The sequence below is a fragment of the Bradyrhizobium lablabi genome, assembly GCF_001440475.1.
Lineage (GTDB): Bacteria > Pseudomonadota > Alphaproteobacteria > Rhizobiales > Xanthobacteraceae > Bradyrhizobium > Bradyrhizobium lablabi.
Genome location: NZ_LLYB01000106.1, coordinates 1 through 55,599, shown reverse-complemented (window position 1 = coordinate 55,599; position 55,599 = coordinate 1). Strand labels below are relative to the sequence as shown.

At 63.8% G+C, this 55,599-nt stretch carries 55 protein-coding genes and 1 pseudogene (1 of these 56 only partly in view); 35 read left to right on the top strand and 21 right to left on the bottom strand.

Annotated elements, in window-relative coordinates; all coding sequences use genetic code 11:
• From CQ14_RS31130 to CQ14_RS31080, 11 genes are all read left to right on the top strand, one after another.
• A protein-coding gene (locus CQ14_RS31130; protein ID WP_057861641.1) for a pyridoxal phosphate-dependent aminotransferase crosses the window boundary here: on the top strand, nt 1-1,021 show its 3' portion. It extends 182 nt beyond the left edge of the window; only the last 1,021 of its 1,203 coding nucleotides appear in the window; its start codon lies beyond the left edge, outside the window; the stop codon is at nt 1,019-1,021.
• A gap of 238 nt (nt 1,022-1,259) precedes the next feature.
• A complete protein-coding gene (locus CQ14_RS31125) occupies nt 1,260-1,775 on the top strand; it encodes a DUF992 domain-containing protein (protein ID WP_057861627.1) in 516 nt (171 codons plus the stop codon).
• Nucleotides 1,776-1,921: 146 nt separating this feature from the next.
• Complete coding sequence (locus CQ14_RS31120) at nt 1,922-2,404, top strand: DUF992 domain-containing protein (RefSeq protein WP_057861626.1); 483 nt, start codon at nt 1,922-1,924, stop codon at nt 2,402-2,404.
• 92 nt (nt 2,405-2,496) lie between these two features.
• Nucleotides 2,497-3,375 (top strand): class I SAM-dependent methyltransferase, encoded by an 879-nt coding sequence (locus CQ14_RS31115; RefSeq protein ID WP_057861625.1) that lies wholly within the window; start codon nt 2,497-2,499, stop codon nt 3,373-3,375.
• Nucleotides 3,368-3,988, top strand: coding sequence for a TetR/AcrR family transcriptional regulator (locus tag CQ14_RS31110; protein WP_057861624.1), 621 nt, complete (start codon nt 3,368-3,370; stop codon nt 3,986-3,988). The genes CQ14_RS31115 and CQ14_RS31110 overlap by 8 nt, the downstream gene beginning before the upstream one ends.
• A gap of 85 nt (nt 3,989-4,073) precedes the next feature.
• Nucleotides 4,074-4,898, top strand: coding sequence for an alpha/beta fold hydrolase (locus CQ14_RS31105; protein ID WP_057861623.1), 825 nt, complete (start codon nt 4,074-4,076; stop codon nt 4,896-4,898).
• A gap of 356 nt (nt 4,899-5,254) precedes the next feature.
• Nucleotides 5,255-7,303: an elongation factor G gene (locus tag CQ14_RS31100; protein ID WP_057861640.1), complete on the top strand. Its 2,049-nt coding sequence runs from the start codon at nt 5,255-5,257 to the stop codon at nt 7,301-7,303.
• Nucleotides 7,304-7,357: 54 nt separating this feature from the next.
• Nucleotides 7,358-8,149 (top strand): GNAT family N-acetyltransferase, encoded by a 792-nt coding sequence (locus tag CQ14_RS31095; protein WP_057861622.1) that lies wholly within the window; start codon nt 7,358-7,360, stop codon nt 8,147-8,149.
• A 70-nt stretch (nt 8,150-8,219) separates the two neighbouring features.
• Nucleotides 8,220-9,062, top strand: a complete 843-nt coding sequence (locus tag CQ14_RS31090) for a shikimate dehydrogenase (RefSeq protein ID WP_057861621.1) — start codon at nt 8,220-8,222, stop codon at nt 9,060-9,062.
• An 86-nt stretch (nt 9,063-9,148) separates the two neighbouring features.
• Complete coding sequence (locus CQ14_RS31085) at nt 9,149-9,775, top strand: hypothetical protein (protein ID WP_057861620.1); 627 nt, start codon at nt 9,149-9,151, stop codon at nt 9,773-9,775.
• Nucleotides 9,776-9,918: 143 nt separating this feature from the next.
• Nucleotides 9,919-10,479, top strand: coding sequence for a hypothetical protein (locus tag CQ14_RS31080; protein WP_430650231.1), 561 nt, complete (start codon nt 9,919-9,921; stop codon nt 10,477-10,479).
• Between the two features lie 333 nt (nt 10,480-10,812).
• On the opposite strand, the gene CQ14_RS31075 is transcribed toward CQ14_RS31080, so the two are convergent.
• Complete coding sequence (locus tag CQ14_RS31075; protein WP_057861618.1) at nt 10,813-11,949, bottom strand: alpha-hydroxy acid oxidase; 1,137 nt, start codon at nt 11,947-11,949, stop codon at nt 10,813-10,815.
• Between the two features lie 109 nt (nt 11,950-12,058).
• Between CQ14_RS31075 and CQ14_RS31070 the strand changes: the two genes are divergently transcribed.
• The 11 genes from CQ14_RS31070 to CQ14_RS31020 all read left to right on the top strand — a co-directional run bounded on the left by CQ14_RS31070 (nt 12,059) and on the right by CQ14_RS31020 (nt 23,867).
• Nucleotides 12,059-12,280, top strand: a complete 222-nt coding sequence (locus CQ14_RS31070) for a hypothetical protein (protein WP_057861617.1) — start codon at nt 12,059-12,061, stop codon at nt 12,278-12,280.
• A 173-nt stretch (nt 12,281-12,453) separates the two neighbouring features.
• Nucleotides 12,454-13,800 carry a phosphoglucosamine mutase gene (gene glmM / locus CQ14_RS31065; RefSeq protein WP_057861616.1) on the top strand — a complete coding sequence of 449 codons (1,347 nt, stop codon included), beginning with the start codon at nt 12,454-12,456 and terminating at the stop codon, nt 13,798-13,800.
• A gap of 146 nt (nt 13,801-13,946) precedes the next feature.
• A complete protein-coding gene (locus CQ14_RS31060) occupies nt 13,947-15,206 on the top strand; it encodes an MFS transporter (protein WP_057861639.1) in 1,260 nt (419 codons plus the stop codon).
• Nucleotides 15,207-15,554: 348 nt separating this feature from the next.
• Nucleotides 15,555-16,382: an outer membrane protein gene (locus CQ14_RS31055; protein WP_057861615.1), complete on the top strand. Its 828-nt coding sequence runs from the start codon at nt 15,555-15,557 to the stop codon at nt 16,380-16,382.
• Between the two features lie 204 nt (nt 16,383-16,586).
• On the top strand, nt 16,587-17,408 hold the full coding sequence (locus CQ14_RS31050) for an outer membrane protein (protein WP_057861614.1): 822 nt from the start codon (nt 16,587-16,589) through the stop codon (nt 17,406-17,408).
• 82 nt (nt 17,409-17,490) lie between these two features.
• Nucleotides 17,491-18,081 (top strand): glutathione S-transferase family protein, encoded by a 591-nt coding sequence (locus CQ14_RS31045; protein ID WP_057861613.1) that lies wholly within the window; start codon nt 17,491-17,493, stop codon nt 18,079-18,081.
• 17 nt (nt 18,082-18,098) lie between these two features.
• Nucleotides 18,099-18,569, top strand: a complete 471-nt coding sequence (locus tag CQ14_RS31040) for a GNAT family N-acetyltransferase (protein WP_057861612.1) — start codon at nt 18,099-18,101, stop codon at nt 18,567-18,569.
• A gap of 235 nt (nt 18,570-18,804) precedes the next feature.
• Nucleotides 18,805-18,999 carry a hypothetical protein gene (locus CQ14_RS31035; RefSeq protein WP_057861611.1) on the top strand — a complete coding sequence of 65 codons (195 nt, stop codon included), beginning with the start codon at nt 18,805-18,807 and terminating at the stop codon, nt 18,997-18,999.
• 80 nt (nt 19,000-19,079) lie between these two features.
• Nucleotides 19,080-20,252, top strand: coding sequence for a phosphoserine transaminase (locus CQ14_RS31030; protein ID WP_057861610.1), 1,173 nt, complete (start codon nt 19,080-19,082; stop codon nt 20,250-20,252).
• A 168-nt stretch (nt 20,253-20,420) separates the two neighbouring features.
• The gene (gene serA, locus CQ14_RS31025; protein WP_057861609.1) at nt 20,421-22,010 is read left to right on the top strand and encodes a phosphoglycerate dehydrogenase; all 1,590 of its coding nucleotides are present in this window, start codon (nt 20,421-20,423) and stop codon (nt 22,008-22,010) included.
• Nucleotides 22,011-22,193: 183 nt separating this feature from the next.
• The gene (locus CQ14_RS31020; protein WP_057861608.1) at nt 22,194-23,867 is read left to right on the top strand and encodes a mucoidy inhibitor MuiA family protein; all 1,674 of its coding nucleotides are present in this window, start codon (nt 22,194-22,196) and stop codon (nt 23,865-23,867) included.
• Nucleotides 23,868-24,063: 196 nt separating this feature from the next.
• Here CQ14_RS31020 and CQ14_RS31015 read toward each other — a convergent pair whose 3' ends face one another.
• The 8 genes from CQ14_RS31015 to CQ14_RS30985 form a co-directional block, all read right to left on the bottom strand.
• Entirely contained in the window at nt 24,064-24,285 is a 222-nt protein-coding gene (locus tag CQ14_RS31015; RefSeq protein ID WP_057861607.1) for a ChaB family protein, read from the bottom strand.
• Between the two features lie 58 nt (nt 24,286-24,343).
• Nucleotides 24,344-24,532: a BON domain-containing protein gene (locus CQ14_RS47930; RefSeq protein WP_347337166.1), complete on the bottom strand. Its 189-nt coding sequence runs from the start codon at nt 24,530-24,532 to the stop codon at nt 24,344-24,346.
• Nucleotides 24,529-25,029 carry a CBS domain-containing protein gene (locus tag CQ14_RS31010; protein ID WP_347337165.1) on the bottom strand — a complete coding sequence of 167 codons (501 nt, stop codon included), beginning with the start codon at nt 25,027-25,029 and terminating at the stop codon, nt 24,529-24,531. The genes CQ14_RS47930 and CQ14_RS31010 overlap by 4 nt, the downstream gene beginning before the upstream one ends.
• Nucleotides 25,030-25,255: 226 nt before the next feature.
• Nucleotides 25,256-26,608 carry an esterase-like activity of phytase family protein gene (locus CQ14_RS31005; protein WP_057861606.1) on the bottom strand — a complete coding sequence of 451 codons (1,353 nt, stop codon included), beginning with the start codon at nt 26,606-26,608 and terminating at the stop codon, nt 25,256-25,258.
• Between the two features lie 128 nt (nt 26,609-26,736).
• Nucleotides 26,737-27,537: a heme ABC transporter ATP-binding protein gene (locus CQ14_RS31000; protein WP_057861605.1), complete on the bottom strand. Its 801-nt coding sequence runs from the start codon at nt 27,535-27,537 to the stop codon at nt 26,737-26,739.
• On the bottom strand, nt 27,534-28,625 hold the full coding sequence (locus tag CQ14_RS30995) for a FecCD family ABC transporter permease (protein ID WP_057861604.1): 1,092 nt from the start codon (nt 28,623-28,625) through the stop codon (nt 27,534-27,536). The genes CQ14_RS31000 and CQ14_RS30995 overlap by 4 nt, the downstream gene beginning before the upstream one ends.
• Entirely contained in the window at nt 28,622-29,575 is a 954-nt protein-coding gene (locus tag CQ14_RS30990) for a heme/hemin ABC transporter substrate-binding protein (RefSeq protein WP_057861603.1), read from the bottom strand. Before CQ14_RS30990 ends, CQ14_RS30995 begins: the two co-directional genes overlap by 4 nt.
• Nucleotides 29,576-29,594: 19 nt before the next feature.
• Nucleotides 29,595-29,801, bottom strand: a complete 207-nt coding sequence (locus tag CQ14_RS30985; RefSeq protein ID WP_057861602.1) for a hemin uptake protein HemP — start codon at nt 29,799-29,801, stop codon at nt 29,595-29,597.
• Between the two features lie 259 nt (nt 29,802-30,060).
• On the opposite strand from CQ14_RS30985, the gene CQ14_RS30980 reads away from it, so the two are divergent.
• The 6 genes from CQ14_RS30980 to CQ14_RS30955 form a co-directional block, all read left to right on the top strand.
• Complete coding sequence (locus tag CQ14_RS30980; protein WP_156435635.1) at nt 30,061-32,415, top strand: TonB-dependent hemoglobin/transferrin/lactoferrin family receptor; 2,355 nt, start codon at nt 30,061-30,063, stop codon at nt 32,413-32,415.
• A 127-nt stretch (nt 32,416-32,542) separates the two neighbouring features.
• Nucleotides 32,543-32,878, top strand: a complete 336-nt coding sequence (gene hmuQ / locus CQ14_RS30975) for a heme-degrading protein HmuQ (RefSeq protein ID WP_057861600.1) — start codon at nt 32,543-32,545, stop codon at nt 32,876-32,878.
• Between the two features lie 13 nt (nt 32,879-32,891).
• The gene (gene hutX, locus CQ14_RS30970; RefSeq protein WP_057861599.1) at nt 32,892-33,407 is read left to right on the top strand and encodes a heme utilization cystosolic carrier protein HutX; all 516 of its coding nucleotides are present in this window, start codon (nt 32,892-32,894) and stop codon (nt 33,405-33,407) included.
• A gap of 30 nt (nt 33,408-33,437) precedes the next feature.
• A complete protein-coding gene (gene exbB, locus CQ14_RS30965; protein ID WP_430650229.1) occupies nt 33,438-34,223 on the top strand; it encodes a tonB-system energizer ExbB in 786 nt (261 codons plus the stop codon).
• Nucleotides 34,224-34,227: 4 nt separating this feature from the next.
• On the top strand, nt 34,228-34,668 hold the full coding sequence (gene exbD / locus CQ14_RS30960; protein WP_057861638.1) for a TonB system transport protein ExbD: 441 nt from the start codon (nt 34,228-34,230) through the stop codon (nt 34,666-34,668).
• 268 nt (nt 34,669-34,936) lie between these two features.
• The coding region (locus CQ14_RS30955; RefSeq protein ID WP_245320642.1) for an energy transducer TonB at nt 34,937-35,494 on the top strand (558 nt) is incomplete at its 5' end.
• A gap of 18 nt (nt 35,495-35,512) precedes the next feature.
• Here CQ14_RS30955 and CQ14_RS30950 read toward each other — a convergent pair.
• The 4 genes from CQ14_RS30950 to CQ14_RS30935 all read right to left on the bottom strand — a co-directional run bounded on the left by CQ14_RS30950 (nt 35,513) and on the right by CQ14_RS30935 (nt 39,964).
• Nucleotides 35,513-36,355 (bottom strand): carbohydrate ABC transporter permease, encoded by an 843-nt coding sequence (locus CQ14_RS30950; RefSeq protein WP_371419443.1) that lies wholly within the window; start codon nt 36,353-36,355, stop codon nt 35,513-35,515.
• A 52-nt stretch (nt 36,356-36,407) separates the two neighbouring features.
• The gene (locus CQ14_RS30945; protein ID WP_057861596.1) at nt 36,408-37,364 is read right to left on the bottom strand and encodes a carbohydrate ABC transporter permease; all 957 of its coding nucleotides are present in this window, start codon (nt 37,362-37,364) and stop codon (nt 36,408-36,410) included.
• Nucleotides 37,365-37,502: 138 nt separating this feature from the next.
• Nucleotides 37,503-38,846 carry an ABC transporter substrate-binding protein gene (locus CQ14_RS30940; RefSeq protein WP_057861595.1) on the bottom strand — a complete coding sequence of 448 codons (1,344 nt, stop codon included), beginning with the start codon at nt 38,844-38,846 and terminating at the stop codon, nt 37,503-37,505.
• Nucleotides 38,847-38,920: 74 nt separating this feature from the next.
• Nucleotides 38,921-39,964: a C-terminal binding protein gene (locus CQ14_RS30935; RefSeq protein WP_057861594.1), complete on the bottom strand. Its 1,044-nt coding sequence runs from the start codon at nt 39,962-39,964 to the stop codon at nt 38,921-38,923.
• Between the two features lie 255 nt (nt 39,965-40,219).
• Here CQ14_RS30935 and CQ14_RS30930 point away from each other — a divergent pair.
• Nucleotides 40,220-41,869, top strand: a pseudogene (locus CQ14_RS30930) (methyl-accepting chemotaxis protein); the annotation flags it as partial.
• A 998-nt stretch (nt 41,870-42,867) separates the two neighbouring features.
• On the opposite strand, the gene CQ14_RS30925 reads toward CQ14_RS30930, so the two are convergent.
• Nucleotides 42,868-43,794 carry a Bug family tripartite tricarboxylate transporter substrate binding protein gene (locus CQ14_RS30925; protein WP_430650230.1) on the bottom strand — a complete coding sequence of 309 codons (927 nt, stop codon included), beginning with the start codon at nt 43,792-43,794 and terminating at the stop codon, nt 42,868-42,870.
• Nucleotides 43,795-43,944: 150 nt separating this feature from the next.
• Entirely contained in the window at nt 43,945-44,883 is a 939-nt protein-coding gene (locus CQ14_RS30920; RefSeq protein WP_057861592.1) for a DMT family transporter, read from the bottom strand.
• A gap of 101 nt (nt 44,884-44,984) precedes the next feature.
• Here CQ14_RS30920 and CQ14_RS30915 point away from each other — a divergent pair, with 101 nt between their 5' ends.
• Nucleotides 44,985-45,386: a DUF1330 domain-containing protein gene (locus CQ14_RS30915; RefSeq protein ID WP_057861591.1), complete on the top strand. Its 402-nt coding sequence runs from the start codon at nt 44,985-44,987 to the stop codon at nt 45,384-45,386.
• A gap of 210 nt (nt 45,387-45,596) precedes the next feature.
• Here the strand turns inward: CQ14_RS30915 and CQ14_RS30910 are convergent, their stop codons facing one another.
• Nucleotides 45,597-46,205 carry a TetR/AcrR family transcriptional regulator gene (locus CQ14_RS30910; RefSeq protein WP_057861590.1) on the bottom strand — a complete coding sequence of 203 codons (609 nt, stop codon included), beginning with the start codon at nt 46,203-46,205 and terminating at the stop codon, nt 45,597-45,599.
• Between the two features lie 75 nt (nt 46,206-46,280).
• Between CQ14_RS30910 and CQ14_RS30905 the strand changes: the two genes are divergently transcribed.
• On the top strand, nt 46,281-46,685 hold the full coding sequence (locus CQ14_RS30905) for a hypothetical protein (RefSeq protein ID WP_057861589.1): 405 nt from the start codon (nt 46,281-46,283) through the stop codon (nt 46,683-46,685).
• Between the two features lie 2 nt (nt 46,686-46,687).
• Here the strand turns inward: CQ14_RS30905 and CQ14_RS30900 are convergent, their stop codons facing one another.
• From CQ14_RS30900 to CQ14_RS30890, 3 genes are all read right to left on the bottom strand, one after another.
• Nucleotides 46,688-47,644 carry a tripartite tricarboxylate transporter substrate binding protein gene (locus CQ14_RS30900; protein ID WP_245320645.1) on the bottom strand — a complete coding sequence of 319 codons (957 nt, stop codon included), beginning with the start codon at nt 47,642-47,644 and terminating at the stop codon, nt 46,688-46,690.
• Nucleotides 47,645-47,753: 109 nt separating this feature from the next.
• Entirely contained in the window at nt 47,754-48,662 is a 909-nt protein-coding gene (locus CQ14_RS30895) for a VOC family protein (RefSeq protein ID WP_199805656.1), read from the bottom strand.
• A 54-nt stretch (nt 48,663-48,716) separates the two neighbouring features.
• A complete protein-coding gene (locus CQ14_RS30890; protein WP_057861586.1) occupies nt 48,717-49,712 on the bottom strand; it encodes a zinc-dependent alcohol dehydrogenase family protein in 996 nt (331 codons plus the stop codon).
• 125 nt (nt 49,713-49,837) lie between these two features.
• Between CQ14_RS30890 and CQ14_RS30885 the strand changes: the two genes are divergently transcribed.
• From CQ14_RS30885 to CQ14_RS30870, 4 genes are all read left to right on the top strand, one after another.
• Nucleotides 49,838-50,539 carry a GntR family transcriptional regulator gene (locus CQ14_RS30885; protein WP_057861585.1) on the top strand — a complete coding sequence of 234 codons (702 nt, stop codon included), beginning with the start codon at nt 49,838-49,840 and terminating at the stop codon, nt 50,537-50,539.
• 160 nt (nt 50,540-50,699) lie between these two features.
• Complete coding sequence (locus tag CQ14_RS30880) at nt 50,700-51,566, top strand: fumarylacetoacetate hydrolase family protein (RefSeq protein WP_057861584.1); 867 nt, start codon at nt 50,700-50,702, stop codon at nt 51,564-51,566.
• Nucleotides 51,563-52,144 carry an amino acid synthesis family protein gene (locus CQ14_RS30875; RefSeq protein WP_057861583.1) on the top strand — a complete coding sequence of 194 codons (582 nt, stop codon included), beginning with the start codon at nt 51,563-51,565 and terminating at the stop codon, nt 52,142-52,144. Before CQ14_RS30880 ends, CQ14_RS30875 begins: the two co-directional genes overlap by 4 nt.
• Before the next feature lie 330 nt (nt 52,145-52,474).
• Complete coding sequence (locus CQ14_RS30870; RefSeq protein ID WP_057861582.1) at nt 52,475-53,299, top strand: hypothetical protein; 825 nt, start codon at nt 52,475-52,477, stop codon at nt 53,297-53,299.
• A gap of 4 nt (nt 53,300-53,303) precedes the next feature.
• Here the strand turns inward: CQ14_RS30870 and CQ14_RS30865 are convergent, their stop codons facing one another.
• Nucleotides 53,304-54,458 (bottom strand): alpha-hydroxy acid oxidase, encoded by a 1,155-nt coding sequence (locus tag CQ14_RS30865; protein ID WP_057861637.1) that lies wholly within the window; start codon nt 54,456-54,458, stop codon nt 53,304-53,306.
• A 97-nt stretch (nt 54,459-54,555) separates the two neighbouring features.
• Nucleotides 54,556-55,374, bottom strand: a complete 819-nt coding sequence (locus CQ14_RS30860) for an MlaD family protein (protein WP_057861636.1) — start codon at nt 55,372-55,374, stop codon at nt 54,556-54,558.
• Nucleotides 55,375-55,599: the final 225 nt, after the last annotated feature.

The following is a 55,599-nucleotide window of genomic DNA, read 5'->3' as shown; positions in this document are numbered from 1 at the left end:
GACCAAGTACACCGACGTCGGCGGCATTCCCGAGCTGAAGGAAGCCATCATCGCCAAGTTCCAGCGCGAGAACGGCCTGACCTACAAGCCAAACCAGATCATCGTCGGCACCGGCGGCAAGCAGGTGCTCTACAACGCGCTGATGGCGACGCTGAACCCCGGCGACGAGGTCATCATTCCCGCGCCGTACTGGGTCAGCTATCCCGAGATGGTGGCGCTGGCCGGCGGCGAGTCGGTGCCGGTGGTGTGCCCCGCCTCCAGCGGCTTCAAGCTGCGCCCCGACGATCTGGAAAAGGCGATCACGCCGAAGACCAAATGGATCATCCTGTGCTCGCCGTCGAACCCGACTGGCGCTGCCTATACGCGCACGGAATTGAAGGCGATCACCGACGTGCTGGTGAAGCACCCGCATGTCTGGGTGATGACCGACGACATGTACGAGCACCTCGTCTATGACGACTTCCAGTTCGCAACGCCCGCGCAGGTCGAGCCGAAACTGTATGAGCGCACGCTGACGGTGAACGGCGTGTCGAAGGCCTATTGCATGACCGGCTGGCGCATCGGCTATGCCGGCGGCCCGGCCGACCTGATCAAGGCGATGGCGACGATCCAGTCGCAGTCGACCTCGAACCCGTCGTCGATCGCGCAGTGGGCGTCGGTGGAGGCGTTGAACGGTCCGCAGGACTTCATCCCCGTGCACAACAAGGTGTTCAAGGAGCGCCGCGATCTCGTGGTGTCGATGCTCAATCAGGCCAAAGGCATCGAATGCCCGCGGCCGGAAGGCGCGTTCTACGTCTATCCGTCCTGCGCCGGCACCATCGGCAAGACCTCGCCCTCGGGCAAGGTGATCGCCAATGACGAGGACTTCGTCACGGAGCTTCTGGAGAGCGAAGGCGTCGCCGTCGTGCAGGGCTCGGCGTTCGGCCTCGGCCCGGCGTTCCGCATCTCCTACGCGACCAAAACCTCCGACCTCGAAGACGCCTGCAAACGCATCCAGCGCTTCTGCGGCAATCTGCGATAAAGAAGCGTTTTGCAAACCAAGCCGTTCCGCACTCAATGCGGGACGGCTTTTTTATTTCGCGTGAAGAAAACGCGTCAGAAAAAACGTGTCACGTCACGTCGCGCGCAAACCTCGCGATATTTTGATCGCTTCTTATCAAAGCGCCATGTTTCTTGAGGAAGCGCCATGTTTTCGACACGGCGCTTCCATCCTGTCCGCTCCGCTAAATTTGTTTATCAACATGCGGAGACTGGGACTCATGCGACTGCTGACACTAACTATCGCCACGCTCGGATTGCTCGCGCCGATCGCAAGCGCCAACGCGGCGCCACCGGTTCGCGCCGGCATCCTGCAATGCCAGGGCGGCCAGAATGTCGGCTTTGTCGTCGGCTCGGTGACCAGCCTCGAATGCGTGTTCCGCAGCGAAGGCCGCCGGCCTGAACCCTATATCGCCAAGGTGCAGCGCATCGGTCTCGATCTCGGCATCACCGAGCAGACGCAGTTGCAGTGGGCCGTCAATGCGCCGAACAGCCGGCTCGGCCGCGGCGAACTCGCCGGCAGCTACGGCGGCGTCGGCGCCAACGTATCGATCGGCATCGGCGGCGGCGGCAACTTCCTGGTGGGCGGTCCCGCCAACGCCTACGCGCTGCAGCCGATCAGCCTGCAGGGCCAGACCGGGCTCAACGTCACCGCAGGGATCGCCGGCCTCGAACTGCAGCCGTTCAACGGCAACGGCCCGCGCCGGCACGCTCGCCGGCATCACCGCCGCGGCTGAGGATATGCGTTTAAGGAAAAGGCCCGCGCAAGCGGGCCTTTTTTGTTGGATTGATTGAATTGTGGCATAGAACGGCGAGCGCCGCGGGCACGGCCTTGTTCTTGATTCTCTGCTCGCATCACAGTTTTTCAGCCGGAGATTACTTCATGCGTCGTTCTCTCATTCTCGTCGGTGCCGTCCTTGCGATGTGGAGCGCTTCGATCGGCGGCGCCAATGCGCAGCAGGCACAGCGTGTGCAGGTCGGTGTGCTGGAGTGCCGCGGCGGCGCCAGTGTCGGGTTCATCGTCGGCTCCGTCACCAATCTCGGCTGCGTGCTGCGCGCCGAAGGGATGCCGGAGGACCGCTACATCGCCACCATCCGTAAAGTGGGGCTCGATCTCGGCATCACCCAGGAATCGGCGCTGGCCTGGGGCGTGTTCGCGCCGGTCGCGCGGCTCGGGCCGGGCGGCCTGTCCGGCGATTATGTCGGCGCGCAGGGCAGTGCCACGCTCGGCGTCGGCGTCGGCGGCAACGTTCTGGTCGGCGGCTCCGCCAATTCGATCGCGCTGCAACCCCTGAGCGTGCAGGGCCAGGTCGGCGTCAGCGTTGCTGCCGGACTGGAAGCCCTGGAACTGCGGCCGGGACGCTGAATTAACCGCACTTCATTTGATTAAGGGTCGTCTTGACCTCAGTGGCGATCGGCCTTAAAAAGAATAAACGTTCTTTTTGAGGAGGTCGCGAAATGCTGCAACATCAGCCGAGCCGGACCGCCGAATACATGGCCATGTTCCGGGCATCGGAGCATGCGAAAGGTGCCGGGCGGCGTGTGTTCACCGATCCGCTGGCCGTCGCGCTGCTGCCGGGAAGCTTGCGGCTGCCGGCCAGGCTGCTCGCGCTACGTCCGGTGGGCGGAATGCTGACCCGCTACATCGATAGGCAGTGGCCGGGCGCGCGAACCTCCGGCATTGCCCGCACGCGGCTGATCGACGACTGGATCGAGCAATCGACCGGACAGGCCGAGCAGGTCGTGCTGCTCGGTGCGGGCTTCGACACGCGGGCCTGGCGGCTTGCCGCGCTGGACTCCGTGAAGATTTTTGAAGTGGATCACCCCGCAACCGCAAAGGTGAAACGGGAGCGATTGCAGGCTGCCGGCGCCGATCTGGACCGGGTGACCTTCGTCGCCGTCGATTTCGAAATCGATGATTTCGAACAGCGCCTGCACGATGCCGGCTTCGATCCGGCGCGGCGCACGATCGTCGTGTGGGAAGGCGTCAGCCAGTATCTGACCGGCGAGGCGGTCTGCGGCGTGATGCGTTGGGCAGGCCGGCTTGCGCCAGGCAGCCGGTTCATCTTCACCTATGTGCATGAGGGCGCGATCGACGGCAGCGTCGCGTTCGACGGCGCAGACAAGGTCATCGCCAAGGTCGACGTCTCAGGCGAACCCTGGCGCTTCGGCTTGTTGCCCGGCGAATTGCCGGAGTTCCTGCGCGAGCGCGGGCTGCGACTGGTGAGCGATCTCGGCGCCGATCAATACCGGGAGCGCGTCATGGGGGAGGCCAGCCGCCACATGCACGGCTACGGCTTCTATCACACGGTGCTTGCGGAAGTCGGCGATGCCTAGGATATCGGCGGCGCGTGCCAACGAGCAGCGTGGACGCATCCTCGATGCCGCGCTGACATGCTTTGCGCGCGAAGGCTTTCATGCCGCGACCGTGCAGGACATCGTCGAGGAGTCTGGCTTAAGTCCCGGCGCGATCTACGGATACTTCAAAGGCAAGACTGAGATTGCGATGGCGATCGCTGCCGAACGTCACGCCATGGAACGCCAACGCATGGAATCTGCGCTGGCCGCACCTGATATCGATACCAGCCTGCGGCAGCTTGTCGAAGGCTTCGTGCTCGAACTGCGCAATCCCAACGAAAGGCGATGGCGTCATCTGGCCGTGCAGCTTTGGGCGGAGAGCCTTTCCAATCCACGATTGAAGCGCGAGGCGCTTGCGGGGGTTTCACAGGCCGTGGACGTGCTGTCGCCGATGATCGCGCAGGCGCAACGACAGGGGCGCTGGCCAAAGCATCTCGATCCGGCGTCGGCCGCCCGCGTCATGGTCGCGACCCTGCAGGGCATTTCGCTGCAGCTTGCCTGGGACGAGCGCGTCGATATCGAGCGCTTCGCCGTCGCGCTGCGGATCATGCTCGATCCCGGCGCGGACGGATCGGGCGCAGCGACCGGCTGAGCGCGAATTCCTTTTCCGCGCATATCGCAAGCGCTCACCCGGGCTGCTTGCTAGCCGCTCCCTCTGGCGCGGGCTAGCATGAATCATGAGCTCGAATCTTCAGATTAAATCCGGCCAAGCCCGGCTGGCTGCGACAGTCGTCGGCCACGGCGACCCTGTTGTCTTTCTCCACGCCGCGGTCTGCGATAGTCGCATGTGGCGCGCACAACTGGATGCAGTCGGCACGAGCCACAAGGCGATCGCGTACGATCGGCGGGGCTTTGGCGAGACCCGCGCGGAGCAGGAGGACTATTCTGCGGTCGCGGATTTGCTGGCGGTGATTGACGCCGCCGCGAATGGCGCGCCGGCGATCCTTGTTGGATGCTCGCAAGGCGGACGGGTCGCGCTCGACGCCGCGCTTCTGCATCCATCCCGTGTCCGCGCCCTCGTTCTCATTGCGCCCGGCGTGAGCGGCGCGCCTGAGCCGGTCTATCCTCCCGTCATCGAGCGCCTGATGGCGAAGCTCAGGGAAGCCCAGGACGCCGGCGATCTGGATCAGGTGAACGCAATCAAGGCGCATCATTGGCTGGACGGTCCGCTGCAGCCCGAGGGCCGTGTGACAGGCGAGGCGCGCCGGCTGTTCCTCGACATGAATGGCGTTGCGCTCCGGTCACCGCCGACCGGGTCGAACCTCGACGTGGTGCCCGCCTTCCATCGTCTGGGCGAGATATCGGCGCCATCGCTCGTGATCTGGGGAGACTTTGATTTCCCGCATATTCAGGAACGAAGCCGTCACATGGCAACGACGATGTTGAACGCGTCGGGCCACGTCTTGACCGGCGCCGCCCATCTGCCGAGCCTGGAACGGCCAACCGAGGTCACGGGCCTGCTCACGGAGTTCATCGATTGCTGCTCCGGCCGTCGGGCATAAGCAAACGTAGGCAGGATAAGCGAAACTTGCTGGAACCGTGGCAGGGAAGGTGGCCCATGTCTGCCCCGCCCACGTCTGCCCCGTCGTCATTGCCTGCGACAAACGCGAAGCGTTTGCGCAAGGGAGCGTAAACGACGAAGCAATCTATTCTTTCCGGGGGCGGGATGGATTGCTTCTGCCTTCGCCAAGGCTACGGCGGACAAGTCGCTTCGCGCGCAATGACGGCGGTTGGTATCCCAAAAATCTCACATCGCACCGCAGCGAATTTTTTCCCGCTTGCCAAATCGTCGCGACAGGCGGAGCATCAGAGGTCGCCGACCCAATCACGGGCCGAGCTCCAAAATGAGGAGGCGGCAATGGGACAAGACGTCAGAAGTCCCCGAGGTCCACGGTGCATAGCGCTGGTGGGCCCTTTCCAAAGCGGTAAAACCACACTTTTGGAGGCGATACTGGCGCGAACGGGCGCCATTAAAAATGCCGGCAGCGTCGATGCCGGAACTTCCGTAGGCGATGCCACTCCCGAAGCGCGCCATCACAAGATGGGGGTGGGCTTGAGCGCCGCTACCTCCACCTTCATGGGCGACAGTTACACCTTTATCGATTGTCCCGGCTCGATCGAATTCGCGCAAGACATGCGCGCCGCGTTGCCCGCGGTCGATGCCGCGGTCGTGGTCTGCGAGGCGGACGAGAAGAAGCTGCCGCAACTGCAGATCATCCTGCGCGAGCTGGAAGATCTCGGCATTCCCCGTTTTCTGTTTTTGAACAAGATCGATCGAGCCAACAAGCGCATCCGCGAGACGCTGGCGACGTTGCAGCCGGCCTCGCGCGTGCCGCTGGTGCTGCGGCAGATTCCGATCTGGAAGGGCGAATTGATCGAAGGGTTCGTCGATCTCGCGCTGGAGCGCGCCTTCGTCTATCGCGAGCACAAGGCCTCCGAAGTCGTTGCGCTGGAAGGCGGCGATCTCGACCGCGAGAAGGAAGCGCGCTTCTCGATGCTGGAGAAGCTCGCCGACCATGACGACGCGCTGATGGAGCAGTTGCTGGAGGACATCCAGCCGCCGCGCGACGCCGTGTTCGACGACCTCGCCCGTGAATTGCGCGAAGGCCTGATCTGCCCGGTGCTGCTCGGCGCCGCCGCGCGCGAAAACGGCGTGCTGCGGCTGATGAAGGCGCTGCGCCATGAATCGCCCGGCGTGGCCGAGACGGCGAAGCGCCTCGGCGCATCCGCGCAAAAGGAAGCGCTGGGCTATGTGTTCAAGACGGTGCATCTGCAGCACGGCGGCAAACTGTCGCTGACGCGGCTGCTTGCCGGCCGCCTCGACGACGGCGCGACGCTGCAATCCTCCTCCGGCGAAGCCGGGCGGGTTTCCGGCATCCTCGCCGTCAACGGCGCGCATGATACCAAGCGGGCCTCTGCGGAAGCCGGAGAGACGGTCGCGCTCGGCAAGCTCGACGCGGTCAAGACCGGCGACACGCTGTCCGGTGGCAAGACCGCGCCGGCCGCGCTGGTGCAGATCGCGCCGACACCGCCGGTGCTGGCGATGTCGCTGGCGGCGACCGATCGCAAGGATGACGTCAAGCTCGGGCAGGCGCTGCTGCGGCTGAACGAGGAAGACCAGTCGCTGACGATGATCCAGAACCCGCGCACCCACGACATCGTGCTGTGGGGGCAGGGTGAGATGCATCTGCGCGTCGCGCTGGAACGCCTGCGGGATCGCTTCGGCGTCAACGTCAAATCGCAGCCGCCCGCGATCGGCTATCAGGAGACCATCCGCAAATCGATCACCCAGCGCGGCCGCCACAAGAAGCAGTCCGGCGGCCACGGCCAGTTCGGCGACGTGGTGCTGGAAATCAAGCCGATGCCGCGCGGCTCGGGCTTCGAGTTCCACGAAAAGGTCGTCGGCGGCGCGGTGCCGCGCAACTATATCGGCGCGGTGGAAGAGGGCGTGGTCGACGGCCTTGCAAAGGGCCCGCTCGGCTTCCCCGTCATCGACGTCGATGTGACGTTGACCGACGGCTCCTACCACAGCGTGGACTCCTCCGATCTCGCCTTCCGCACGGCGGCGCGGATCGGCATGAGCGAGGCGCTGCCGCAGTGCCAGCCGGTGCTGCTGGAGCCGATCCACATGGTGGAGATCGTCTGCCCGACGGAGGCGACGGCGAAGATCAACGCCATCCTGTCGGCGCGGCGCGGCCAGATTCTCGGCTTCGACACCCGCGAGGGCTGGGCGGGCTGGGATTGCGTCCGCGCCACCATGCCGGAGGCGGAGATCGGCGACCTGATCGTGGAACTGCGGTCCGCCACCGCCGGCGCCGGCGGCTTCACCCGTCAGTTCGACCGCATGGCCGAGGTCACCGGCCGCGCCGCCGACCAGATCATCGCTGCGCATCGCGTCGCGGCGTGAGATGTGCGAACAGGGATCATGCCTCTCGAATGGAGGCATGATCCCGAGCGGTCCATGAACACCATCGAACTGTCCCTGAAAATGAAGCGGCTGGCGCAATGGCTGGACAGCCAGCGCCCGCCCGACTGCTTCATTCGAAGACGCTTCGACGGTCCTCCGTTTGGAAGCTGCTACCTCACCATCGATCCCGACCGGCAGGCACGGTTCGCATCGGGCAACATGAATCGCGTTTACCTGTGCGGGGCCGAGCCCGGCATGGACTCGAACAGCATCCGCCATATCATCGATCTGTTCGCCGCCGAGGGGATCGAACGATTTTTCGTCTGGCTCAGTCCGGGCCCCGAGATGGGCACTGTACGCGGCTGGCTCGAGGCGAGCGGACTTACGCGCGTGCAATGGACCGGTTATCCGACGCTATGCCGAACCGTCCGTTCGCCTGTTGAGTTCAGCACTGATTTTGAGGTGCGCGAAGTCGGCGCGGACGAGATCGCCGCGATGCACGAGCCGCTCGATCAGACCATCTGGCCGGACTATGTGCGTACAGCCGGTGGCGAAGGCTTCTTCCACTACATGGCGTTCGACGGGAAGCGCCCGGTGGCGATTGCAACGCTGTGCATGTTCGAGGACATCGGCTACCTGATGTTGGCTGCAACCGCCGAAAGCCACCGCAGGCGCGGGGCCCAGCAGGCACTGATCGCGCAGCGAATCGAACGCGCCGAAGCGCTCGGCTGCGCGATCGAAGTCTCCGAGACCCTGTACATGCTCGAACACTCCTGGCGGAATCTGCAACGTGCCGGTTTTCAGGAGGTGTACGAGAAGGAGGTCTACGAATGGAGCGCCGCCTGACGGCGCCGCGTGGCGGTGATGGGCGTGTTATGGCATTGACTCCGGGCCCGGCTTGCCCGATTTGACTGCCATGACAAGTGGAAACCAGCCCCCCGCCGCCTGCCTGATCGGATGGCCGGCCGCGCATTCGCGCTCGCCGTTGATCCACCATTACTGGCTGCGGACGCTCGGCATCGCAGGCGGCTACGTCATCGAGGCGGTGCCGCCCGACGAGTTCAAGGATTTCATCTTCCGCCTGTCGCTGCGCGGCTTCGTTGGCGCCAACGTCACCCTTCCGCACAAGGAGCGCGCGCTTGCGCTGTCGAAGCCGGACGAGCGTGCCCGCGCCGTCGGCGCGGCCAACACGCTGTGGTTCGCGGATGGCGAACTGTGTTCGACCAATACCGACGTCGAAGGCTTCATCAACAATCTCGACGCTAGCGCGCCCGGCTGGGACAAATGTGAGGATGCGCTGGTGCTCGGCGCCGGCGGCTCGTCGCGCGCGGTGGTGTTCGGCTTGCGCGAGCGCGGCATCAAGCGCATTCATCTCGCCAACCGCACGGTGGCGCGCGCGAGCGCGCTGGCGGACCAGTTCGGCGCGAGCGTCCTGCCCGTGGCGTGGGATGCGCTCGGCGATATCCTGCCGCGCGCCGGCCTTCTGGTGAATACGACCTCGCTCGGTATGAAGGGCCAGCCGCCGCTCGAAATCGATGTCGGGCTGCTACCGGCGCGAGCCGTCGTCGCCGATCTCGTCTACGTGCCGCTCGACACGCCGTTGCTGGCAGCCGCCCGCGGCCGCGGGCTGAAGACGGCCGACGGACTCGGCATGCTCCTGCACCAGGCGGTGCGCGGTTTCGAATTGTGGTTCGGACGGCGCCCCGAGGTGACGGCGGAGCTGCGCGCGCTGGTCGAGGCCGACCTCACGAATACATGATCGGCCGATCGCGAACTATTGAGCCGGAATTTTTTTGATTAGCCGGGGTCAATGGCTACGTCAGTGCCGCCACCGGAGATCCCAGCATGCCCGCCCGTCGCTTTCAATTCGTTCGCCCGCTCGTCGCTGTCGCCATGGTGGCGGGCTCCACGCTTTACGCAATCGCCCAGCAGCCGCCGACGCCGACGCGCGTTCGCGGAACCATCGAAGCCGTCGATGGCGACGTGCTCGCGGTCAAGTCGCGCGGCGGCGAGGATGTCAGGCTGAACATGACCCGTGACGTCAACGTCGTCGGGATCAGCAAGATCGCGCTGTCCGACATCAAGGTCGGCTCCTTCATCGGCACCACCACGGTGCCGGGGCCCGACGGCAGCCAGAACGCGGTCGAGGTGCATGTGTTTCCGGAAAACATGCGCGGCACCGGCGAGGGCTCGCGGCCCTATGATCTTCGCCCGAACTCCACCATGACCAACGCCACGGTGGCGGATTCGGTGGTCGGCAATGACGGTCACACCCTGACGATCAAGTACCGGGGCGGTGAGAAGAAGGTGGTGGTATCGCCGGAGACGCCGGTCGTGACCTATGTTCCCGCCGACAAGTCCGACCTCAAGCCCGGCGCCAAGGTGATTGCCTTCATGAAGAAGCTGCCCGACGGTTCGCTCGAGACCAGCCGCGTCAGTGTCGGCCGCGACGGCCTGACCCCGCCGATGTGAGGTCGCCTCCTGGAATAGCCACTTTCGGGCGGTGTTTGCGTTGAGTTGGGCGCCAAAAACACCTCGGGAGGACTACCATGCTTAAATCTTCTTCACGGCCGCGGCTGCTCGCGGCCTCGCTGGGCCTCATCGCTCTGTTTGCAATGGAGGCCTGGGCGCAGCAGCCGCCGACGGTGCGCATTCGCGGCACCATCGAAGCGGTCGACGGACCTATGCTCTCGATCAAGTCTCGCGAGGGCACCGACATGAAGGTGCGTGTCACCGACAATGTCGCCGTGTTCGGCGTGGCCAAGACCGAACTGTCCGAAATCAAGGAAGGCTCCTATATCGGCGTTACCGCGATGCCGGAGCCGGACGGCACCCAGAAGGCGGTCGCGGTGCATATCTTCCCCGAAAACCAGCGCGGCGCCGCCGAAGGTTTCCGGCCCTGGGACGCGCGGCCGAATTCGACCATGACCAACGCCACGGTCGCCCAGACGGTGAAGGGCACCGATGGCCAGAACATCCTGGTCAAATACAAGGACGGCGAAAAGAAAGTCGTGGTGCCCGATGGGACGCCGATCGTGACCTTCGTCGCCGGCGACAAGTCCGAGTTGAAGCCGGGCGCGAAGATCATCATCTTCGGCGCGGTGAAGAAGGACGACGGCACGCTGGAAGCCAATCGCGTCAATGTCGGCCGCGACGGGATCACGCCGCCGATGTGAGGCAACGCCTTCTCACTTCCTTTCTCCCCTTGTGGGAGAAAGCTGCCTTCGCAGCAGGAAACAGTTGGGAACAGTTTCCGTAGGGTTCTGCCGGGTCCATCGAGGACGGGAACCGGCCCGGAGGTCTTGGGGAGACTCCGGGCCGAGTGTTTCCTGTGGACACCTCGTGCGGCGAGGAGGCCCCCGCTTCCAAGGAAACACCTCGTGCAGCAACCGCAGAACGCCCGCCGCTACAATTATCTTTCCGGTAAGGCAGATTAATTCGCCGCAAGGCCGAACAGGTCTTGGAAAAGAAAGGCCGGGGTGTGGCCCACCAGGAAAGGCAGGCTGCCTCTAAACCGCCAGCAAATTGTCGTCGATCTCCGCGATCGTGTTGACGCCGCACAGGCCCATTGTCGTCAGCATTTCCTTGGCGAGAATGTCGATAGCCTTGGCAACGCCCGCCTCGCCGCCGGCCCCCAGGCCATAGGCATAGGCGCGGCCGATCATGCAGGATTTTGCGCCGAGCGCGAGCGCGCGGACGACGTCCATGCCGGTGCGGATGCCGCCGTCGAACATGATCTCCATCTTCGAGCCGACGGTGTCGACGATCTCCGGCAGCACCTCGATCGAGGACGGCGCGCCGTCGAGCTGCCGGCCGCCATGGTTGGAGACGACGATCGCCTGCGCGCCGGTCTTTGCCGCGAGTTCGGCGTCCTCGACGTCGAGGATGCCTTTCAGGATCAGCTTGCCCGGCCAGATCGAGCGGATCCAGTCGATGTCCTTCCAGTTCAGCGAGGTATCGAACTGCGAGTTGATCCAGGTCGACAGCGCGGTGATGTCCTCGCTCACCTTCAGGTGGCCAGCGAGATTGCCGAAGGTGCGGCGCTTGCCGCGCAACACGCCGGAGACCCAGGCCGGCTTGGTCGCGAAATCGATCAGCTTGGCCAGCGACCATTCCGGCGGCACCGTCATGCCGTTCTTGATGTCCTGATGGCGCTGGCCAATCACCTGCAGATCAACGGTCAATACCAGCGCCGAGCATTTCGCCGCGATGGCGCGCTCGATCAGCGCCTTGATGAAACCGCGGTCCTTCATCACGTAGAGCTGGAACCAGAACGGCTTGTCGACGGCGGCGGCGATGTCCTCGATCGAGCAGATCGACATCGTGCTCTGGGTGAAGGGAATGCCGGCGGCCTGCGCCGCGCGGCAGGCGTGAATTTCGCCGTCGCCATGCTGCATGCCGAGCAGGCCGACGGGGGCAAGGATCAACGGCATCGCGGCGGGCTCGCCGAGGATCGTGGTGGAGAGATCGCGCTTGGAAACATCCACCAGGATGCGCTGGCGGAATTTGATCTGCTGCAGATCCTCGGAATTGGCGCGCAGCGTGTCCTCGGTGTAGGAGCCGCGGTCGGCGTAGTCGAAAAACGCCTTGGGAACCCGGCGCTTGTGCAACTGGCGCAGATCCTCAATGCAGGTGATGTGCTTCATGGGTGTCCCGGCCCTTCTTGAATTTCACAGTCGTGTCGTCATCTAGCATGGTTGGATGGCGAGCCAAATCGCATCTCGCGCCCGCCACTCGTCAAGGGGAGGACATCCCATGACCGGACCGCGCGTCACTACCCCGGTCGAGACCGGCCCGGCGACCCCCGAGGAAAAGCGCTGGCTCGACGCCGCCCTGGACGCTGCCCTGGAGGAGGGCCTGCAAGAGACCTTTCCGGCCTCCGACCCCGTCAATGTCACCCAGCCGCCGCCCTCGAAGGGCGACCGCCACATCAAACGGCTTTCTCCGTCCAGCCCCGCTGGATTGCCAAAAATATAGCAATGTCAATGCCATATCCATGAAATCGGTCGCTTCCGGCGGTAATGATTCATCATATTTTTTGAAGCCATTTTAGCGGCTGAGGGATTATAACCCGTACACGCTTCGATCGAGGCGTTCGGGGATTCGAGTGGTCGTAAACGGTCCACGTCCCGAAATGGCTTGGGGGTTATATGAGCCGCAAATATTTCGGTACCGATGGAATTCGGGGCCGCGCCAATGGTTTGATTACGCCGGAGCTCGCGCTCAAGGTGGGGCAGGCGGCTGGCCTGGTGTTTCAGCGCGGCGAGCACCGCCACCGCGTCGTCATCGGCAAGGATACGCGGCTCTCCGGCTACATGATCGAATACGCCATGGTGGCCGGCTTCACCTCGGTCGGCATGGATGTGCTGCTGCTCGGCCCGATGCCGACGCCGGCGGTCGCGATGCTGACCAAGTCGATGCGCGCTGATCTCGGCGTCATGATCTCGGCTTCGCACAATCTGTTCGAGGATAACGGTATCAAGCTGTTCGGCCCGCAGGGCTTCAAGCTCTCCGACGACGTCGAGAAGCAGATCGAGCAACTGCTCGACGAGCCGATCGACCGGCGCCTGGCGCAGAGCGCAAGCCTCGGGCGCGCCCGCCGTATCGACGGCGTGCACGACCGCTACATCGAATTCGCCAAGCGCACGCTGCCGCGCGAGCTCTCGCTCGACGGCCTGCGCGTCGTCATCGATTGCGCGCACGGCGCCGCCTACAAGGTGGTGCCGGAAGCGCTGTGGGAACTGGGCGCCGACGTCATCGCGATCGGCGTCGAACCCGACGGCTTCAACATCAACAAGGAATGCGGCTCGACCTCGCCGGAGACGCTGGCCAAGAAGGTGCGCGAGATGCGCGCCGACATCGGCATTGCGCTCGACGGCGACGCCGATCGCGTCATTCTGGTCGACGAGCGCGGCCATGTCGTCGACGGCGACCAGTTGCTCGCGGTGATCGCGCAAAGCTGGAAGGAAGACGGCCGTCTCGCCAAGCCGGGCATCGTCGCCACCGTGATGTCCAATCTCGGGCTCGAGCGTTTCCTCGAAGGGCAGGGCCTCGGCATGATACGCACGCCGGTCGGCGACCGCTACGTGCTCGAGCAGATGCTGAGCCAGGGCTACAATCTCGGCGGTGAGCCCTCGGGCCATATCATCCTGTCCGACTACGCCACTACCGGCGACGGCTTCGTCGCCGCGCTGCAGGTGCTGGCGGTGGTGCAAAAGCTTCGCCGCCCGGTGTCGGAGGTTTGCCATCGCTTCGATCCGCTGCCGCAGATCTTGAAGAACGTGCGTTATCGCTCCGGCAAGCCGCTCGACCACGCCGAGGTGAAATCGGCGATCATGGACGGCGAGAATCGTCTCAACGGCCACGGCCGGCTGCTGGTGCGCTCGTCCGGCACCGAGCCCGTGATCCGCGTGATGGGCGAGGGCGACGACCGCGATCTGGTCGAGGATGTCGTTGACCAGATCGTCAACGCGCTCGGCCACGCCGCGGCGGCATAAGCGCGTTTTATCCCGCGTAGACGTAACTGTTGATCGGCGGTGCGCAGCAGCGCATCGCTGCCATCGGCTATTGCGGATGGTCGCGCCTGCGTGTGCGGCGTAAAAGGCGGCATTGCCTCAAGCGAATCCTTTTCGGGAATGCGCCGTTGAACAAGCCCGTCATCGTCAGCGAGGAAACCACGACCGCGCCGGTCGTCGTGTCGGACGCGGCACCTGGCCTCGCTGCGAAAGCGGCCGCGGCAGGGCCGGCCTACATCGTGCTTGCCGGCATCAGCTTCTCGCACTTCCTCAACGACACCATGCAGTCGTTGATCGCCTCCGTCTATCCGATCCTGAAAGACGCCTACGCGCTCGACTATGCGCAGATCGGCATGATCACGCTGGCGTTCCAGTTCACCGCATCGCTGCTGCAGCCCCTGGTCGGGCATTTCACCGACAAGAAGGCGCAGCCGTTCTCGCTTGCGATCGGCATGGGTTCTACATTTTTCGGATTGCTGCTGCTCAGCGTCGCGCATCTCTATCCGATCATCCTGATCGCAGCCGCGCTGGTCGGGCTTGGGTCGGCGGTGTTTCATCCGGAGTCGGCGCGGATCGCGCGGCTTGCTTCCGGCGGTCGCTACGGCATGGCGCAATCGGTGTTTCAGCTCGGCGGCAGTTTCGGCACGTCGATGGGGCCGGTGCTGGCGGCGCTGATCGTGGTGCCGTTCGGCCAGCCCTCGATCGCCTGGTTCTCGTCGATCGCGTTTCTGGCGATCGTGATCCTGTGGCGGATCGGCGTCTGGTACAAGCCGCAGATCGCGACGAAGAAGTCGGCCGTGACGGAACGTCATCCCGACCTGCCAGATGCACGGCGTGTCAGAATCGCGCTTGCGGTGCTGGTCGCGCTGCTGTTCTCGAAGCAGCTCTACGTGTCGAGCCTGTCGAGCTATTACATCTTCTATCTGATCGACAAGTTTCAGGTGTCGACGCAGGCCGCCCAGCTCTACCTCTTCCTCTTTCTTGCTTCCAATGCAGCGGGCGCCTATTTCGGCGGGCCGCTCGGCGATCGCTTCGGGCGCAAATACATCATCTGGTTCTCGATCCTCGGCGCGCTGCCGTTCACGCTGGCGCTGCCGCATGCCGGGCTTTACGCAAGCGCCGTGCTCACCATCTTCATCGGCCTGATCCTCTCGTCGGCGACGTCGTCGATCATCGTGTTCGCGCAGGAATTGATGCCGCATCGCTTCGGGATGATCTCGGGCGTGTTCTTCGGCGTCGCCTTCGGTATCGGCGGACTAGGCGCGGCGGTGCTCGGCAGGCTTGCCGATCACACCGGCATCGCCTTCGTCTATCACGTCTGCGCCTTCCTGCCCGCGCTCGGTCTGCTCGCGGTGTTCCTGCCGAAGATGCCCCAACACAGACATTGAGCAGGCCCGGCGAATACGTCCGCTCTGTACGAACTGCCAGCTACGCTTGCGGTTAAAAAACGCGGGCGAGGGCGCTGCCGCGCGCATAAACAAAATCTTAACGCCGCGATCGCGCGCCTGATTTAATCAATACATCGTTAGGATGTTGGGCGGGTTTTACCGCTTTCTCCCGCGTTGCAGAGCCGTTACGACTCGCGTCGCGAACGGCGTTGCGAAGAAAGGTGAGAGATTGTCAACCTTAATAATTAGGGTTAAGCGCCGCTTAAGCATTTAATGCCATCGTCCGTCCGTGAGTTTTTGAAGTGGGGCCTTTTGCAGTCAGCCTCACCGGACAGAGGACGAAAGCCCATGCGTAGCGTTAAGTCTTTCATTGCCGCCGGTGCGGCCACTTTATTGTCGCAGGCGGCGTTTGCTGCCGACATGCCCATCGCGCCTCCTCCATACGCGGCCCCGGTGGTCGAGGATTTCGGCGGCTGGTATCTGCGCGGCGACATCGGCTTCTCCAACCAGCGCGTCGATCGTTTGAACAACGCGCGTGACGTCACCCTTACGTCGTCGTTGCAGACGAACAATTTCAACACCGCCGGCATCTTCGGCCTCGGCGTCGGTTACAAGGTCAACAACTGGTTCCGCGCTGACGTTACCGGTGAGTATCGCGGCAATTCGCATTTCTACGGCACCGACCGCATCACCTATCCGGGCGGCGTCGGCATCGACACCTACCACGCCACCAAGAACGAGTGGGTCGTTCTCGCCAACGCCTATGTCGATCTCGGCACCTGGTGGTGCATCACCCCGTTCATCGGCGCCGGCGTCGGCGGCGCGCGGGTCGCGATCAACGGCTTCACCGACGCGGGAATTGCCAACAACGGCGGCGGCGCGCTGCCGGGCCTCGCCTACGCCGACAACGTGTCGAAGTGGAATCTGGCCTGGGCGGTCCATGCCGGTCTCGCCTACAAGGTCACGCCGAACTTCACCGTCGAATTCGCCTATCGCTACCTCGATATGGGCGACGGCCTGACCGGCGACTTGCGGACCTTCGATGGCAGCGGTGTCAACACCATCAACCCGATGACCTTCAAGAACATCACCTCGCACGATCTGAAGCTCGGCGTGCGCTGGGATCTGACCAGCCCGGCTGTCTACGCACCGCCGCCGCTGATCCGCAAAGGTTAATCGCAACCTTCATTCGTTAACGATTGCCGGGCGGCGCGGGTCATTTCCCGCGCCGTTTTCTTTTGGCGCACGACGAAGCGCCGCGTGAAAAATCTTCGACTGCTTTTCGGCAAGAATGCGCCAATCGCAGGGCGCAACAACGATTGGTTAAGGTTAACAGGCGATGATCAGCGCCAAGTTCAGAGTGGCGGATGGAGCGTTGCGATGCGTCGATTGTTGCTGGTGGCTGTGATGTGTGGGGCGGTAAGCGGCGCGCAGGCGGCCGATATGCCGGATCTTCCCTTTCTCCGCGGCAGCTTCACCGAGGGGCTCAGCAGAAGCACCGTCAACTGGGGCGGCGCCTACGTCGGCGCCCACGCCTCTCACGGTGCGGCGGACATGGACTTCACCAATTCCGGCCAGGACCTGCTCGCCAAGCTCCTGAACAATGTCGATATCGAATCGCAGTTCAACATCTCGAAGTGGCCGTTGCTCGGCAAGGCCCATATGCAGAACAGCGGCTATGGCGGGTTCATCGGTTATAACTGGCAGTGGACCGACGCCGTCGTCGCCATCGAACTGAACTACACCCATGGCAATTTCTTTGGGTCCAACATGGGTTCGCAATCCCGCTCGTTTCAGTATCCAACCGATTACGTGACCTCCGCTACCGTCGCCTCGGCCGCCACGATGAGGGTCACCGATTACGGCTCGCTGCGGGTGCGCGGCGGATATGCGATCGACAACTTCCTGCCCTATGGATTTGCCGGCATTGCAATGGGGCGGGCGAATATCAACCGCTGGGCCGCTTATTCCGCTTACTATCAATATGTCGGCACGGGCGGGCTTCCCGACCTCACGGGAAGTGGCAGCCTGACTGACAACGCCAACGCTCATTTCATCACCGGCTTCGCCGGCGGTGTCGGCGTCGACGTGATGCTGTATGCGGGCCTCTTCCTTCGCGCCGAGTGGGAGTATCTCCGGTTCACCTCGACCGTCGATACCACCATCAACACGGTCCGCGCCGGCCTCGGCTACAAGTTCTGATTGCGCAACGGCGCCGCCGCTCCGGCGCCGTTGACAGAATTGCCGCCGCCTGTTGCACTGCCGCCGTCACGAGGAGCGGCGCATGAAGGTCTACGGCGATACCAATTCCGGCAACTGCCTGAAGGTGAAGTGGGTGTGCGATCATCTCGCGCTGCCCTACACCTGGGTCGCGATCGACACGCTGAAGGGCGAGACGCGGACCGCGGAATTTCTCAAGCTCAACGGCGCCGGGCAGGTGCCGACGGTCGAACTCGACGACGGCCGCACGCTGGCGCAGTCCAACGCCATCATCCGCTATCTCGCCCGCGGCTCTCGTCTCATTCCAGACGATGCATTCGCGCAAGGGAAGATGGACGAGTGGCTGTTCTGGGAACAATACAGCCACGAGCCCTATGTCGCGGTGTGCCGCTTCCAGATGTTCTATCTCAAGAAGCCGGTTTCCGATCTCGATCCCGAAAAGGTCAAGCGCGGCTATGCGGCGCTGGCGCGGATGGAGCATCAGCTTGTGCTGACGCCGTTTCTGGTCGGCGACGCCATTACGCTCGCCGATATCTCGCTGCTGGCCTATACCCGCGTGGCGCACGAGGGCGGCTTCGATCTCGACGGCTACGCCGCGGTGCGTCGCTGGATCGGCGAGACCGAAAAATTCCTCAAGCTGCCGCCGGCGCGCTGACCTGACGGGAAATTGCCATGTCTGCCATCTCAGAGATCACCATCCGCCCCGCGCGCCGCGAGGACGTCGGCGTCATTGTCGGCATGCTGGCGGACGATCCGCTCGGTGGGCCCCGCGAGCGGATCGAGAATCCGCTGCCGCAATCCTATTTCAGGGCTTTTGAAAAGCTGCAGCGCGATCCGAACATCGTCCTCGTCGTCGCCGAGGACGGCGAGGGCGCCGTGGTTGGCTGCCTGCAGCTATGCATTCTGCCGGGGCTGAGCTCGCAGGGCGCCTCGCGCGGCCTAATCGAGGACGTCCGCGTCGCCAGCCGCTGCCGTAGCCGCGGCATCGGCGAGCAGATGGTGCAGTGGGCGGTGGTGGAAGCGCGCACGAGGGAATGCAAACTGGTCGAACTATTGACGCATCACTCCCGTGTCGATGCACAGCGGTTTTACGAGCGGCTGGGCTTCGCACGCAGCCATGTGGGCATGACCTTGCGATTCTGATTTTCACAGCGTTCTCGAGCGAAGTGGAATCCGGTTCGCGTAAAGAAAACGCGTCAGAACAAAGGTCAGCCAACTGCAGTTGAGCGCATCAGCGACGAATGCCTGAGGTAGTCCTCGCTCTGCGATCCGGTTAACAACCGATAAACTACGCGTGCGTCCGTGATTTTACGGACAGGAACGTCTCCGCTATGCCGATGTCTCCCATGGGGCTTGGGCAGCTTTGGGGATTTTTCCGATGAAAAAATATTCGATTGTACGGATTGGAAGCGAGTATGTCGTGCAGGCCGGAGAGACCAGTATTTTGAAGGTTTCGAGTCGCCAGCAGGCCGCCAAACTGGTCACGGATGCGGCTGAACTTTTGCAGCAGGAGCCGACTCCCGGCGCCGACGCGCCCACATCAATCGAGCGTGAAGATCCCGAAGCTCCTTGACGATCGGGCCCGATTCCCGCTAATCACCGCGGCGGGACACCTCCCCCCAACGGGAGGCTTACTATCTGGAAGGATAGATCATGACCGTAGCGAAGCCCGCTTCGCGGCCGAACGTGCCGCATTTTTCCTCCGGCCCCTGTGCCAAGCGCCCCGGCTGGAACCCCCAAAATCTCAAGGACGCAGCCCTCGGCCGCTCGCATCGCGCGAAGATCGGCAAGAACAAGCTCAAGCTCGCGATTGAACTGACGCGCGAAGTGCTTGAAGTGCCGGCCGATTACAAGATCGGCATCGTGCCGGCGTCAGACACCGGCGCGGTCGAAATGGCGCTGTGGTCGCTGCTTGGTGCGCGCCCGGTCACCACCATCGCCTGGGAATCCTTCGGCGAAGGCTGGGTCAGCGACATCGTCAAGGAATTGAAGCTGAAGGACGTCACCAAGCTGCATGCCGGCTATGGCGATCTTCCCGATCTCTCCAAGGTCGATCAGGCTTCCGACATCGTCTTTACCTGGAACGGCACCACTTCCGGCGTGCGCGTGCCGAACGCCGACTGGATCAGCGCCAAGCGTGAAGGCCTCACGATCTGCGACGCGACCTCGGCCGCTTTCGCGCAGCCGCTCGATTTCGCCAAGCTCGATGTGGTCACCTTCTCCTGGCAGAAGGCACTGGGCGGCGAGGCCGCGCACGGCATGCTGATCCTCTCGCCGCGCGCGGTGGAGCGGCTCGAGACCTACAAGCCGGCCTGGCCGCTGCCGAAGATCTTCCGCCTGACCAAGGGCGGCAAGCTCAACCAGGGCATTTTCGAAGGCGAGACCATCAACACGCCGTCGATGCTGTGCGTCGAGGATTACCTCGATGCGCTGAACTGGGCGAAATCGATCGGCGGCCTCAAGGCCCTGATCGCGCGCGCCGACGCCAACACCAAGGTGCTGTCGGACTGGAAGGCGAAGACGCCGTGGATCGATTTCCTGGCGCAGGATCCCGCGATCCGCTCCAACACGTCGGTGTGCCTGAAGTTCACCGATCCCGCGATCACCTCGCTCAATGCGGACGCGCAGGCGGAGTTTTCGAAGAAGCTCGTCGCGCTGGTGGAGAAGGAAGCCGCCGGTTACGACTTCGCCTATTACCGCGATGCGCCGGCGGGTCTGCGGATCTGGTGCGGCGCCACCGTCGAAGCCTCCGACGTCGCGCTGTTGACGCAGTGGATCGATTGGGCCTTCGCCGAGACCAAGGCCGCGCTGCCCAAGGCAGCTTGATCGTCACCCTCCCCTGGAGGGGGAGGGTCGACGTTTCAGAAGGATGCGTCGGGGTGGGGTGATCTCTCCGCACCCGACGCACGCCAAGTTCGCGTCGACAGTTTCACCCCATCCCGGCGCTTCGCGCCGGCCTTCCCCCTTCAGGGGAAGGTGTGAAGGATCACTCCCATGACCAAACCCAAAGTTCTCATTTCCGACGCGCTTTCCCCCGCAGCCGTGCAGATCTTCAAGGATCGCGGCGTCGAGGTCGACTTCCAGCCCAATCTCGGCAAGGACAAGGACAAGCTCGCCGAGATCATCGGCAACTATGACGGCCTCGCGATCCGCTCGGCGACGAAGGCGACCGCGAAGATCATCGACAAGGCGACGAAGCTGAAGGTGATCGGCCGCGCCGGCATCGGCGTCGACAATGTCGAGATACCCGCGGCCACCGCCAAGGGCATCATCGTGATGAACACCCCGTTCGGCAATTCGATCACGACCGCCGAACACGCGATCACGCTGATGCTGGCATTGGCGCGTGAAATTCCGCAGGCCGACGCCTCGACCCAGGCCGGCAAGTGGGAGAAAAACCGCTTCATGGGCGTCGAGATCACCGGCAAGACGCTGGGCGTGATCGGCTGCGGCAATATCGGCACGATCGCCGCCGACCGCGCGCTCGGCCTGAAGATGAAGGTGGTCGCGTTCGATCCGTTCCTGTCGCCGGAACGCGCCAAGGACATCGGCGTCGAAAAGGTCGAGCTCGATGAGCTGCTCAAGCGCGCCGACTTCATCACGCTGCATACGCCGCTGACCGAGAAGACCAGGAACATCATCGACGCGGCGGCGATTGCGAAAATGAAGAAGGGCGTGCGCATCATCAACTGCGCCCGCGGCGGCCTAGTCGACGAGCAGGCGCTGCTCGACGCGCTCAATTCCAAGCATGTCGCCGGCGCCGCCTTCGACGTGTTCGTCGAGGAGCCCGCCACCAAGAACGTGCTGTTCGGCCATCCCAACGTGATCTGCACGCCGCATCTCGGCGCCTCCACCACGGAAGCGCAGGAGAACGTCGCGTTGCAGGTCGCCGAGCAGATGTCGGATTATCTCCTGACCGGCGCGATCTCGAACGCGGTGAACTTCCCCTCGATCACGGCGGAAGAGGCGCCGAAGCTGAAGCCGTTCATCGAGCTCGCCGAAAAGCTCGGCTCGTTCGCCGGTCAGCTCACCGAGAGCGGCATCCTGAAGACCGAGATTACCTATGAGGGCCACGTCGCCGAGATGAAGATCAAGGCGATCACCTCGGCGGTGCTGTCGGGCCTGCTGCGGCCGATGCTGGGCGAGGTCAATGTGGTCTCCGCGCCGGTGGTCGCGAAAGAGCGCGGCATGGTGGTGGACGAGATCGTGCGCGCGGCGCAGAGCGACTATGAAAGCCTGATCACGGTGACCGTGACCACTGAACGGCAGGAACGCTCGGTGTCCGGCACCGTCTATCATGACGGCAAGCCGCGGCTGGTCGACATCAAGGGCATCCGCGTCGACGCCGAGTTCGGCAAATCGATGATCTACGTCACCAACGAGGACAAGCCCGGATTCATCGGCAGCTTCGCCGGCCTGCTCGGCGACGCCAAGATCAACATCGCCACCTTCCATCTCGGCCGCGTCAAGCAGGGCGGCGACGCCATCGCGCTGGTCGAGATCGACGGGCCGGTGCCCGCCGACGTGCTTGCCAAGGTGCAGAAGCTGCCGCAGGTGAAGCAGGCCAAGGCGCTGGTGTTTTAGGACGCGTCAGTTTTTCCCTCCTAGGCGAGGGGCTTCTGCTTCGCCGCGGTCTTGCCGCGGCGAAGCCACATCGAAGCCTCAAATCTCAATCGAACCGGTTGCTCGTTCCTCGCGTCTCATGGCCGGGGGTGATGGGCATTGTTTGCGCGTCGCCATCGGGCGAACGGTTCAGGAGAGAATCCCATGAGATTGAAAGCGAACGGTTTTTTCACGGCGAGCATCGCCGTGCTGGCGGCGTTTGCCGCCGGGGGGGCCCGCGCGGCTGACGTGGCCGCCAGTTCGGTGGTGGACGCTGTGACCGTCTATCCCGATGGCGCCAGCGTGACGCGCCTGGTCACGGTCGATCTGCCGGCCGGCGAGAATTCCGCCGTTCTGAAGGATTTCCCGCTGACCCTGGATCCGACGTCACTGCGGGTCGAGGGCGAGGCCGGTGCAAAACTCACGATCGGCGCGATCGACGCCAAGCCGCCGCGTGCGGCGCTGCCGGTGAACCTGCCCGAACTCGACAAGCGCATCGAGGCGTTGAAGGACGAGCGGGCCAATTTGCAAGGCGCGATCGATGCGGCGACCGCCCGGCGCAAATTTGCCGAGCGTTTTGCGGAAGTATCTCCGGCCGGGATGGGCGAAAAGGGTGAGGCGCGGCCGATTTCCGAATGGCGTACGGCCTTTGCGGCGGTCGGCGACGAAATCGCCAACGCCGACGCCGCCATTCGCGACGCCCAGCGCAAGCAGCGCGAACTCGATCGCGAAATCGCCCGTCTCGAACAGGACAAGGCGCAGAAGCCGCCGAACAAGCTTGAGGTAAGGATCGAACTCGCGGCCGCGGCGGCGACCAAGGCCACGCTGCGGGTGACCTATGCGGTCCGCAACGCGCGCTGGACGCCGCTTTACGACGCCCGTCTCGACTCCGGCGCCAGGGATCGCAAGCCAGCGCTCGAACTGGTGCGTCGTGCCGAGATCACGCAAAGCACCGGCGAGGATTGGTCGAATGTCGCGCTCGCCGTTTCCACCGTGCGAACCGCCCGCGGCGGCAGCGCGCCCGACCTGAAGTCGCTCGTCGTTCAATACCCGCACGTACCGCGTCCAATGGCGGCGGCGTCCGCGTCGGATTCTGCAATGCCCTTGGCGGCACCAGCCATGGACAGGATGAGGCAGCTCCGGAAGAGCGAGGAACCCGTGATGGAGAGGGCGGCCGAGCAACAGGCCGTGGCTGATGTCAGCGGCTTCCAGGTGGTGTTCAAGATTCCGGGTCGCGTCAGCCTCGGCGCCAGCGAAGGCGCAAAAAGCCTGCGCGTCTCCAGCGCGACCATCGCGCCCGATCTGGCGGTGCGCGCGGCGCCGGTGCTGGACCCGACGGCGTTCCTCGAGGCGAGCTTCAAGCAGAACGAGGACGCGCCATTGCTACCCGGCCGGGTCTCGATCTATCGCGACGGCGTCTTCGTCGGCCGCGGCCAGATGGCTGCCGCGGCCAAGGACGAGACCGTGCGGCTCGGCTTCGGCGCCGACGACAAGGTCAAGATCGAGCGCAACGTCCTCAAGCGCAACGAGGGCTCCGCCGGCCTGATCGTGACGACGTCGAAGACCGACGAGCGCGCGTTCAAGACCACGGTGCGCAACGGCCATGATTTTCCGATCCGGATCGCGATCGAGGACCAGTTGCCGGTCAGCGAGAACGAGGACATCCAGGTCGAGATGCTGTCCTCCACGACGCCGCCGTCCGCGACCAATGCGCGCGACCGGCGCGGCGTGCTGGAGTGGGCGTTCGAGGCCAAGGCAGGCGAGGTGAAGGACATCAACTTTGCCTGGCGGATCCGTTGGCCCAAGGACAAGGGCGTCGTGATGGTGCCGGCGGGTTGAGGCGGAGAGCGCAGGCACCGACTTCCGATTCCCTCCCGCGGCGAGAGGGAATCGGAAGGATGACAGGGGTCATAGCGTGTTCGGCGAAGCATGCCCCCGGACCTGATCCGGGGATGGATACCGGTTCGCGTGAAGAGAACGCGTCAAAACATGAAGCTGGAGCTTCGGTCCTGCTTCAATCAGAACCGATAATGCTCTAGCCGGCTACGCGCGCAATCCCGCGCTCGCCGACCTTCTCATACCTGTGCTTCACCGCCGCCCAGGCGACGCGATGGGCCGTTCTTTCACGCTCCACGGGATCACGCGAAGCGTATTCCGTCCAGGCATTGTTGAAGGCGGCAAGGTAGATTTCCCTCGCATGCGGCGGCAGATGCGTTCGAATGGGCGGAGGGAGATCGTCGATCGACGCATATGGCAACCGATGCCTCCCGGATGGCTACGCGGTGGATCAAAATGCCAATCGACCGAGAGATCATTCAGAGCCAGCCACCGCCCCGGTTCACGGCCAGATTGTCATGGACGGCGTCCACGCCGGGCGCGGATTCCGCCGCGACCCTGATCGCCTTTCGCTCGGCCTCCGATTCCACAAGGCCCCAGAGATCGACGATGCCGTGGGAGACGGTGACGTTCAGCAGTCCCGTGTGCGCCCACTCTTCTTTCTTCAAGCTGGCGAGGAGCGGTTGCGGATCGCGTTGTCCGACGGAGTTACGTCGAGAAATTGACGTGCGCTCGCTACCGCCTGAAGAAGATTGGCCCTGCTCACGATACCGACCAATTGACCGTTCTCCAGGATGGGCAATCGTCTGATCGCGTTCTTCTCCATCAGGGAGGCGACTTGATGGAGCGGCGTTTCGGGGGAGGCTGTGATCACCTCTCGGGTCATGACATCAGAAATCTTGTGGCCGTGAGATTTGACGTACTCGGCTGCCAGTGTCTCGCTATCGATCAATGCTCGAAGCCACCAGGAGCGGTGCCGTTCCGTACCTGCCTCCACGCGGTGCAGCAGATCTCCTTCGCTGACAATGCCGACGAGCTTGCTCCTGTCGTCGAGCACGGGAACCGCGCTGATCCGCTTTTCCAGAAACAGCTTTGCAACTTCCTGCACGGTGGTGGAGGGCCCTACGGTGATGACCGGGGCAACCATGACGTCACGGACAAGCATGGTACGTCTCCCTTCAATCGAGCTTTCAGCGAAAGCCCGGGTCGGGCGCCTGTCGTTGATTCAGGTCAAGGTAACCTCGACTTGATCCATCTGGCATGAGGTGCGCCAGGAAGCTGCACGCAAGGTCCGGCAGGTCGGGAGACGCCCGTAGACTTGCGCTACACTGCTTGCCAAAGACTGCTTCCCCTCTCCCCGCAAGAAATGGGGAGAGGGAGAAGCGACATCGTCACTTCGCTTTCAGAAACTCACCAACTTCCAGCATCACGAACTCATTGTCGTCGGCCTTGTTGGGATCGCGGCTCGACGAGAACGGCAGATTATTGTCGTTGCCGACAATGATGTGCGTGTCGTCGACGCGATCGACGTTCTCGATGGTGAAGAACGGGAAGGTCAGCACGCCGTCATTGAGCGGCTTGCGCGCCTTCTTGTCGGGATCCTTGATCTTCATCAGGTCGATATAGGCGATCTTGCGCACGGGCTTGCCGGCATTGGCGTCGGAAAGTTCGACCTTGTAGACGCGCTTGAACTTGGCGAGATCGGGAAAGCAGTTCTCGCCGCGCTGGCCGGCCGGGCAGGCCTTGTCGGCGGTGCCTTCGCCATTGTCGCGCTCGATGATCAGGCCGGTTGATCCGTCGATCATGTTGAAGTCGCCAATGGCGTTGCCGTTCTGCTCGAACACGTAAGTCCAGTAGCGGCCGGTGAACTTTTCGGCGGCGACGTCGAATTCGATGATACGCGACGCTTCCTTGCCGTCGACCTTTTCAAAGTCCTTTTTTTCGGCGTCCCACAGCGGGCCTTCGAGCAGGCCGTAGAGGAATTTGCCGTCCTTCGACGACGCAAAGCCTTCATAGCCCTTGGAGCGGCGGAGATTGACCGATGTGTAGGTCGCGCCCGGCGCCGCTGGCGACTGCACCGACCAGTGATCCGGCGAGCGCACCGGCTTGCCGTCGGCGGTGGTTTCGAACACGGCGAGGATCTTGCCGTTGCGGTCGGCCTTCAGCACATAGGGCCCGAACTCGTCGCCGATCCAGAAGGTGTCGCCAATGATCTGAAAGCCTTCGGTGTCGAAATCGGCACCGGTGAGATAGCGCTTGCTCGTGTCCTCATGCACGATGCGGAACGGGACCTTCCTGTCGGGATCGTGCAGGAAGATGGTCTCCTGCCGCTCGATCTTGCCGCTGGCCCAATCGATCTTGTGGCGGTTGAGATACAGCATCGAGTCGGCCGAGTTGTAGCGCGAGCCCATGCCATTGTCGGTGAGTACCCAGAACGAACCGTCCGGCATCACCTTGATGCCGGAATGGCCCTGCAGCGGCTGTCCCTTGAACGGCAGCGAGACGCCGGTCGGCCGCTCGTAGGATTTGCCCATCACGGTACCCACGGCATCGGTGCGCTTGCCGGTGGTGTATTTGCCTGATGTCTTGAGATCGTCGGGCGCGTCAGCGGGCGCGTCGATGAAGCTCTGCGCCGGCAACACGGCGTGGCCCTTCAGCGTGGCGGGAAACTCGCCTTCGCCTTGCGCGAAGGCGGCACTGGCCAGAAAGACGGATGCGACGGAGCAAAGCAATGACACGCGCATGGCGGATCTCCTTGTGATGACGATGCGCCGTGTCTTGCGGAGCGGCTGTTACAGCCGGCTGACAGTTTCATGAACGGCGTGTGACGCCATTGGATAAGCCTGCGGCCTTATGCCGTCAGAGCCGGTCTCTAGGGCGATGCCGCCGGCCGCATGGTTTGCGGCAGCAGGAACGGCACGCCCTGGTCGGTGTAGTCGATCGTCACGTCCACCTCGAAAATCCGGCGAATTGTCTCGGCCGTGATCGCTTCACTGCGGCCGCCATCGACGGCAAGCCGGCCGCGATGCAGCAGCACGATCCGGTCGGCAAAGCGCATCGCGAGATTGAGATCGTGCAGCACGGCGATCACGGCGGTGCCGTTCTGCGCGCGCCGCTTTGCCGTTTCCACCAGATCGATCTGGTGGCGCATGTCGAGGCTGGAAGTCGGTTCATCCAGCAAGAGAAGGCCGGGGCCATGCTGGGCCTCGCCGCAGGCGAGTTGCACCAGCACGCGGGCGAAATGCGCGCGCTGCTGCTCGCCGCCGGAAAGCGTCGGCAATTGCCGCTGGCCGAAATGCGAAAGGTCGACCTCGCTGAGCGCCGCGTCGACCAGCGGCTGCGCGGTGGTACGGCCGGCATCGCCCGCGCCCATATGGACGATTTCCTCGACCGTGAACGGGAAGGTGACGTTGACATGCTGCGACAGCATCGCGCGGTGAAACGCGAGTTGGCGCGGCGGATAGAGGCGGATGTCGCGCTGCTTCAGCCTGACCTCTCCGCGCGTCGGGCGGAGGTCGCCGGACAGCATCCGCAGCAGCGTCGATTTGCCGGCGCCATTGGGGCCGACGATAGCGACCATCTCGCCCGCCTTGATCTGGAGATCGATGCCGTCGACCAGCGTGGCGCCGCCGACAACCATCGAGACCGAATGTGCTTCGAGAAGGGCGGTCACAGCGAAACCAGCCCGCGCTGGCGCAGCAGCATCCCCAGGAAGAACGGTGCGCCGATCGCGGCGGTGAGAATGCCGATCGGCATTTCCGCGGGCGCCACGATGGTGCGGGCCAATGTATCCGCGCCCGTCATCAGTACCGCGCCGAACAGCATCGACGCCGGTAGCAGCAGCCGGTGCGCCGGTCCGATCACCAGCCGCAGCAGGTGCGGCACCACGATGCCGACAAAGCCGACGACGCCGCAGACGGAGACGGCAACGCCGGTCATTGCCGACACCAGCACGATCGAAATCCGCTTCAGGCGTTCGACGTCGACGCCGCTGTGAAACGCCTCGGCCTCGCCCAGCACCAGCACGTCGAGCCCGCGCGCGATCGAGAAGCAGGCGGCCAGTGCTATCCCCAGTACCGGCGCCAACGCGGTGAGCTTCGGCCAGGTCGCGCCGCTGAGCGAGCCCAACAGCCAGAAGGTGATGTCGCGCAGCTGGCGGTCATCGGCGATGAATACCAGGAGCCCGATGCCGGCATTGGCGATTGCCGCGATCGCAAGGCCGGCCAGCAGGAAGATCGCAATCGAGGTGCGTCCCGAGCGGCTCGCGATCGAATAGAGGATGACCGTTGTCGCCAGCGAGCCGGCGAAGGCCGCGACCGGCAGCAACTGGTTCTGCATGAAGTGCAGGCTCGCGCCGATCCGGCTGTCGGTGATGACGATGGCGGCCGCGGCTGCAAACGCGCCGCCGGAGGAAACGCCGACCAGCGCGGGGTCGGCGAGCGGGTTTCGAAACAGCCCCTGCATGATCGCACCGGATGCCGCGAGCAGCGCACCGATCATCGCCGCCGCGGCGATCCGCGGTATCCGGATCGACCACACGACGAGCTGATCGCGGGCCAGCGTTGGCGCCGGCACGGCATCCGACCACAGGCCGAGCGCGGCGGGCAGCCGCGCCAGCGGAATTCCGGCTGCTCCCACGGTGAGCGCGATCACTGCCGTGCCGGCAAGTGCTGCGAGCAGACACACGATGGCCAGGGAAGCGGATGGACGAAACGCATATCCGGTGCGACGCCGCGTGCTGGCTCCGGTCAGCGCTGTCATGACCGGCAGTTGGCCGTCAGCGCCGCCGGCTCAAATTTCTCCGCCTGCGGCGCCAGCGCTGGATAGAGCTTGACCGAGAGATCGCGGGCGGCTGCCGCCGTGCGCGGCCCGAAGCCGAGCAGATAGAGGCCTTCCATCGAGATGAAAGCCCTGTTGGCCGCAGCCGGCGTCAGCGCGAAGGCGGGATGGACATAGACGGCTTCGGCGTCCAGCGAGTCTTTGCCGCGCTGGATCGAGAGAACGACGTCTGGCTTGGCCGCGACGATCGCCTCGTCGTTGATGGGCTTGTAGCCCTCATAGCCGTCGATGGCGTTGACGCCGCCGGCGAGCGCGATGATCTCGTTCGCCGCGGTGTTCTTTCCGGCAGCCATGGCGCGACCGTTCAAAAGGGACATCACGAACATCACGCGCACGGGTTTGGTCACCCTGGCGCGCAGCTCGCGCAGTTGCGCCAGATCGCCGGAGACGGCCGCGGTCAGGCATTCGGCGCGGCTGTCCGCGCCCATGGCGTGGCCGACCAGCTTGATCTTCTCGATCAGGCCCTGTTCGGAGAAGGTCTCGGGCACCAGCACCAGCGGCACCTTGGCAGCGTCGAGCACGTCCATGGTTTCCTTCGGTCCGGACCCCTGCACGGCGAGCACCAGCGAAGGATTGAGACCGAGCACGCCCTCGGCAGAAAGCTGGCGCATGTAGCCGACATTCGGCTTGTCGCGCAGCGCCGCGGCCGGATAGAGGCTGGTTGAGTCAACGCCGGCGAGACGGTCCTCGAAACCGAGCGCATAGAGAATTTCGGTGATCGCGCCACCGATCGAGACGATTCGCCCGGAATCGCCGATGGTGACGTCACGGTCGCGGGCATCATGCACGGTGATGCCGGCCGCGAGCGCGACGCCGCCGAGCAGGAAGCAGCCCGCCGCTACCGACACTGCGAGCGTGCGACAAATTGTCATTACCGGTTTACCTGGTCTGTCACTTGGTCAGGATCAGCTTGTTCTGCGACGTCAGCCGCAGACGGTAATTCTCCGCGCCATGCGCGATGATGATCTCGCGCTCGCTGGCGAACAGCTCGCGGCTGTCGATCCGGTTGCCGCTGATGGCCAGCGACCTGGCCGCGGAAGCGGAATTGCCGGCTTGCGTCCGGGCGTCTCCGAACTTGTCTCCTTTTGCTGCGGACATGTCGTTTGTGGCGCCCCGAGAATTTCCGTCGATGTCATGTTTGTACAGTTGCGATGCGCCGCAATCCAACCGTGGCAATTTACAATTGATATAAAGTGCCTGATCCGCTTCTTGACCGCCCGGAACCCGCCACGTAACCAAGCATGACACGATGCGGCGAAATGCGCGCATCCTGAATGTGGTAGCCAGCAAGCAGCTCGCGAGTAACGCGCAGCGCCCGCCAGCCAAACCCAAGAACAGATATCGGGGTCGGGGTTGTATGGCTGACGGGGCTAGGATTTCGCGCGCCCTCTTGTTGGGCGCGTCGGTGTTTTCAATTGCATTGCTGGCCGGGGAAGCCGGCAACGCGCAGACGGCGGGCACGCAGGCTGCGGACCCCACGTCCGAACGGCAGAAGCAGTCGCGGCGCAAGCCGGCGAAGCCTCCGCAAGATCAGCAGGCAGCGGCGCCGGCGATTAATGCGCGGGCGCAGATCGGAGTCGCGCCGGTGCAATCGCTCGATACGATTACGGCAGTCGCGACCAAGACCAACGAGCGGGCGATCGACTCGCTGGCGCCGGTCAGTTCTGTGTCGATGGAGCAGATCCAGGGTCTGCAGCCGAACCGGCTGTCCGACATCTTCTACAACGTGCCCGGCGTGTCGTTCCAGGAGCGCGGGGACGATCCCTCGACCGTCATCAACATCCGCGGCCTGCAGGATTTCGGCCGCGTCGCTGTTGTCGTCGACGGCGCGCGGCAGAACTACCAGCGGACCGGACACAACGCCAACGGCTCGTTCTTCCTCGATCCAGAACTGGTCGGCGGTGTCGACGTGGTGCGCGGCCCGACCGCGAACATCTACGGCTCCGGCGCGATCGGCGGCGTGGTGTCGTTCCGCACCAAGGACGTCAACGACGTCGTGCGCCCGGGCGAGCGCTGGGGCGTCGACATGACCGGCTCCGGCGGCACCAACAGTGCTCGCGGCCTCGGCTCGATCTTCGGCGGCGTACGCGCGACGCCCGATGTCGATGTCTTCGGCGGCGCGGTCTATCGCACACAGGGCAACTACAAGGATGGCAACGGCACCGAGATCGGCAATACCGGCAACGAGATCGCGGCCGGATTGATGAAGGTAACCGTGCGCCCCGCCGAAGGGCATGAGATCAAGCTCGGCGGCGTGTTCCAGGATTACCAATACAGCATCGGACAGTTCAATCGCGGACCGGTGCTGACCGCGGCGCAACGCGCGCTGTTCCAGGGTTCGTCGGTCTACGCGTCGGACGCGAAGAACTACATGGGTACGCTGACCTGGAAATACAGCAGGCCGGACGACAATCTCTGGGATTGGAGTATGTCGCTGTACGGCAATCGCACCGACAACGACCAGACCAAGACCGCTCACAACAGCGCCAGCGGTGCAGCCTTTTGCGGCGCCGGCAATGTCGGCAACAACATCTCCGGCTGTGTCGGCGACAAACGCGGCTATTCGCTCAATACCCTCGGCATCGACGTCAACAACACGACAAGGTTCAATGTCGGCGACTGGCGTAACGCGGTGACGTTCGGGATCGATGCGTTTCAGGATGACGTGAGCACGTTCGACAGCCGCGGCAATTCCAACATCACCACGCCCAGCGGCTTGCGGACCGTTTCCGGCGGATTTGCGCAGTTGAAGCAGAACTATTCGACCTGGCTCGAGGTGATCAGCGCGATCCGCTACGACCGCTACGACCTGCATTCGCCGTTGGTGGCAACCGGTGGCGGCGGCGATCGTTTCTCCCCGAAGGTGACGATTGGTGTAACGCCGGTCGCGGGCTTCACGCCTTATGTCAGCTATGCCGAAGGCTATCGCGCGCCTTCGATCACGGAGACGCTGATCTCCGGTGGCCATGCCACGGGTGGCGGTCCGGCATTCTTCACTTGCGCCGATGGCACCAGCGGCCTGTTCTGTTTCCTGCCCAATCCGGGCCTGCGGCCGGAGGTCGGCAAGAACAAGGAACTCGGCCTCAACGTGAAATATGACGGCATCTTTGCCGCCAACGACAGCTTCCGCGGCAAGTTCAACCTGTTCCGCAACGACGTCAGCGACTATATCGATCTCGTCCCATTCGGACTGACGGCGGTGCCGCCGTTCGGCACGTTCCCGCGATTCTACCAGTACCAGAACATCGCGCAGGCCCGGATCGAAGGTTTCGAGGCCGAGACCATGTACGACGCAGGCCTGTGGTATTTCGGCGTCGCCGGCCACCTGATCCGCGGCAAGAACGTCGCGACCAATATCGGGCTTGCGACCATCACGCCGCGCAAGATCACCACGACCGGCGGCGTGCGGCTGCTCGACCGCAGGCTGATCCTGGCGGCGCAATGGTCCTCGTTCGGCGCCAACAACGACGTGCCCGCCGGCTATCTGCCTGCGACCGGCTATGAACTGGTCAACCTGTACCTGACCTGGCATGCGACCAAGGACGTTATGTTCACGGCCTCGATCGACAATCTGTTGAACCAGTACTATCGGCCCTACGCGATCCCAGGCAGTTCGACCGATGGCACCACGCAGAACGACGTGTTGTGGTCGAGCCCCGGACCGGGCAGGGTCTACAAGGCCGGATTGAAGATTCACTTTGGCGGAGTGTAGTTCGACGAGCTGACAAACCAACAAAGTTGCACCGGGCCGCGCTGATGTTCCAGCGCGGCTTCGGTGCATCCATGTTTCCAACCAACTTAAACGGTACGCCAGGCGCACCCCAGCAAGGAGATTTCAAATGTTTATCGCAATGAACCGGTTCCAGGTGAAGATCGGCTCTGAAGCCGCCTTCGAGACCGTGTGGCGCACCCGCGAGTCCTATCTCAGCAACATGGCTGGCTTTGTCGAGTTTCATCTGCTCAAGGGCCCCGTCCTCGAGGACCACACGCTGTATTCGTCGCACACCGTCTGGGTCGACAAGGCCGCGTTCGAAGCCTGGACCAAATCGGAAGAGTTCCGCCGCGCGCATGCCCGCGCCGACAACAAGACCGGCGAAAGCCTCTATCTCGGCCATCCCAAGTTCGAAGGCTTCGAGGTGATCCTGAGCGAGCGCAAATCCAGCGCCGCTGCTTAAAGAGGAGGGTGCCATGTTGAGCACGGACCTGGCCGACCTCAGGGCCTATATGGCCGAGAACCCCGGTGCTGTCATCGAGGACGTGGCGCGGGAGCGGAAGGTCACGCCGCGTGCCGTGCTAGAGGCGCTGCCGGATACGATGGTGCGTTTCGGCCCCGGCGGCGAATTCGGCGCCGCGATGAACGATGTCGCGCAATGGGGCGAGGTGACGCTGATCGTCCACACCGACGACGCGATCTTCGAATTCACCGGCAGCGTGCCGGCGGGCGAGGTCGGTCGCGGCTACTTCAACCTGATGCAGCCGAAGGGGCTGCACGGCCATCTTCGCCACGAGCGCTGCGCGGCAATCGCCTTCGTCGAGCGGCCGTTCATGGGCAAGTCGTCGGCGTTCATCGCCTTCATCAATGTGGACGGCGGCATCATGTTCAAGGTGTTCGTTGGCCGTGACGAGACGCGCGCACTGCGCGGCGACCAGTTGCAGCGCTTTCATGCGCTTGGCGAGAGAATCGCGTCCGCCCGCACGGCGTAAACGATCCGGAAGTCAGCCCGGGAGACGATCATGCAGCGAACAATGCTGAACGTTATGATCCGTTGGTGTGGCGCGGCCGGAGCGACGGCTTTGCCGGGCGCGGCGTTCGCGGCCACCGACGTCGCGCTGCTGCCGCGCAATTTGTCGCCATGGAACATGTTCCTGAATGCGGACATCGTGGTGCAGACGGTCATGGTTGGGCTCGCCTTCGCCTCGCTGGTGACGTGGACGGTCTGGCTGGCGAAAACCATCGAGATCCGCCGCAAGACCGCGACCGCCAGGCGGCGTCTCAGCATGCTGGAAACCGACACCGTGCTGGCAAAGGCCGAGCAGGAAAGCCGCGGCGGCCACGATGCCGTGGCGCAGATCATCCTGTCAGCCGCGCGCGAGGCCAGCCTTTCGGGTGGTCATGTCGATGACGGCCTCAAGGAGCGGGTGGCGCTGCGGCTGGAGCGGGTCGAGGCCGCGATGTCCAGGCAGATCGCGCGCGGCACCGGCGTGCTTGCCACCATCGGCGCCACCGCGCCGTTCGTCGGCCTGTTCGGCACGGTCTGGGGCATCATGAATTCGTTCATCGGCATTTCGGAAGCCAAGACCACCAATCTCGCCGTGGTCGCGCCGGGTATCGCGGAAGCGCTGCTCGCGACCGCGCTCGGCCTCGTCGCGGCGATCCCGGCGGTCGTGATCTACAACCATCTCACCCGCACCATCGCAGCCCATCGCGCACTGCTTGGCGATGCCTCGGCGATGGTGCTGCTCCTGATCAGCCGCGAAGGCGACCGTGGGCCGTTCCGGCTCGCGCGCGCTGCGGAGTAAGGCGATGGGCGCGAAGCTCGGTCAGGCACTCGGCGGACGGGCGCGCGGCGGCGACGATCTCGTCGAGAATCACGAGATCAACGTCACGCCGTTCATCGACGTGATGCTGGTGCTGCTGATCATCTTCATGGTCGCCGCCCCGCTCGCCACCGTCGATCTCGGCGTCGATCTCCCGGCAAGCGCGGTCGAGCCGTCGCCGCGCCCGGATCAACCGGTGTTCGTCACCGTGAAACCGGATCTTTCGGTCGCGGTCGGCGAGGACGTGATTGCGCGCGATACGCTGACCTCCAGGCTCGATAGCGCCACACATGGCAAGAAGGACGAACGCATCTTTCTGCGCGCCGACAAGGCCGTCAGCTATGGCGACCTCATGGAGGTGATGAACCTTCTGCGCAACGCCGGCTATCTCAAGATCGCATTGGTTGGCCTCGACGGCCGCAGTTGATGCCATGAACGCGTTCGCGCTCCACGACGTTTCCGACCAGGCCGCCGTCCGGCGCTGGGGCGCTTCGGCATTTGCGATCGTCGCTGCTCATTTGGCGCTGATTGCGTTGGCCATGAACTGGCAGACCTCGCGGCCGGAGCCCGGCGTCTCGATGCCTGCCATCATGATCGATCTCGCGCCCGTCACGTCGTCGCCTGAAACCGCGCCGATGGACATCACGCCGGGACCTGAGATGCAGCAGGCGGACGCGTCGCCGCCCGAGCCGGCNGCAGAGGCCGTGCAGGAGCAGATCGCGCCGCCCCCGCCGCAGGAGAAGCCGGAGGTCGTTGCACCGCCGGAGCAGAAGCAGCAGCCGACGCCGGAAAAGCCCGAGCCGGCAAAGGTCGTCCCGGAGCAGAAGCCGGTGCCGGTAAAGCCGAAAGTCGTCCGGCCGGACGCCAGGAAGCCTTCGGAGGCGCCACCGGCGCCGCGCACCAGCGCACCGCCGCGCGCCGAGCGTCAGGCGCCTGCCGCGTCGGCGATCAGCGCGGGCGCCGCGGCCTCGGCTATGGCCGCTTACAGCCAGCGCGTCCGTGCGCATCTGATGCGCTTCCACCAGTATCCGTCGAGTGGCAATGGTCAACGCGGCGTCGCCAGGCTGAGCTTCACGCTGAGCCGCAGCGGGCAGGTGCAGTCGAGCCGCCTCGGCGGCTCTTCGGGCGTTTCGGCGTTCGACGCGCAGGCCATGGCAATGATCCGCCAGGCCGCGCCGTTCCCGGCATTTCCGCCCGAGATCACCTACGCGACGATGCCTTTCAATGTGCCGGTCGAGTTCATGCCTCGCTAAACGGCATGAGGGAGCTCCTTACTCCTTCACCGCGCCCGTCAGCGACGACACGTAGTAATCCACGAACAGCGAGTAGAACAGCGCGACCGGCAGAGAGCCGAGCAGCGAGCCTGCCATCAGCGCGCCCCACTGGTAGACGTCGCCGGTGACGAGCTCGGTCAGGATCGCGACCGGCACCGTCTTGTTGGCGCCGCTCTGGATGAAGGCGAGCGCGTAGATGAACTCATTCCACGACAGCGTGAACGAGAAGATGCCGGCCGAGATCAGGCCGGGCACCGCGAGCGGCAGCGTGATCCGGCGCAGGATCTGCAGCCTTGTGGCGCCGTCGACCAGCGCGCATTCCTCCAGCTCATAGGGGATCGACTTGAAATAGCCGATCAAGAGCCAGGTGCAGAACGGCACCAGGAAGGTCGGATACACCAGGATCAGCGCCATCGGGCTATCGAACAGGCCGAACTGCACGATCACGGTGGCGAGCGGAATGAACAGGATCGAGGGCGGCACCAGATAGGCGAGGTAGATGCCGAGACCCACATAGGGACTGCCGCGGAAGCGCAGGCGCTCGATCGCGTAGGCCGCAAGCGTCGACGCGAACAGCGACAGGAACGTGGATCCGATCGCCACGAACATCGTGGTCTTCAGCCAGGTCGGATACGCCGTGTTGAACAGCAAATGCTTGATATGCGCCAGTGTCGGCGAGGAGATCCAGAACGGATTGTGCTCCTTGTAGTTCAGAAGCTCCGCGTTCGGCTTGAACGAGGTGATCGCCATCCAGTAGAACGGGAACAGCAGGATCAGCACGAAGCAGGCCAGCGGCAAATAGATCATCATCACCCGCCGCGCGCGGGAATCCCACGCCATGGTGTCGGGCGTGGCGCTGGCGACGTTGGTGTTGCCGGGTGAGGCGGCTACGTCAGTCATTGGCTTCTCCCTGCTGCCATTTGCGGCGCGCGAGGCCGAAGTAGCTGAACAACGTCGCGAACACGAGGAACGGGATCATCGACACGGCGATTGCCGCACCCTCGCCAAGCTCGCCGCCGGCGATGCCGCGCTGGAAGGCGAGGGTGGCGAGCAAATGCGTGGAATTGACCGGGCCGCCACGGGTGATGGCGTAGACGAGCTGGAAGTCGGTGAAAGTGAAGATGATCGAGAACGTCATCACGATCGCGAGAATCGGCATCATCATCGGAAACGTGATGTAGCGGAAGCGCTGCCAGGCGCTGGCACCGTCCAGCATCGCGGCTTCATAGAGCGAGGGCGAGATGGTCTGCAGCCCCGCCAGCAGCGAGATCGCGACGAAGGGAATGCCGCGCCAGATATTGGCGGCGATCAGCGAGAAGCGCGCCGGCCAGGGCGTGCCGAGGAAGTCGATGTTGGTCGAGCGCACACCCAGCACCTCGACCAGCAAATAGGAAATGATCGAGAACTGCGGATCGTAGATCCACCAGAACGCCAGCGCCGAGAGCACCGTCGGCACAATCCACGGCAACAGCACGATGGCGCGCAACAGGCTCTTGAGCGGAAAGTGGTTGTTGAGCAAGAGCGCCAGCCAGAAGCCGAGCGCGAATTTCCCGAACGTCGCGATCGCCGTATAAAACACGCTGTAGAACACCGCGCCCCACCACAGGGGATCGGTCCACAGATACTGAAAATTCTCCAGGCCGATGTAGATGCCGCGCCGGCCGATGGTGGTGTCGGTGAAGGCGAGCCAGACGCCGAGGCCCAGCGGATAGGTGAGGAATACCGTCAGGAGCCCGATCGCCGGCGCGAGGCACATCACGATCAGGAACGGCTTGTAGTCGAGCAGGCGCGCGATCCAGCCCGGTTGCCGGACCGCGATGCCGCGCGAGGGGAGTGTGGTTACAGACATCAAATGCTTTTTCCAGCGTCGTCGTCATTGCGAGGAGCGAAGCGACGAAGCAATCCATTTCTCCACGTGCGGTGCTATGGATTGCTTCGCTTCGCTCGCACTGACGGTTGATCCAGATCTACGGTTCGACGGCAGCCACTACCGTCCCTGTCGCCGGAAATACCGCTTGCAGCGCTGCTCGGCTTCCGCGGCCGCGGCCTCCGGGGTCGATGCGCCGGTCGCCACGGCCGCGCACATCTGGATCAGCACGTAATCGGCGCTGACGGCGCCGGTGGCCGTCGAGATCGGGCCCTTGTAGCCGTCGTAATAGGTGCTGTTCATGGTGTCCTTGAAGATCTTGACCTTGGGATCTTCGGACCAGACCTTGGCCTCGGCGTAGGCGGAAAGTGGCTGCGACCAGTAGCCGGAGTTGGCGTTGAGCCAGGGCTCGTACTGGTCCTTTTCCAGCATGAATTGCAGGAATGCCTTGGCGGCGTTGGGATACTGGCTGTGCTTGAACAGCATTGCGTTCAGAGTCAGTCCGGCCATCGGTGAAACCTTGGCCAGCCCCTTCGGCAGCAACTGATGCTCGCTGTCCTCGGCAATCGCCTTGGTCGCCGGATCGTTCTTCAGCGAGAAATACAGCGAGACGCCGTTGGCGGTCAGCGAGATTTCCTGCGAGGAGTAGGCGCGATTGTTGCTGACGTCGTTCCACGACGGCGTGCCGGCGATGAAGGTCGGATACAGCTCCTTGACCCAGTTCAGCGCCGCAATGGTCTCCTTGCTGTTGATGATGACGTTGCCTTCTTCATCGAGCAGGGAAGCGTTGTGCGACCACAGCGCCCAGTTGGCAAAACCGTTGCCGTCGCCCTTGGCATTGCCGAGCGCGAAGCCGGCCGGCTTGCCGGCCTTGTGCAGCTTGCGGCACAGATCGAGAATTCCGGCATGGTCTTCCGGAACCTTGTCGTAGCCGACCGATTGCAGCACCGATTTGCGGTAGATCAGCGGGCCGGCGGTGGCGCCGAACGGCAGTCCGATCCAGGCATCGCTCTTGTTCTTCTTGCCGTATTTCTGCGCCAGCGGCTGCCAGCCGCCATAGCGCTTGCCGAGATAGTCAGCGATGTCGGTCAGTTCGACGAGCTTGTCGATGTAGATGTGTGGCGCGTCGGAGAAGCCGATGATGATGTCGGGGCCGGCCCCGGAATTCGAGGTCACCGCGGTCTGCTGGTTGATGTCTTCCCAGCCGACGAAATCCACCTTGACCTCGACGCCGGTGTCCTTGGTGAACTTGGCCGCATTGGAGCGGAACACGTCCTCGTCGGCCTGCACAAAGCGCACCGGGCGCAGCATGCGCAGGGATGCGCCTTTTTCGATTGCAAGCTTGGGCGCCGGAACGTCGGCGGCCTTGATGGTGGATGCGGTTTGGGCGGATGCGCCGGTCACGGCCAGAGCCGCGGCGGAGACGCCCAAAGCCAACGCATCGCGACGGGTGATGTCGTTCATGCTTCTCTCCCTGTATCGGTTCCCGGCGTTGATCGCCGGTGAACCACGTCGTTCGAAAACGCTTCTTGGCCGCTCTAGCTGTTCGGCCCTCGATCCATGCTGACAGGCTGCCAGCGACGGAGCGAGGTGTTTTGCAGCACCGACGGATTGACACAGCTTACTGGCCACATCCCCTGCAGGACCAGTGACAATTCGTAGCCCACACGGCGCTTGCGCGCCTCGTCAAAACGTGCCGAGGCCGACGCCACATGGGCGGTCAGGGTGACGTTTTCCATCGAAAGCATCGGATTGTTGTGGGACGGCGGCTCCTTTTCCAGCACGTCGAGGGCGGCATGCGCGATCCAGCCCTCCTGCAGCGCCTTGATCAGCGCCTCTTCATCCACGGTGGCACCGCGGCCGGTATTGATGAAGACGGCAGAATTTTTCATCTGGCGGAAATGCTTCTCGGTGAGCATGTGATGCACTTCGGGCCGCGCCGGCGCGTGCATCGAAACGAAATCCGATTGCGACAGCACCTCCGACAGGGTCGAGGGGATCACGCCGTGGTCATACATCAGCGTTTCCTGGATGAAGGGATCGTAGGCCATCATGCGCAGGCCAAAGGGCGCGGCGCGCTTGGCGACGGCGCGGGCGACCCGGCCGAACGAGATGAAGCCGAGCGTCTGGCCCATCAGCCGCGGAATCTTCAGAAGCGCAGGACGGCCCTCCGACCAGCGGCCGGTGCGCACCAGCTTGTCCTGCTCGACCAGCCGGCGGAACCCTGCCAGCAGCAGCATCATGGCGTGGTCGGCGACTTCCTCGATGAAGGTGTCGGGAATGTTGGTGACAGGAATGCCGCGGGCGGTAGCGGCCTTGACGTCGACAGAGTCGACGCCGACGCTGCCGAGCGTGATCACCTTGCAGTTTTCAAGTACGTCGATGATCGCCTTCGTGATCGGCATGCCCTTGGCGTAGATCGCATCCGCGGTCCTGGCGGCGGCGATGAATTCGGCCTCGTTGGCCGGCGCCTCGATGATTTCGGCCCCGATCGGATCAAGCGCTTCCTTCTCATAGTCATAGCCGCCGCCGGCGACCGTGAAGCTCGCGCCCTTCGGCGTGACCACCCTGAATTTCGGCATTTCCTGCTCTCCCGATTTTATTCTTCGGTGTTGGTTTGAGGCGGCGGGCGCCGCCACGTTCTTGTCTGACGCAACTTCACCTTTTACGCGACCTGACGCGCTTGGGCTACAATCGCCGGTTGCTCTGCGATCGGAAACACCGTCTTCCGCCGGATTTCCGCTGACCGTCGTAACAAAGCGCTAAAGGGTCTCACGATAGGGTGCGCCAAATCAATCGACCAATCGCGTGTCGTGCGCCTATTTCCGGAGATCGCCGTGAAGCTGACCAATCTCAAGATCACCCCCAAGCTCGGTATTCTCGTGGGCGTGACCCTGCTCGGTCTCTCCGCCGCCGGCATGCTCGCAGGCTATCTGATGAAGCGTGAGATGCTCAATGCGCGCATCGAGCAGACAAAAGCGATTGTCGACATGGCGCGCAACATGGCGCTCGGACTGCAGAAGCAGGTTGCCGCGGGCCAGATGACCAAGGAAGCGGCGATCGCCGAGTTCAGCAAGCGCGGCAATACGCTGACCTTCGACAACGGCAATGGCTACGTGTTCGCCTACACGATGGATGGCGTCGCCGTGCTGGCGCCGGTTCCCAGCCAGATCGGCCAGAACCGCATGGATATCGACACCGGTGGCCGCAAGCTGGTGCGCGAACTGCGCGACGGTGTCGCGGTGAATGGCGAATTCATGCTGCGCTACGAATTCCGCAAGCCCGGAGAGGAAGCGCTGATCCGCAAATTCTCCTACGTGGTTCCGATCCCCGGCTGGAACATGTTCGTCGGCACCGGCGCCTATCTCGACGATCTCGATACCAAGATGAAGCCGATCGCGCTCGTGCTCGGGCTGGCCATTCTCGGCATCGCGCTGGTGGCGGGCAGCATCGCCTGGATGATCGGCCGCAGCATTTCGAAGCCGCTGGCCCAGCTCGGCGCCCGCATGCAGGATCTCGCCGAGGGCCGGCTTGATGGTGAAATTCCCGGCACCGGCCGCGGCGACGAGATTGGCGCGATGGCCGCGACCGTGCAGATCTTCAAGGACAACGCGGTGCGCATCCGCGGGCTCGAACAGAAGGAAGCCGAGGTGCAAGCGCGCGCCGAGGCCGAGCGCCGCGCGGCGATGGAGAATATCGCTGGCGATTTCGAGCGCAGCGTCACCGGCATCGTCCGCTCGGTTTCGACGGCAGCGGCCGGCATGCAGTCTACCGCGCAGTCGATGACGGCGACCGCCAGCGACGCCAGTGCGCGCGCAGCGACCGTCGATGCAGCCTCGCAGCGTTCGTCCGACAATGTCGGCACGGTCGCGTCCGCTGCGGAAGAGCTCTCCAGTTCGGTCACCGAGATATCACGCCAGGTGGCGCGCTCCAGCGAGATCGCCACCAAGGCGGTCAATGATGCCCAGCGCACCAACGCCACCGTCGGCGCGCTCTCGACCGGCGCCGAGAAGATCGGCGAGGTGGTCAAGCTGATCCATTCGATCGCCGCGCAAACCAACCTGCTTGCGCTGAACGCCACCATCGAGGCGGCGCGCGCCGGCGACTCCGGCCGCGGCTTTGCGGTGGTCGCATCCGAAGTGAAGGCGCTCGCCAACCAGACCGCGAAGGCGACCGAAGAAATTTCCTCGCAGGTTGCGGCGATGCAGGCTTCGACCAGCGAAGCCGTGGCGTCGATCGGCGGTATCTCGGAGACCATCGCGCAGATGAGCGAGATCACGGTCTCGATCTCGACCGCCGTCGAGCAGCAGGGCGGCGCCACCCGCGAAATCGCCCGCAACATTCAGTCGGTGGCGGCCGGATCGAACGAGATCTCGGCCCATATCGGCGGCGTCACCACCGCCGCGGCCGCAACCGGCAAGGCGGCATCCGAAGTGCTGGCCAGCGCCCGCGAACTCGACACCCAATCCGGCATGCTGCGCAGCGCANGTCGACGAGTTCCTGGGCAAGGTTCGGGCGGCGTAAGGCAGAATTGCGGGGTNGGGCGAAGGCGCATTCGCGCCGTGCGTACCACCCATCTACGAGTCATGGCGTGAAGGGTGGGCACGCTTCCGCCTTCGCTCGTTGAGCCACGGTGGACAAGTCGCTTTTGCGCACCCTGAACTCGCGGCAGTTGACGCGCTGAAGTTGGTGTAGAGCGATTACGACCGCCTGCGTGCACATGAGCCGCACGAGAGTACGAAGGATGTTTGCCCTTCTGGCGGCTATTCACAGGGGTAATCAGGCAACACAAGGCCCTTCCACATCAAATCACAATCCAACAGTCTGTCTTCGTGAGAGATTTTATTTTTTGCGATAACTTTGCACCCCGATTGACAATGCGACCAAAGAAGATTCTCGAACATCGGTGAACTTCGGGTAGAGCCGCGCCGGCGTGATAATCAGGCAACGCCGCTGTCGCAAATCGTGCATCTCACCTTGCGCCGCGGGTTTGAACCGGACGCTAATTTTGGCAAGCAGCGCCGGCGGATCGCCTGCGCACCGATCCCCTAACCCGTGAGTACGATGACCCGCACGGCTCCGTGTTTTTCGCCAGCCCCAACGGAACCGTGCAGCGTCTCTCGGCGCGGATGATCGTCGCGAAGTGCGTTGCGTAACGGAGTGGGAATGAGGCGATNGAAGTACAAAGTTCGTATTAGCGAGCGTGAATATCAGGACCGTCTCGAGAGTNTTGATGAAGAGCGTCCTCAACATGAATCTGCAGCCGCTGCGGTCACTCGAGACCGCAACCAAAAAGCGGAGAGCGCAGAAGAAGAAGGCAACCGATTCCGGATTCACGAAATCAACGAAGGTGACTTCCGGCTAACGGTACGCCAAGCGATCAACGATCTACCCCAACAGATGCAGCATCCCATCGTCCGCTCCAGTGCGCAATTGCGCACACGGCGGACGATGGAACCCTGTTGGCGCCGGCGCCCGCTTCCTTTTACTGCTTCTCGATCCCCGCTTCGGTGATCAGCTTCTCCCACACCTTGAGCTGCTCCTTCACGAAGGCGTCGAACTCTTCCGGCGTGCCGGAGAACGCCTCCATGCCGCGCTCGGCGAGCTGGCTCTTGATGTCGGGCCGCTCGACGATCTTGCGGATCTCCGCGTTCAATTTGGTCACGACATCCTTGGGCATATTGGCCGGGCCGAAATAGCCCTGCCACGAGGTGATATCAAAACCCTTCACCGTGTCGTCCATGGTCGCGAGGTCGGGCAGCAGCGCCGAACGCTTCTTGGTGGTGACGGCCAGCGCCTTCAGCGCCTTGGCGTTGACGTGGGGCAGGCCGGTCGGCACGTCGATGAACATCATGGAGACGCGGCCGGCGATCAGGTCAGTCAGCGCGGGCGGCGAACTCTTGTAGGGAACATGCAACAAGTCGATGCCGGCGAGGCGGGCAAAGGTGGCGCCGGCCACGATCGCAGCCGAGCTGCCGCTGGCGTAGGAATACTTGCCAGGCTCCTTCTTGGCGAGCGCGATCAGTTCGGCAACGGAGTTCGCCGGAATGTCCGGATGGATCACTAGCATGAAAGGCAGGTCGCCGGTGCGCGCGATCGGCGTGAAATCCTTGACCGGATCGTAGGTCATGTTCTTCAGCAGATACGGATTGGCCGAATGCGAGGTGTTGGTGGTCACGAACAGCGTGTATCCGTCGGGCGCCGAGCGCGCGACATAGCTCGCCGCGATCGAGCCGTTGGCGCCGGCCTTGTTCTCGATAACGGTGCTGACGCCGAGTGCGGTGCCGAGTTCTTTGCCGATCAGGCGCGTCGTGGTGTCGGTGCCGCTGCCGGCGGCGAACGGCAGCACCAGCGTGATGTTGCGGTTCGGGTAGGGCGCCTGTGCGGCAGCCGTAGCGATGGTCGCCAGCATCAGGGGAGCCACTGCGGCGACATGCCGGTACCGTTTCAATAACGCAAACATAAAGTCGTTTCCTCGTTTGTTCTTATGTTGAATTGGCCGGCAAGCTAGCCTGCCGTGGGACAAAGTGGAAGCCGGTAAGACGCTAAGCCGCAGGGGCTGCTAGGCTTTCTTCGCCGAGGCCCGCCGCGAGGCGATCACCACGCCGGCCAGCACCAGCGCATAGCCCACGAGGTGGAATAACCGCAATTGCTCGCCGAGGAGGAGGATCGCCATCGCCGAGCCGAATACCGGCACCAGGTGGAAGAACGGCGCCGCGCGGTTCGGCCCGATCAGCGCCAGCCCGCGGTTGAAGAACAGGTACGCCAGCGTCGAGGGAAAGATCACGGCATAGCCCAGCGTCGCCATCGAGATCATGTCGAACTTGAGCGTGGCGCCGGTCGAATATTCCCAGATCGAGAACGGCACCAGCATCAGCGCGCCGCAGCAGGTGGTGAACGAGATCAGCGACAGCGCATGCGTCACCGGCCGGCGCGGGATCAGCGCCGAATACAGTCCGAACGACACCAGCGAGCTCGCAAACATCAGGTCGCCGCGGTTGAAGCTGATATTGGCGAGCGCGCTGAAATCGCCGCGCAGGATGATGGTCAGCACGCCCGCGAGCGAGATCGTGATGCCGGCAAGCTGCGCACCCGTCAGGCGGACGCCGAACAGCGCCAGCGACCACAGCGCGACGAACAGCGGTCCTGCCGACTGGATCAGCAGCGCGTTCAGCGCCTCGGTATATTGCAGGGCCCAGTAGGAGATCGCGTTGTTGTAGGCGAACCCGACCAGCGACAGGAACAGCATCATCGGCAGATGCGCGCGCAGCACCGGCCAGTCCTGCTTCAGATGCGTCCAGGCAAACGGCAGCAGGATCAGAAAGGTGCCGATCCAGCGCACGCACGACAGCGTCAGCGGCGGCACGTGCCCGGCGACATGGCGCGCCAGCACGATGTTGCCCGCCCAGAACAGCGAGGTCAGGGTCAGCAGCAGATAAGGCTGGTTGGTTAGCCACCGGACGAGACGAAAGGACGGCGGCGCTGGTGCAGGCTTGGTCATGGTCGCGAAGCGGGATAGGGCCGGATTTTCCGCCACACGACAAGTCCCGTGCGCGCAATGCTACAATGCTCTGAACTGCCTGATGCCGCGAGGTGCCGTCGATGGGTGTGGATTTGTTGAACGTGAAGGGCCTGCAGGAGCTCGATCAGAACGCGCCGGTCGTAATGGTGAATCTGATGCGCTTCCGCGAGCGCTCGCTCGACGGCGACGGTTCCGGCTGGGACGCGTACCTGCGCTACAGCGCGCTTACCGTTCCCATGATCAAGGCGCGTGGCGGCACGCTGCTCTGGACCGGCGACGCCAAGGCGGTCGCGCTCGGACTCGAGGCCGGCAACACGTGGGACTATCTGGCGCTGGTGTATTACCCGTCCGTCGCCGCCTTCATCGACATGATGACGTCGGCAGACTACGAAACGCGCTGCGACCCGCATCGGACCAACGGCTGCGCCGAGCACGTGATCATTGCGACCAGGGAAGCCTACAGCAAGTTCAGGGTTGCTTAGGTCGTCATTGCGAGCGAAGCGAAGCAATCCATCTTTCCGAGCTCACCAGACGGAGAAATGGATTGCTTCGTCGCTTCGCTCCTCGCAATGACGGGGTGAGGGCTCGCCCGGCTCCCGTAGCCCGGATGAGCGAAGCGATATCCGGGACAGTCTCACCGCGGAGCAACCATTCCCGATTATGCTAACGTGCATCCGGGCTACCGAGGCAGGCTAGCGCGACAGCGGTTCAACCGCCGCGCGGCAGGCCGTTTGCACGAGATGACAGACCTCGTTGGTCGGCCGCCCTCGGTTCAACATCGCGAACATCGGGTAGCTCGTCAGCGCGAAGATCATGTCCACGGCGCCCTCGCGCGCGCGGCGCGCTGCGGTCTTCGCGGCGACGCGTTCGGTCAGCATCCTGACCAGCTTTCGGCGCCGCTCGTTGCGTTCGAGCAGCGCCTCTGCAAATTCGGGATCGGTCGCCATCGCTTCGTGGAGGCGGCCAATGGCGGCGTCCCTGGCCCAGAAGCTGCAGAAGATTTCGACCACGCGATCCAACGCCATCAGCGGGTCCGGCATCGCCATGGCATCGGCGATTTCATGAAGCCCACCCTGGCGGGCGATGCCGTCAAACACCGCCTCGAGCAGGCCGCGACGTGATCCGAACTGATTGTAGACCGTAAGCCGCGTCACGCCGGCCGCTTTCGCCACCGTATCCAGCGAAAACCGCGCGATGCTCGCATCCTCGCGCAGCAGTTTTGCCGCAGCTTCGATGACGCGATCGCGATTTTCCGCCGCGGCGGCGGACCGCACGGAACTGACATAGCCGCGCTTTTTCATGCACTCGCCATCCTTTTGACGAATTGACTATACATATTGTATATCTAATTTCAACATCCGATCCGGAGCGATCCCATGCAGATTCCACTCATCATAACCCTGTCCCTTCACGTCTTGTCGTCGGTGTTCTGGGCAGGATCGAGCTTTACGCTGGCGCGAACCGGCGGCCTCGGTGGCGAGCAGTTGTTTGGTCCGCAAATGGGCGCTGCGGTGGTCACGATCCTGACCGGCGCCTATCTCGGACATTCCGTTCATGCCGGCGCGTTCGGTACGGCCGAGCAGATCCTGGCGGTGGGTGCACTCGCCGCGCTGGTCGCCGCCGTCGTTCAGGGCGCGCTCGGTGGTCGCGCGATCCTAAGCCTGCGTAACGGGAAAGCTGGTGAGGCAGAGGCGCGCTCGCGCATCGCCACTGCCCAGCGCGTTGCGGCCCTGCTGCTTGCGGTGACGGCGGCGTGCATGGGCGCGGCGCGCTATGCGTGAGGTCAGATGCGCGGAATGCCGGCGTCGTTGATCACCTTCGACCATTTGTCGGTTTCTGCAGTAATCAGCGCGCGCATTTCTTCCGGCGTGCTGCCGCGGACCTCGCCGCCGGTTGCCGTCTCCAGCGCTGTCTTCACCACGGGGTCGGCGAGCATCGACTGGATCTCCGTGTTCAGCCGCTTCACGATGTCCGGCGGCGTGCCCTTGGGCACCAGCAGCCCGGCCCAGGTGCGAACGTCGAACCCCTTCAGCCCGGCTTCCTGCGCGGACGGTACGTTCGGCAGCAGCTTGGTGCGCGCGGGCGACGTCACCGCGAGGCCGCGAATGGCGCCGCTGTCGATCTGGCCGGCGAGCAGCACGGTGGTGCCGACGATGACGGGAACGTCTCCGGCGAGCAGGGAGGTGACGGTCAGGGAGTCGCCGCGATAGGGGACGTGCACCATCTTGGTGCCGGCAGTGATGTTCAGCAGTTCGCCGGCGAGATGATGCGTGCTGCCGAAACCGACCGAACCATAGCTGAGCCCGTCGGGCTTGGCTTTCGCCATCGCGATCAGGTCCGAAAGCGTCCTGGCCTGAAAGTCCGCGCGAACCGCGATCACCAGCGCGTAATACACCATCGTCGACAGCATCTCGAAACTGTCGACGGGGCTATAGGCGAGCTGCTTGTAGAGCGCGCCCGAAATCGCGTGTGCCCCCGTGACGAGGCCGATCGTGTGGCCGTCCGGCGCAGACTTTGCGACGGCGTCCGCAGCGAGATTGCCGCCGGCGCCCGGCTTGGCTTCCACCAGCACCGGTTGTCCCAGCCGCTTGGAAAGGCCGTCGGAGACGATACGCGCCATGGTATCGGCGGCGCCGCCCGCCGCAAAGCCGTGCAGCAGTCGGATCGGCCGGTTCGGATAGCTTTGTGCGGTGCCGACCGAGGGGGCGAGACAAGCCAGCCCGACGACCGCGGCTGTCACGCAAACCAAGGCACGCCATCGTCTACGCGGGGCATTCAGCGATTGAGCCATCTTGTTTCATCCCTGGTCTTTTGTTTTTTTGACGTCGTCTGTTGGTGTCGAGGCCCGATTACTTCGCGCCGCGCATCTTCGGAGAAAACTCGGTTGCCTCCTTGGCCGGGCCGACGCCCCAGACGTCGCGCGGCAGTCCCACCCAGGTCTTCGGCCGCTGCGGACGGTCGCGGTGCCAGGGGCGGGGTTCGAAATAGCCGAGCTCCTCGTCGAGCATCACGTCCATGCTGTAATAGAGCTCGATCAGATGATGATCGGGATTGTGGTGATAGACCGCCACGTTGTGGCCGGGCCCGTGCCGGACCGGTCCCCAGAGAATTTGAAACCGGTTGCGTCCGAGCAGGTCGCAGGCCTGGTGCATGTGCGAGGCGTCGCGCAGCTCGAAGGCGAGATGATGAAGCCGGCCGTCCGCGCCGCGCGCAAAATTCATCGCGTGATGTTCGGGGCCGCAACGCATGAAGACGAAGTTTTCCTCGATGCGATCGGAGACGCGGAAGCCGAGAACGTCGCTGAAGAACTTTGCGGTTTGTTCGGGATCGGGCGTGTGGAGCGCGACGTGGCCGAGCTTGGCGACGGCAAGGCCGCGGATCGGTTCGACGGCCTTGCAGAACTCCCACCGGGAGAACAGTTCGATCCGGTGGCCGTCGGGATCGTCGAAGACCAGCGCCTTCGGTATGCCCGGCGCGGTGTCGCTCCTGATCTCCGATGTGATGCCGTGGCTGGCCAGCGATTTCTGCAGGTCGGCGGGATCGAGGTTGGGCGCAACTTCATAGGCAATGGAAGTCAACTGAGCGGACGCGCCGCGTTCGAGAACCAGCGTCAGCTCGTCGGATTCAGTGCCGAGCAGAATCCGGCCGTCGCTGCGCTGGATGATTCCGAGCCCGATGATGGACTGATAGTAGTCGAGCTGGGCCTCGATGTCGGGGCTGGTAAAGGTGGCGTGTCGCAGCCGCTTGACCTTAATCATCTCGTGACCTCGTGATTTCAGGCATGGACGTGGATTGAAGGCATCGCGCTGCTCTCAACCCGGCGTCATTACGATCTTGCCGAACGCGGCGCCGGAATCGAGCAGTTCATGCGCGGCGCGCACGTCCGAGAGCTTGAAGCGCTTGAAGATCGATGGGCTGATCGCGCCCTCAGCGAGATAGGAGATCACCTTGCGCATGATCTCGCGCCGGCCTTCGCGGTCGTGATCGTAGATGTGAAAGGAGAAGCAGCGGATCGCCGGGCAGATATCGAGATATTTCCGCATCTCGCCCATCGCGTTCTCCGCCGGCAGGCCGGCGAATGCGTTGTAGGAGACGATGGTGCCCCATTTATCGAGCGCGCCGAGATAGGAATAGAATTCGGGGCCACAGACGTGATCGAGCACCAGGCTGACGCCGCGGCCATCCGTCAGCGCGCGGGTGCGGGCGACCACGTCCTCGTCGCGGTAGAAGATGGTTTCATCGGCCCCCATCTTTCGCGCGAACGCGGCCTTCTCCGGGGTGGAGACCGTTCCGATCACCTTCATGCCCGCGATCTTCGCAAGCTGCACCAGTGACGTCCCGACGCCGCCGGCCGCGCCGATGACGAGGACGGAGCGGGGCGGCGTGGCGGCGCCGCAATGGTGCAGCAGCGCCCAGGCCACCTGGTAGTTCGCCAGGCAAACCGCGTCTTCGAAGGCGACGTTTTCGGGCAGCAGGTGCACGGCGTCCGCAGGCGCTGCGACATACTCGGCGTAGCAGCCGCCGCGCTGGGCGAGGTCGCGTGCGCTGAGCAGCACCCTTTGGCCGACGGAGACCTCGGTCACGTCCGCGCCGACGGCGTCGACATAGCCGGCGACGTCGTTGCCCGGATTGGCCGGCAGTGGCGGCATCCACTTGTAGACGCCACTGCGGATAAGCTTGTCGGGCTGGCCGACGCCAAAGGCCTGGGCGCGGATCAGGACATCCCGCGAGCCCAGTGCCGGCACCGGCACCTCCACATAGTCGAGCGCCTCCGGGCCACCCGGACGATGCACCAATATAGCCTTCATGCGGACCGCGGCCTCCCCAATTCCATCCCGAAGCAAGTATTTTCGAAAATATTGCTCATTACGAAAATTATTGCAACGGGATTCTGTTGGTCTAGGATCGCCGGGCTTTTGTCGCGAGAGAATCAATGACCACGACGGCCCTCAAGGCGCGCAAGGAGTTCGGCAAGACGCTCGCTTCCGACATTGCCCACCGGCTGCGGAACGAGATCGTCACCTGCCGGCTGAAGCCCAATGAATCGCTGAAGTTCGACGCGTTGCGCCTGTCGTTCGGCGCAAGCTTCACGACGCTGCGCGAGGCCCTGACCTCGCTGGCGGCGGAAGGCTTGGTCGTGACTGAGGAGCAGCGGGGCTACAAGGTCGCGCCGGTGACGCTGGAGGATCTTGCCGATCTCACCCATGCCCGCATCCTGATCGAAGTCGATCTGCTGCGCCGCTCGATTGAAAAGGGCGATGACGACTGGGAAATAAGGGTTATTTCGTCGCTTCACCGGCTCGCCAGGATCGAGGAACGGGCGCCGGAAGACTATGCCAACAATGCGGAATGGAAGGCGGCGCATCGCCAGTTCCATGAGGCGCTGGTTTCGGCATCGGGATCGCCGACGCTGCTTGCCATGCGGAACGCGCTGTTCGATCGGGCCGAACGCTACCGCAACCTGTCGGCCATGTTCAGGCCGCGCCCGCGCGACAAGGCCGGCGAGCACCGCGCCCTGATGCAGGCCGCCATCGGCCGCAACGCCGATCAGGCCTGCGATCTGATCCGCAGCCACATCCAGACCACCTCCGACAACGTGGCGAAATACGCCGCCGACGTGATCGGCGCGACCTGATCGGCTGCGGGCCGCCCAAGCCTCTCAATCACCGCTGCATTCCCAGCCGAAGGTCGCTCGGCGACGAATTTCGATTGCATTTTCGAAAATTTTCGAAAATAGTGCGCTTCAGCGAAATTCAGTGCATTCAGACCGATCAACCGAGAAGGATACCCGTCGCATGCGGCTGCTCTCATTTTTGAACCATGGCCGGGAGACCTGGGGCGCGATCGTCGGCGACGGCGTGGTCGACCTCGGGGCCAAGCTGTCCCACGCCACGCTGCAGGACTTCATCGCCAGTCCCGATTTCGAAAAGCGCGATTCTATCGTGGCCGGCCACACGCCGGACCTGAAGCTCGCCGACGTCACATATCTTCCGGTGATCCCGCGCCCGGAAAAGATCGTCTGCGCGGTGCGCAACTATCTCGACCATCACCAGGAGGCCGTCGCCTTCGGCATGCAGCGCGAGATCACTGCATTTCCGCCGATCTTCCTACGGGTCTGGCGCTCGCAGGTCGGTCACGACGCGCCGGTCATCCGTCCCAAGGTATCGACGCATCTGGATTGGGAGGGCGAACTGGCCGTGATCATCGGCAAGCCCGGCCGCCATATCTCCGAGGCCGATGCGATGGGCCATGTCGCCGGCTACTCGATCTACAATGACGTCAGCGTGCGCGACTATCAGCGGCACGCCCAGCAGATCGCGGCCGGCAAGAATTTCGTCGGCACCGGGCCGTTCGGGCCCTGGATGGTGACGACGGACGAGTTGCCCGATCCGACCAGGCTGAAGCTCGAAACCCGCGTCAACGGCGTCTCGGTGCAGAAGTCGGATACGTCGTTTCTGATCTTTTCGATCCCGCGGCTGATCAACTACGCCTCCGAGATTTTCGACCTGATGCCGGGCGACGTCATCGCCACCGGCACGCCGGCCGGCGTCGGTTTTACGCGCAAGCCGCCGATGTTCCTGGTGCCCGGCGACGTTGTCGAGGTCGAGGTGGAGAAGATCGGCGTGCTGCGTAACCCAGTGGTCGACGAGGCCGCGCAGTGACGGTGTACGACATCAGGAAGACGCAGGTTTCGATCGAGGAAGTCTGGCACGAGCGCGGGCCGCGCCGGCAGCGGCCGCTTTTGATCGGCACCGCGCTCGCCGTCATCAACAACCCCCATGCCGGCCGCTATGAACCGGACCTGATGCCGTTTCAGGCCGGCTTGCGCGATCTCGGCCGCCAGCTGGCGACCATGCTGTGCGAGCAGCTTGGCGGCCGGGAGGCCATCGAAGCCTATGGCAAGGGCGCGATCGTCGGCGGCGACGGCGAGCTCGAGCATGGCGCGGTCTGGCATGAGGCCGGAGGCGCTGCGATCCGCGAAGTGATTTCGCAGGCGAAAGCGATCGTGCCCGCGGCCAAGACCGTCGGCGCGATCGGCACAAGGCTGATGGTTCCGCTCGGCCATATCGAGGCGGCTTACGTGCGCAGCCATTTCGGCACCGCCGAGATGACGATCTGGGACGCGCCGCGGCGCGACGAGATCGTGTTTGGCCTTGTCATGGCGACCGGCGGCCGGACGCATGCGCGCATCGGCGGACTGGCGGTGGATCAGATTTCAGTCCACGACGGGCAGCGGTGAGCGTCGCGCTTTCGCGCCCAAGCCGATGGCTTCACTCGACAAAAGCGGACAGCACGGACGCACCACCAATCAGGAACGTGTCGGAGCGCTCTTGAACGACGACTAGCACGTCGATCGGGAGCTTCAGATTTGTGAAATTTCCCCGCACCGCCTGCGAAAGCCTCCCGCGGCGAGCAACGCGAGTTCCCGAAAGCGAGCACCGACCGCAAATCGCGTGGGTTCCACCGACGGTGTGGGTTCCCCGGCCCGAGTGAAGTCAAGATTCCTCCGCGTTTTGGACTTCGATGCAGGGTACTCGCTAACAAGGACATCAAGAGGAGGCATCACCCAATGCCGACGGAAGACGGTTTTCGTCCGGGTCTTCCTGTGCCTGTCTTTCTCACCGATGAACTTGAGGAGCAGGGTATCAGGAAAGCCTGGGACACAGCTGCTGTCTCGTCGCTGGTGCTCAAGGCGAGTATTTGGGTTGCAGCGGCGACAGCTATCGCTATCGCAGTTCTATCGGTAGGAAATCCAGTGACGCTCTTTGAAGACGTCACGGCTTCCTTTGCAGACGTTACGGCTTCGCTGATCGACAAGTCGACGCTCAAGCCTGACACCGATCAGTCGACGCCAACAATTCAAGCGACCGCCGATGCTCAGGCTTTGCCGCCGACCGCCGCAAAGGAGGATGCGCCAGGCCGCGTCGAAATCGCTGCCGCCGCTGAACCCGCCGGTCAGAGTCAGACAGAAACCGGTCAGAGCCGGACAGAAAATAGTGAGCCGGTAACTGAAGCCCTGTTCAAGCAATTCCAGGCTTGGGCGGACGAGAGAGATGCGCAGGCACAGGCCCTGCAGCCCGCACAGGATGTCCCGACAGAGCTTGTGCAGAACTCCCTGGCGCAAGTTACGGATAATCCCCGGGCAGCTTCCCGGCCCGTGCAAAAGCGCCGAAGCGCCCGGGCCGTCCATAATGCGCGAGCAGAGATACGGGCCGTGCACAATTCCCGAAAAAAGCTTCGGCGCGAACGAAGTGCACGGGTACAGGAACCGCCCGTACAAGACGCCCGAGCACAGCAACAGGGCCAGTTTGCGCAAAATGCCCCGGCGCCGGCGTTGCAGGCACCCCCGCCGTTGCAGCAACCGTCGTTCCTGCAATCTTTCGGTTTGCGTTAGGGCCCTAAAACTTCCGTACCAGGTCCGGCGTGATCTCGCTGAGCTTGCGGATGCCGAGCAGCGCGAGGTCGCGGTCGATCTCCGCCTTCAGTAGCGCGATCGCGCGTTGTACGCCCGCCTCGCCGCCGGCGATCGCGGCGTAGAGGAAGGGGCGGCCGATCCAGACGAAATGCGCGCCGAGCGCGAGCGCCTTGATCACGTCGGTGCCACGGCGGATACCGCCGTCGACCATGATGGTCATGCCTTTCGCCTCAGTGGCGATCTCCGGCAGCGTGCGCAGGCCGGACATCGTGTAGTCGAGCTGGCGGCCGCCATGGTTGGAGAGCATCAGGCCGTCGACGCCGCTCTCGCGCGCAATCTTCGCATCGGCCGGCGAGACCAGGCCCTTGACCACGAGCTTGCCTTTCCATCGCTTGCGGATCAGCTCGACATGCTTCCAGGCGAGCTGGTCGCGGGCGCCGATATTGCGCATCAGGTTCTTGGCCAGCACCGGCGGGCCGCGTTGTGCGTCCATGTTCTCGAAATGCGGCATGCCGTGGTTGATCAGCGTGCGCGCCCAGGTGCCGAACAGCCAGTGCGGATGGGTGACGGTATCCCAGAACACGCGCGGCGTGATCGCGAGCGGTACCTGAAAGCCGTTGCGGATGTTGTTCTCGCGGTTCGGCGGCACCGGCACGTCGGCGGTGACGACGAAGGTGTCGTAGCCGGCCGCCGCCACGCGATCGACCAGCGGCTCGATCCGCTCGGGCAGCCCGGCGAGATAGGCCTGGTACCACGCCGCCTGGTTGGCGGCGCGCACATCCTCCAGCGTGATCAGCGAGGAGGCGCTCAAGATCATCGGCACGTTCTCGGACTTGGCCGCCTGCGTCAGCACGATGTCGCCGCGATAGGCTGATAGCGCCGAAGAGCCCATCGGCGGAATGCCGAACGGCGAGGCATAGCTCTTGCCGAACAGCGTCGTGGTCTGGTTGCGCCCGGAGACGTCGTTGAGCACGCGCGGCACAAAACCGTATTCGTCGAAGGCTTTACGGTTGTCGCGCATCGCGGCGTCGGTCTCGGCGCCGCCGGAAATATAGCCGTAAAGGAATTTCGGAATGCGCCGCCGCGCGGTCGCCTCGAAATCGTCGAGCGCGAGATATTTTTGCAAAGCGCGCGGCACGGTGTTCTCGGCGCGGGTCACGGTGGCGGGCGGGGTGGTCACAGCACTGGATTTGTCGAGCACGTCGGGCGTTCCGTTGTTTTTCGTTCTTGTTTTATCATCTCGCGGGCGAGGCGGGGGGCTTGCCGCCGAACTTGCTGTTGTTGATGGACTGGCTGACTTCGCCGAGCATTTTTCGGGTGTCGGTGATCAGCGTCATGGACTTCTTGTCGAAACTTTCGATCAATTCGCGCATCGAGATCACGGTCGGCAGCAATTCGCCGCCGTACTTGTCGCTGGCGAGGCCACCGAGGAAATCCTTGGTTTTTGTCAGTGCGCCGTCGACCGCGTCGACGCCGGATTCGGCGGTCGCGATGATGGACGTGATCTTTGCGCCATCGCCTGACAGCGAGGCGGTGAACGTTTCGAAATTCCGCAACGTATCCTTGATCGCGACCTCATTGTCGGCGATCACGCGGTCGACGTTGCGCAGCGCCACGCGAATCTTTTCCTGGGTATTGAGCGTGCCTTCGCGGTCGGCGGTCAGTTCGGGAATGCCGTCCGCGCCCTTCGGCGGCGGCGCCGCCTCGTCGGAGCCGCCGGTGAACGAGATCGCGGCAATGCCGGTCAGGCCCTGGAATTCGAGACCGACTTGCGTGTCGCTCTTCACCGGCGTGTTGCCGTCGATCATGGCGAGCGCGACCACGCGGCGCGGGTGGTCGAGCTTCAAGGACACCACTTCGCCGACCCGGATGCCGGCGAAATTCACGCTGCCACCGTTGCGCAGGCCGGAGGCCGAGCCCTCGAAGATGACCCGGAACGGCACCTTCTGCTTGGCGCCGGCAAGCTTCTGATAGCTAAGCCATGCGCCCAGCGACCCGCCGATCAGGGCCAGGGTCAGGGTGCCGATCATCAGATTGCTGGCGCGTACGCGCATCGAAATGCCCAAGTGAAGCGGGCCCGAGTGATATCGGATTTATGACGGCAAGTCACCGCGCCCGACCGTCCGGAACTGCGGCGTATGCTCATAGGCCGGTTGTACCGAGTGGGGGGCGCGATTCCGCCTTTCCCAGTCAGCACATTGTCGCGGCCTGCCGGCATGTCCGGGTCCGGCCGATACCGTTGAAGAAGTCGGTCCGCGACCGCGGGCGCCCCCAATGCA

What these genes read in the sequence shown, in the direction of transcription:
- CQ14_RS31115 (WP_057861625.1), top strand. Translation starts at nt 2,497, where the DNA reads ATGCTGCAACATCAGCCGAGCCGGACCGCCGAATACATGGCCATGTTC.
- CQ14_RS31020 (WP_057861608.1), top strand. Translation starts at nt 22,194, where the DNA reads ATGAGATTGAAAGCGAACGGTTTTTTCACGGCGAGCATCGCCGTGCTG.
- CQ14_RS31030 (WP_057861610.1), top strand. Translation starts at nt 19,080, where the DNA reads ATGACCGTAGCGAAGCCCGCTTCGCGGCCGAACGTGCCGCATTTTTCC.
- CQ14_RS31035 (WP_057861611.1), top strand. Translation starts at nt 18,805, where the DNA reads ATGAAAAAATATTCGATTGTACGGATTGGAAGCGAGTATGTCGTGCAG.
- serA (WP_057861609.1), top strand. Translation starts at nt 20,421, where the DNA reads ATGACCAAACCCAAAGTTCTCATTTCCGACGCGCTTTCCCCCGCAGCC.
- CQ14_RS31070 (WP_057861617.1), top strand. Translation starts at nt 12,059, where the DNA reads ATGACCGGACCGCGCGTCACTACCCCGGTCGAGACCGGCCCGGCGACC.
- CQ14_RS31125 (WP_057861627.1), top strand. Translation starts at nt 1,260, where the DNA reads ATGCGACTGCTGACACTAACTATCGCCACGCTCGGATTGCTCGCGCCG.
- CQ14_RS31005 (WP_057861606.1), bottom strand. Translation starts at nt 26,608, where the DNA reads ATGCGCGTGTCATTGCTTTGCTCCGTCGCATCCGTCTTTCTGGCCAGT.
- CQ14_RS31085 (WP_057861620.1), top strand. Translation starts at nt 9,149, where the DNA reads ATGCCCGCCCGTCGCTTTCAATTCGTTCGCCCGCTCGTCGCTGTCGCC.
- CQ14_RS30915 (WP_057861591.1), top strand. Translation starts at nt 44,985, where the DNA reads ATGGGTGTGGATTTGTTGAACGTGAAGGGCCTGCAGGAGCTCGATCAG.
- CQ14_RS31105 (WP_057861623.1), top strand. Translation starts at nt 4,074, where the DNA reads ATGAGCTCGAATCTTCAGATTAAATCCGGCCAAGCCCGGCTGGCTGCG.
- CQ14_RS30895 (WP_199805656.1), bottom strand. Translation starts at nt 48,662, where the DNA reads ATGATTAAGGTCAAGCGGCTGCGACACGCCACCTTTACCAGCCCCGAC.
- CQ14_RS31055 (WP_057861615.1), top strand. Translation starts at nt 15,555, where the DNA reads ATGCGTAGCGTTAAGTCTTTCATTGCCGCCGGTGCGGCCACTTTATTG.
- CQ14_RS31050 (WP_057861614.1), top strand. Translation starts at nt 16,587, where the DNA reads ATGCGTCGATTGTTGCTGGTGGCTGTGATGTGTGGGGCGGTAAGCGGC.
- CQ14_RS31040 (WP_057861612.1), top strand. Translation starts at nt 18,099, where the DNA reads ATGTCTGCCATCTCAGAGATCACCATCCGCCCCGCGCGCCGCGAGGAC.
- CQ14_RS30890 (WP_057861586.1), bottom strand. Translation starts at nt 49,712, where the DNA reads ATGAAGGCTATATTGGTGCATCGTCCGGGTGGCCCGGAGGCGCTCGAC.
- CQ14_RS30880 (WP_057861584.1), top strand. Translation starts at nt 50,700, where the DNA reads ATGCGGCTGCTCTCATTTTTGAACCATGGCCGGGAGACCTGGGGCGCG.
- exbB (WP_430650229.1), top strand. Translation starts at nt 33,438, where the DNA reads ATGCAGCGAACAATGCTGAACGTTATGATCCGTTGGTGTGGCGCGGCC.
- CQ14_RS31045 (WP_057861613.1), top strand. Translation starts at nt 17,491, where the DNA reads ATGAAGGTCTACGGCGATACCAATTCCGGCAACTGCCTGAAGGTGAAG.
- CQ14_RS30910 (WP_057861590.1), bottom strand. Translation starts at nt 46,205, where the DNA reads ATGAAAAAGCGCGGCTATGTCAGTTCCGTGCGGTCCGCCGCCGCGGCG.
- CQ14_RS30925 (WP_430650230.1), bottom strand. Translation starts at nt 43,794, where the DNA reads ATGCTGGCGACCATCGCTACGGCTGCCGCACAGGCGCCCTACCCGAAC.
- CQ14_RS31080 (WP_430650231.1), top strand. Translation starts at nt 9,919, where the DNA reads ATGGAGGCCTGGGCGCAGCAGCCGCCGACGGTGCGCATTCGCGGCACC.
- CQ14_RS30870 (WP_057861582.1), top strand. Translation starts at nt 52,475, where the DNA reads ATGCCGACGGAAGACGGTTTTCGTCCGGGTCTTCCTGTGCCTGTCTTT.
- CQ14_RS31010 (WP_347337165.1), bottom strand. Translation starts at nt 25,029, where the DNA reads ATGCTTGTCCGTGACGTCATGGTTGCCCCGGTCATCACCGTAGGGCCC.
- CQ14_RS30905 (WP_057861589.1), top strand. Translation starts at nt 46,281, where the DNA reads ATGCAGATTCCACTCATCATAACCCTGTCCCTTCACGTCTTGTCGTCG.
- CQ14_RS30980 (WP_156435635.1), top strand. Translation starts at nt 30,061, where the DNA reads ATGGCTGACGGGGCTAGGATTTCGCGCGCCCTCTTGTTGGGCGCGTCG.
- CQ14_RS30995 (WP_057861604.1), bottom strand. Translation starts at nt 28,625, where the DNA reads ATGACAGCGCTGACCGGAGCCAGCACGCGGCGTCGCACCGGATATGCG.
- CQ14_RS30945 (WP_057861596.1), bottom strand. Translation starts at nt 37,364, where the DNA reads ATGTCTGTAACCACACTCCCCTCGCGCGGCATCGCGGTCCGGCAACCG.
- CQ14_RS30940 (WP_057861595.1), bottom strand. Translation starts at nt 38,846, where the DNA reads ATGAACGACATCACCCGTCGCGATGCGTTGGCTTTGGGCGTCTCCGCC.
- CQ14_RS30950 (WP_371419443.1), bottom strand. Translation starts at nt 36,355, where the DNA reads ATGGCGTGGGATTCCCGCGCGCGGCGGGTGATGATGATCTATTTGCCG.
- hmuQ (WP_057861600.1), top strand. Translation starts at nt 32,543, where the DNA reads ATGTTTATCGCAATGAACCGGTTCCAGGTGAAGATCGGCTCTGAAGCC.
- CQ14_RS31095 (WP_057861622.1), top strand. Translation starts at nt 7,358, where the DNA reads ATGAACACCATCGAACTGTCCCTGAAAATGAAGCGGCTGGCGCAATGG.
- CQ14_RS30935 (WP_057861594.1), bottom strand. Translation starts at nt 39,964, where the DNA reads ATGCCGAAATTCAGGGTGGTCACGCCGAAGGGCGCGAGCTTCACGGTC.
- CQ14_RS31120 (WP_057861626.1), top strand. Translation starts at nt 1,922, where the DNA reads ATGCGTCGTTCTCTCATTCTCGTCGGTGCCGTCCTTGCGATGTGGAGC.
- hutX (WP_057861599.1), top strand. Translation starts at nt 32,892, where the DNA reads ATGTTGAGCACGGACCTGGCCGACCTCAGGGCCTATATGGCCGAGAAC.
- CQ14_RS30920 (WP_057861592.1), bottom strand. Translation starts at nt 44,883, where the DNA reads ATGACCAAGCCTGCACCAGCGCCGCCGTCCTTTCGTCTCGTCCGGTGG.
- CQ14_RS31090 (WP_057861621.1), top strand. Translation starts at nt 8,220, where the DNA reads ATGACAAGTGGAAACCAGCCCCCCGCCGCCTGCCTGATCGGATGGCCG.
- CQ14_RS30990 (WP_057861603.1), bottom strand. Translation starts at nt 29,575, where the DNA reads ATGACAATTTGTCGCACGCTCGCAGTGTCGGTAGCGGCGGGCTGCTTC.
- CQ14_RS30985 (WP_057861602.1), bottom strand. Translation starts at nt 29,801, where the DNA reads ATGTCCGCAGCAAAAGGAGACAAGTTCGGAGACGCCCGGACGCAAGCC.
- glmM (WP_057861616.1), top strand. Translation starts at nt 12,454, where the DNA reads ATGAGCCGCAAATATTTCGGTACCGATGGAATTCGGGGCCGCGCCAAT.
- CQ14_RS30885 (WP_057861585.1), top strand. Translation starts at nt 49,838, where the DNA reads ATGACCACGACGGCCCTCAAGGCGCGCAAGGAGTTCGGCAAGACGCTC.
- CQ14_RS31100 (WP_057861640.1), top strand. Translation starts at nt 5,255, where the DNA reads ATGGGACAAGACGTCAGAAGTCCCCGAGGTCCACGGTGCATAGCGCTG.
- exbD (WP_057861638.1), top strand. Translation starts at nt 34,228, where the DNA reads ATGGGCGCGAAGCTCGGTCAGGCACTCGGCGGACGGGCGCGCGGCGGC.
- CQ14_RS31110 (WP_057861624.1), top strand. Translation starts at nt 3,368, where the DNA reads ATGCCTAGGATATCGGCGGCGCGTGCCAACGAGCAGCGTGGACGCATC.
- CQ14_RS30860 (WP_057861636.1), bottom strand. Translation starts at nt 55,374, where the DNA reads ATGCGCGTACGCGCCAGCAATCTGATGATCGGCACCCTGACCCTGGCC.
- CQ14_RS31075 (WP_057861618.1), bottom strand. Translation starts at nt 11,949, where the DNA reads ATGAAGCACATCACCTGCATTGAGGATCTGCGCCAGTTGCACAAGCGC.